The sequence below is a fragment of the Pseudoalteromonas sp. DSM 26666 genome (genome assembly GCF_900116475.1).
GTDB classification, from domain to species: domain Bacteria; phylum Pseudomonadota; class Gammaproteobacteria; order Enterobacterales; family Alteromonadaceae; genus Pseudoalteromonas; species Pseudoalteromonas tetraodonis.
Genome location: NZ_FPAR01000007.1, coordinates 56302 through 113972, shown reverse-complemented (window position 1 = coordinate 113972; position 57671 = coordinate 56302). Strand labels below are relative to the sequence as shown.

Sequence of the window (57671 nt, the reverse complement as noted above, 5' to 3'; positions counted from 1 at the left end):
GTATTTGACTTAAAATATAGCTATTATCGTCATTTTTGCGCAGCCATATTTGCATGCCTGGGGTTAATATATCGCTTGCTGTTTCAGGCGCAAAGCTTTGGCGATAGCGTGTAATAAACTTACGTGCCCATTTTAGGTTATCCCAAGTAAGGGTTGTGCGCTCGCCGCTTTTAAGTATAACTTCAGCGCTTTTATCGCTCACGCTTAACACCGCAGCCGTTTTTAAAGGGCCAAATTCATTAACGGCTTTTAAAGTGTTTAATAATTTCGACTGCGTTAATGGCGGCTCTGTTTGCGGATCCCACAATATGGCTTCAGGGCCTCTAAAACCATGGCGCATATCGTAGGCATGTAGGTTATTAACTAGAGCTGTTTGTGCTGCTTTTTGAACATCTGATTCAACAGAGGTGTACACTTTAAACCCTGAGTTATAGGCTTTATCTATACCGTAGCGTGACACCATTTCTGCTCGTACCATTTCTGAAATGTACGGCGCATATAAGTCAATTTCAGCTCCATGAAAATACGCGGTAATTGGTTGGTTAGTGGCTTCATTATACTGCGCTCTTGAAATATACTTCTCTTCAAGCATTCTTCCTAACACCACATTTCTTCTTGCTTTAGCACGTTCTGGATTACGAATAGGATTAAGTGCCGAAGGGGCTTTTGGTAAACCAGCAATCATTGCCATTTGCGCAAGAGTTAACTCTTTTAGTTCTTTACCATAATAAACTTGAGCCGCAGCACCAATACCAAAGGCACGATTTCCTAATTCTATTTTATTTAGGTAAAGCTCAAATATTTCATCTTTTGAGAGGAGGTTTTCGATATGAATGGCAATAAATATTTCTTTTACTTTACGAATGTAGGCTTTTTCTCGTGTTAAAAAGAAGTTACGAGCTAATTGCATGGTAATAGTACTGGCACCTTGCTTTTTCTCACCAGTAGAAATAAGTACTAGCGCTGAGCGCACAATACCAATTGGATCAATACCGATATGATCGTAAAAGCGGTTATCTTCAGTTGCCAAAAAAGCCTGCAATAAAGGCTGGGGAATTTGGTCTATAGTTACAGGGATCCGTCTTTTTTCACCAAATTGGTTGATTAAAAGCCCATCTTTAGTAAATACTTGCATAGGCGTTTGTAATTGCACGTTTTTTAAAACTTGCACGCTGGGAATATCGGATTTAACGTAGTAATAAAGGCTGAGCAATGTAATTAGTGCAAGTAATGCACAAATGATCAAAAATTGTAAAGTTCTTTTTAATAAAATCACTGATATTTCCCTAAACGGACTCCCAATTACAGGTTGAGACTGCTAGTATATATTGATTAAAAATTGAATAATATTTTTTAAGATATAAATTATAACTTGTTTATTATTAAAACAAAGGCAAAGTTGCAAACATGCTAAGTCAACTAATAAAAAAACCATCACCAATGATGGTAGGTATTGATATTGGATCGCACTCTATCAAGGCCGTACTTTTAAGTGAAACAGAAACTGGGCTTCGACTAGAAGCACTTGCAATTGAACCTATGCCAAAAGGCGCTATGAGTGAGCGTAATATTCAAGATATTGAAGCAATTGGTAATGTGATAATCAAGTTAAAACGAAAGCTACCAAAGTCGCTAAAATTCGCGTCTGTTGCCGTCTCTGGGCAAACCGTGATTACCAAAGTTATTTTCATGGATGTTTCCTTAAGCGACGCTGAATTAGAGTCGCAGATTGAAATTGAAGCCGACAGCTTAATTCCTTACCCACTAGATGAAGTGAGTCTTGATTTTGAAAAGCTCTCTACAAATAGTGCTGACCCGAGCAAAATAAATGTACTGCTCTCTGCCGCTAGAACCGAAAGCGTTGAAGCCAGAGTCGGTGCGTTAAGTGCTGCGAATTTAACCGCAAAAGTAGTGGACGTTGAAAGCTATGCGCTAAGTCGCGCTATGGATGTTTACTACCAACAGTTACCATCAGATGCATATGACAAAACGGTTGCAGTGGTTGATATTGGTGCTGTACTCACCTTGGTGAGTGTAGTGCAATCTGGTGAGACAATTTATACCCGTGACCAAGTATTTGGTGGCGACCAATACACAAATAGTATCGTTGCTTACTACAACAAAGGCTTTGATGAAGCTGAAATTGGCAAAACAACCGGTGATTTACCTCCAAACTATACATTTGAAGTGTTAGCTCCTTTTCAAACATCGTTACTCCAGCAGGTTCGTCGTGCTGTTCAAATGTTTTTAACCACCACAGGTAAAGAACAATTGGACTATATTGTATTGACGGGCGGCTCAGCGATGATTAAAGGCATTGATAGATTGCTGATTGAAGAATTAGGAATACACACAGTTGTTGTTGAACCATTTGATAAGATGGAAATATCCCCTAGAGTTGATCGTAATATAATACAGCGCCACCGCACTCAATTTGCAATTGCGACTGGCCTGGCGTTGAGGAGCTTTTCATCATGCCACATATAAATTTATTACCTTGGCGTGAGCTACAGCGTGAGCAGTCTAAAAAGAAATTTATAACACTTCTTATGGCTGTGGTTATCGTCTGTTTTGCTGGTATGTATATGCTGAGTGTGTTTTATGGTGCTCTAAAAGAAGGGCAAACGTTAAAAAATAATTATCTTAGTTCAGAAATTACAACGCTCGACAATAAAATTCGCGACATACGTGATCTAGACAAGAAAAAAGAAAACTTACAACAACGTATGCGTTTAATTGAAGAGTTACAAAGTAGTCGTAATTTAGGCACCCAAATAATGGATGAAGTGGCAAAAATAGTGCCTGCAGGGGTTTATTTAACCAAGCTGGAGCGCAAAGGTAATCAAATTCATGTGTTAGGCAAAAGTGAGTCTAATAATCGTTTATCTACTATGCTCAGACAGGTACAAAGCTCTTACTTATTAGAGCGCCCGACTATGCAAGGTATTGTTGCCGGCGATCAATCTTCACGTTTACTCAGCGATTTTAATATGGAGTTTTACGTAAAACCATTTGGCAAAATAGGTGAGGTACGTAATGAACCTTGATTTTAAATCGTTTACAGAAATCGATTGGAATGAAATCGAGCTCGATAACATCGGTGAGTGGCCCGTTATTGTAAAAGCAATATGCGGAACTTTTGTAGCTTGTTTGGTGTTGTTTTTTAGCTACAGCTTATTAGTGTCGGATGAAATAGACAGCTACCACAATGCCGTTGCTAAGGAAATTGAGTTACGCACAACCTACCGAACTAAATATGCAGTTGCCAGTAAGCTTGATATTTATCGTGAGCAAATGGTTGAGATGGAAGATAAATTCTCTCAATTATTAAAACGCCTACCTACTTCAAATGAGACGCCAGGATTATTGGACGACCTTTCTTATGTGGGTACAACCAGCGGGTTAACATTTTTAAAAATTGGTTGGTTGCCAGAAGTTGAAAAAGAGTTTTATACCGAGTTGCCAATTAAAATTGAAGTGGTAGGTACTTATCATGAGTTTGGCGAATTTGTAGGGAAAGTGGCTCAACTACCAAGAATTGTCAGTTTACATGACTTTTCTATTTTATCATCTGGCGAAAAGCAGCTAACATTCAGTGTAGTAGCAAAAACTTACCGTTATGAAGAGGGGGTGAGATGATGAAGCAGCTTCTCTTTTTAACCACTGCGATGTTTTTGCTCAGTGGCTGTAACGAGGATACATCGGAGCAAAAAGAATTTATTGATCAGGTTAAGGCAAATACCACGGCACGTATTGAAAAAATACCTGAGCTAGTTAAGTTTGAGCACTTTGAGTATAACGCCAAAGACTTACGTAGCCCTTTTGTAGCGCCAGAACCAGAAATTATTCAAAACAAGCTAACACAAGTTAAAAACTGTCTTCACCCAGATCCAGAGCGTGTTCGTCAGCCACTGGAGAAGTACCCATTAGATAATTTAGCAATGAGGGGCACAATAGGATCGAACGGCAAAACATGGGCGCTCATTACAGCTGCTGATGACACCTTGCACCGAGTAACAATAGGAAGCTATTTAGGCACCTATGACGGAAAAGTAAGCAGTGTTAATAGTGACTATATTGAATTAGTAGAATTAATCCCTGATGGGTCAGGTTGTTGGAAAGAACGTTTGACCAAATTAGAAATGTTAGAGGCGGCAACCAATGGCGCAAATTAATAAGAAAAAAGGTATACCCTATATGCACAAAGGTGAGTGTTCGCATCATCGTATTTTATCTGCTTTATTGTTTGTTTTTTTACTACTAATGACAAAAGCCGTAAGTGCAGCCCCTTTACTCTATGACGTTCGATATAATCCATTGCTTAAAGGTGAAACCGAATTACAGCTAGTTTTTGATGAAGAATTGCAGCAGCAACCAGCAGTACAAGTTTTTAATAGCCCTGCAAGAATAGAGCTACTATTTGATGGGGTAGAATTAGATGAAGGGTTGACGAATATCGCTATCAACCAAGCTGGTATCAGTAACATCACGAGTATGATGACCAGTGCGGGTTTAAAAGTGACCATTAACTTGGACCGATTAAAAATTTATGAGACTGAAGTAAACAATAATTTAGTTTCTATTAGAATTTCTGATAACCCACTCACAGAGCAAATTTTAACAACCAGCGAAGATAAGCCTGCTTACACGTCTAATTATATTAACGGTATTCAAGCAATTGACTTTCGACGTGGAGAAAAAGGTGAAGCGAAAGTACTTGTTTATCTACAAGATACTCAGGCAGCTGTAGAGGTTCATGAAAGCGGTGGAAAAATCATTGCCGAGTTTCATCATACCGATATTTTAGATGATTTATTGTATGAATTAGATGTACTTGATTTTGGCACTGTGGTGAGCAGTATTGAAACGTTTAAAGAAGATAACCTTACACGTTTAGTGATTGAACCAAACACTGCATTTGCCTATACCTATCAGCAAATTGAGAATATTTTTACCTTAACGGTTGAGAAAGATGAAACGCAAAATGCCTACTTAGATGGTGGTAAAGAGTACTTGGGTCGTCCTATGACGCTTAATTTTCAAGATATCTCTGTTCGTGCTGTGTTACAGATTATTGCCGGTTACAATGATTTTAACTTGGTAACAAGCGACTCAGTGACAGGCAATATTACTCTTCGCCTTGATGGGGTTCCGTGGGATCAGGCGTTAGATGTCGTGCTTAGAATAAAAGGCTTAGACAAACGCATGGACGGTTCTATTTTAATGGTTGCACCATCTGAAGAGCTGGCTGCCCGTGAAGCAAAAGAGTTAAAAGCTAAACAGCAAGTTGAGGATTTAGAGCCACTTTACAGTGAATACATCCGCTTAAATTATGCAAAAGCAGAAGATTTTGCCGACTTATTAAAAACAGATACTAACAGTATTATTACAGCCAGAGGGAGCGTGTCTGTTGATCAACGTACTAATACGTTATTAATGAAAGACACTGCAAAAAGTATTGAAAGTGTTCGTCGTATGGTCGAAACTTTAGATATACCGGTTAAACAAGTGGTTATTGAAGCGCGTATGGTAACCGTACGTGACAACGTAACTGAAGACTTGGGGGTTCGTTGGGGGTTTAGTGATCAGCAAGGCTCAGACGGTGTTTCTGGCACATTAGAAGGAGCTGAAACGATTTCTAATGGTAATATTCCTAGTCTTTCTGATCGACTTAACGTTAATTTACCAGTGGCGAATCCATCGGCGAGTATAGGTATGCACATTGCTAAATTGGCTAACGGAACATTAATTGATTTAGAATTAACCGCCCTTGAAGAAGAAAACAAAGGTGAAATCATTGCAAGCCCACGCATTACTGCTGCTAATCAGCAAAAAGCGCGTATTGAACAAGGTACTGAGATCCCGTATGTGGAGTCAGCTTCAAGTGGTGCAACAACCGTAAGTTTTAAAAAGGCAGTACTAAGCCTAGAAGTGACACCTCATATCACACCCGATAACAAAGTTATTTTAAATTTAATCATTACTCAAGATACCCGAGGGGATACGGTTCAAACAGGTACAGGCCCAGCGGTTGCCATCGATACGCAACAAATTGAGACTCAAGTACTCGTTGAGAATGGACAAACGGTAGTGTTGGGTGGTATTTTCCAACAGCAAATTATTAATTCGACCAAAAAAGTACCTTTATTGGGCGACCTTCCTTACGTAGGAAGACTATTTAAAAGCACAAGCGAGTTCAATGAAAAGCGCGAACTGCTGATTTTTGTCACACCTAAAATCCAAATAGACTAAATATTTAAGCTATCTAGGTTGAATACCAGCCTAGATAGTATGGGTATGTAATTTAGTTATCGTGGTGTGAACACTCCCTATAAATGTACAATAAGACAGTATATAATTTTGATCATGTACTGTACTGCGGATGTATTTAAGGCTGCGTTTATGTTGTTTGTAATTCAGGCTCTTGTAAAGTTACCATGCAAAAGCTTTCATGAAGCAACAATGTAGTAACCTTAATTGCATAAATTTTAACCCTAGAAGATAAACTTGCCTATAATAAGGTGCTTTTTTGTTAACCAGTGGGTAATTATTTAGTTTAATTGCTCGTTATATGGCTTTTTATCCTAATTGACTTGAAATACCCGACCGATTACTGAGATAATCCCTTTCTTAATTTTGGGGCCAGGTCGTTAGGCGGGGTTTTATTTCAAATTTTAGAGTTCGTTTGTACTAAAAGATATGGCTGAGAAACGTAATATATTTCTAGTTGGCCCCATGGGGGCTGGCAAAAGCACGATTGGTCGTCACATCGCTGACCAATTACACCTTGAATTTGTTGATTCTGATCAAGAAATCGAACGTCGCACGGGCGCAGATATTGCCTGGGTATTCGATCTTGAAGGTGAAGAAGGCTTTAGACTTCGTGAAGAATCTGTTATTGGTGACTTAACCGAAATGCAAGGTATTGTACTTGCAACCGGTGGTGGCTCAGTAATGAGTAAAGAAGTTCGAAACAAGCTTTCGGCTCGCGGTATTGTTGTATACTTAGAGACACCGATTGAAAAGCAAGTTGCACGTACGCAACGCGACAAGCGTCGCCCATTACTGCAAACAGAAGAAGCACCTCGTGATGTACTTGAGCGCTTAGCAGAAGAGCGTGAACCATTATATAAAGAAGTAGCTGATTTTGTTGTACGCACTGATGAGCAGAGCGCGAAAGTTGTTGCTAACCAAATCATCGAGAAATTGGATTTTTAAAAGCCAGTATTAAAAAGGACTAACCCAGCATGCTTGAATTAACTGTTAATTTAGACGAGCGAAGTTATCCTATTTATATTGGTCAATCTGCACTTCAAGATACAGGCCGTCTAATCCATCACATTGGTGATTGTCGGCCTATCATCATTACTAATGAAACGATTGCACCGCTGTACCTTCAACAGTTGCTTGACTCATTAGCACAGCTAAACCCACTGCATTTTATTATTCCAGATGGTGAGCAATATAAATCACTCACTTGGTTTGAAAAAATTTCGGCATTCCTACTTGAGAATAATTGCGGCCGTGACACCTGCTTAATTGCATTAGGTGGTGGCGTTGTAGGTGATTTAACTGGATTTGTTGCTGCTTGTTATCAGCGTGGCGTCCCTTTTATCCAAATACCAACCACTTTATTATCTCAAGTTGATTCTTCAGTTGGCGGCAAAACAGCGGTTAATCACCCGCTAGGTAAAAATATGATTGGGGCTTTTTATCAACCCCAAGCTGTATTTATTGACACGCGTTCGTTGCATACCTTACCAACACGCGAGTTTGCTGCAGGCATGGCTGAAGTTATTAAGTATGGCCTGATTTACGATACTGAACTGTTTGCTTATCTAGAGCATAACATCGCTAAATTACAACAATTAGACGAGACGTGTTTACAGCACATCATCTTCAGATGCTGTGAAATTAAAGCGCTTATTGTTGCACAAGATGAAAAAGAGCAGGGCCTTCGTGCGTTGTTAAATTTAGGGCACACGTTTGCGCATGCTATTGAAGCACAAATGGGTTACGGTGTTTGGTTACATGGAGAAGCGGTCGCGACAGGTATGGTGCTTGCTGCAAAGCTTGCTTATACTCGCCAAGATTTAACACGAGAAGATGTAGAGCGTATTGCTACATTAATAGCGCAATATAGCTTACCAATCGAGATACCTAGCGATATGACCAGTGAGCACTTTTTACTGCATATGCGAAAAGATAAAAAGAATAAAAAAGGGACTATCCGATTCATTTTACCCACCGAATTTGGTCAATGTGCATTAGTTGATGATGTGTCTGATGATCAAGTCAGAGCATTGATCGAGCAATAAATGCAGTCACAAATTTTACCGAGCCGTGCGGCTTTGGTGGATAGAATCGCATTGCAATTTGAATATGGTCAAAACCTAATTGTTTTGTTGGGCACTTCTGGTTTAGGTAAAAGCTATTTGCTTGAAACCTTCATCACTGATAAATATAACGATTTTAATAAAGCGTTTGTGCAAGTTGGCGCTCAAATGACTGATGTGCAATTGATGACTCAATTATTAGAGCAAAGCTTTAATGCCCCTTTAATTGACCACAACCTGAGCTTATCACAAAACTATTATCAATTAGCGAAGCAACAACAATGCGGCGCGTGTTTATGGGTTATCGATGGCGGCAGGCACCTATCTGAAGAACTAATTGCAGAGCTCGAGCTGTTATCAAAAAGTGCGCCCAATGTGCTTTACATTATGATTGCATCGCAATCTAAATTGCCGTTTAAAGAGGCAGTTAATATTCATTTAGAGCCATTAAACTTGGTTGAAAGTAAGCAGCTAATGGGATGGTACTTCACGGCTTTACCTTATGATGAAGACCCTGTATTTAAAACCTTTTTAGTTGAAGCCCAAGGTAACCCAAGTCTTTTATTAGCCTGGCAGCCTAGCGAACAAGTTGCTGATATTATCGTAAAAGACAAAGTATCTTGGCGCTTACAGTTGCTCACACTATTACTCATAATTATGTTATTGATTATTGGCGTTGTATACAAAGCTGATATGACCCAATGGTGGAAAAATGCTAATCGTCAAAGCGATGAGCAAGTCCTCACAACCGCTATTACAACCGAGCAAGCTATTCAAAATAAACAACAACCGGTTAAATCACCAACCCTGTTTACTTCACCACAGCCTATAACTAAAGAGCCAACTACAGATGAGCGTGCCCACAATGACGTGCCAGCAATTGTAGGTAGTTTAACTGAGCCATCGACTTTAACTGAACAAGAAAAGCCAGCACCGCCGCCGGTTGAAGAAGAAGCCATTAGCGTGCCTGAGGTGGTAAAGCAGCAAAGCCAAATAATAAAAATACCCAGTAACTGGTACCTAGAACAACCTGAAGATAATTTTGTTATTCAGCTATTAGCCGTAACTCAGCAGCAGGTAGGCAATGAGTTTATTGCTGAACATAAGCTAGAAAGTATTACCAATACATATCAAACTAAGCGAAATGGTAAAATATGGTGGGTGGTAACAACAGGCAGTTTTGCTAACTTAAATGAGGCAAAACAAGCACTGCAAGCACTCCCCGCTGGAGTAAGAAAAAATAAACCTTTCTATAAAAAAATTAGCAAAATAAAACAAGAAATTGCACGAGTTGATCAGTAAACTCAGTGACTTTAGTGTAAAATCGCGCAACACCGAATTGAAGTAAAGAGCCAATGCAGCAAAAGAGTAGAGCCTTCCTTAAATGGGCTGGCGGAAAATACAGCCTCGTTGAAGATATTAACGCGCGACTAAATCAAGCAAGTAAACATGCAGATACCTTGGTTGAACCTTTTGTTGGTGCGGGCTCAGTGTTTTTAAATAGTAATTTTAAACACTACGTACTTAACGATATAAATGCTGATTTAATCAATTTATATAAAGAGCTTAAACGTTCGCCGGATGAGTTTATTAGCGATGCAAAAAAACTATTTGTTGATTTAAATAACCATCCAGATGCGTATTACGATTATCGTGTGCAGTTTAACCAAAGCAGCGATGTGTATGAGCGAGCTATTTTATTTTTATATATGAACCGCCATGGTTATAACGGATTATGTCGATATAACTTAAAGGGCATTTTTAATGTGCCTTTTGGTAAATATAAAAAGCCTTATTTTCCTGAAAAAGAAATGTACTTTTTTGCCAACAAAGCACAAAAAGCAACATTTACCTGCTTAGGCTACGATGATGTATTTAAACTGGTCCCTAAAAATGCGGTGATATACTGCGATCCGCCCTATGTGCCATTAAGTAAAACCGCATCGTTTACCTCTTACGCTAAAGGCGGATTTAACTTAGATGATCAGGCTAATTTAGCTAACTTGGCTGAGCAAGCGGCATTTGAGAATAACACGCCAGTCCTTATTTCAAACCACGATACCGTGTGGACACGCAAAATTTACAGTCAAGCATCACTGGATAAAATTCAGGTTAAACGTACGATTAGTCCAAAGGGCGGTTCACGAAATAAAGTGGATGAGCTAATGGCTATGTATTTAGCACCGAAGTCACGGTTGCATAAATAGCCAATACAAACAATACAAACAGTACTACGGCAATAGCTATCAGCGTAATTGGAGAGTGGTACTTAAAGTCTGTTTTGCGCTTATCTTCAGATTGAACACCAAAAAATGCAGCCAGTACGCTTTGTAACGCGCTAAAAAAGTGCTGCATTTAATTAAAATAATGGCTTGATTGAAGAGGGCTTGTGTTTGTCATCAGTACCCGTTAACAACTCTAGCAAGTCTAAGTAATGAAACTGAGCGCTACGGCTATCACCTGTTAACCAAGAGGCCCAAGACGAATCCTCTTCAATTTGAATGCAACGGGTTGCGCTATTATTAATAGCGTTGGTTTGCTCTTTATGAAGACAAATGTTGGCAGAGCTTAAATCTTGCTCAGTATTTGAGCAAAGCGATGTTGCTCCAATAATAACACTTACCGACGTGATTAATAATCCAATTTTAAAAGCACGCATAATATAACCTAATAATTTAGTTCTTCGCGCAGCATAACAAAAACTGCTTAAATAATACACTTTATTTTTGTTATTGTTTATTTGTATTGTGTTTTAAATACTGAGTGGCCCCCGCTTAAAAACTGATTCTTTTTTTAATTATAAAGCCTACATCCTCAGCAGGTTATTCTTTTTCATGAATAGCCGCAATAAGGCTTTAACATTACTTATTTGGCGCTATTTTTAAAGGTGCTACTTGGGTAACTTCGCTAATTAAGTTACATTAACGGCATAAATTATTCATTAACGGATTAGCGATGCTCAACTGTGAACAAAAATACTTAATAGCGCCCTCAATATTATCTGCAGACTTTGCACGATTAGGCGAAGATGTCGACAAAGTGTTAGCCGCAGGTGCTGATGTCGTTCATTTTGATGTAATGGATAACCATTACGTACCTAACTTAACGATTGGCCCAATGGTATGTAAAGCACTTCGCGACTACGGGATTAAAGCCCCGATTGATGTGCATTTAATGGTAAAACCGGTAGATAGCTTAATTCCACAATTTGCCGAGGCGGGTGCATCAATTATTACCTTTCACCCAGAGGCGAGCGAGCATATTGACCGTACTTTGCAATTGATAAAAGATGAAGGTTGCCAAGCAGGCTTAGTGTTCAACCCTGCAACGAGTTTAAGTTACCTCGATCACGTAATGGATAAAGTAGATGTGATCTTATTAATGTCAGTAAATCCTGGGTTTGGTGGGCAAAGTTTTATTCCACAAACACTCGAGAAACTGCGAGAGGCAAAACAACGCATTGTTGAATCTGGACGTGATATTCGTTTAGAAGTAGATGGCGGTATTAAAGTAGATAACATAGCAGCGGCGGCTGAAGCGGGTGCAGATATGTTTGTTGCAGGCTCAGCTATTTTTAATCAGGCTGATTATAAAACAGTGATTGATGAGATGCGTCAGCAATTAGAAAGTGTTAAATAATGAAATATGATGCAGCGTTTTTTGACTTAGACGGCACCCTAGTTGATAGTGTGTACGACTTGTATATGGCTTTAAATTTAACACTTAGCGATTTAGCGTTTCCAATTGTCAGTCAGCGATTAGTTGAAAGTTGGGTAGGTAATGGCATTGAGGTGTTAGTTAAACGAGCCCTTTGCGGCGATATGCAAATTAGTGAGCATCTCGATGAGGCTTTAAGCGAACGAGCTATCAATCTGTTTTATCAACATTACAGTGAGCAGATCGGTGAATACAGTGTGTTATATCAGCATGTTGAAACTGGTCTTGCTGCTCTCAGTGGTATGCCTAAAGCACTTATTACTAATAAAGCACGCCGCTTTACTGAAATGCTTTTAGATAAGCTTGCTATTCGCAGTCATTTTGAAGTGATTGTTTGCGGTGACGACATGGCAAAAAAACCGTCACCTGAGCCGCTATTATTTGCTTGCGATGCATTAAATATAACGCCTGATAAAGCGATTATGATTGGTGACTCAAAGAGTGACATACTCGCAGCGCAAGCCGCTAACATTGACGTGATAGCGCTCACTTATGGGTATCACCAGGGAGAGCAGTTAGCGGATTATAATCCGCAGTACCTATGCGATAACTTCTTAGCTATAATACCGACACTAACACAGCGTTAAGCATTTTTAATTAAGTAAAAATAAAGGAAAATCATGAGTAAACCAGTAGTATTAAGTGGCATGCAGCCAACCGGTGGTATGACAATAGGCAACTATGTTGGCGCTATTAACCAGTGGGTTAAGCTACAGGAAGAATATGATAGCTACTTTATGCTTGCAGACTTGCATGCAATTACCGTACGCCAAGACCCTGAATTATTGCGTGCTCGTGTACTCGATGGCGTTGCGTTATATACGGCATGCGGTATTAACCCAGAAAAAGCGGCGTTATTTGTACAATCTCAGGTACCTGAGCATGCGCAACTTGGCTGGGTATTAAACTGTTATGCGCAAATGGGTGAGCTTAATCGCATGACCCAGTTTAAAGATAAGTCGGCAACGCATGCTAATAATATTAATGTGGGGTTATTTGCTTATCCGGCTTTGCAAGCGGCTGATATTTTACTGTACCAAGCAGACAAAGTACCTGTAGGTGAAGATCAAAAACAGCACCTTGAACTAACGCGTGATATTGCAACTCGCTTTAATAATGTTTACGGCGATATTTTTACGCTGCCAGAACCGTATATTCCAGAATTTGGTGCGCGAGTCATGAGCCTGCAAGATCCACTGAAGAAAATGTCTAAGTCAGATGAAAATCCAAATGGCTTTATTATGATGTTAGACGAGCCGAAAAAGATTGAGAAAAAGCTTAAAAAAGCAGTTACCGATTCTGACGAGCAAGCGCGTATTTACTTTGATCGCAAAGAAAAGCCAGGTGTATCTAATTTACTTACGCTACTAAGTGTGGCAACTAAGCGCTCAATTGAAGAGTTAGTCCCTGAATACGAAGACAAAATGTATGGCCATTTGAAAAAAGACACCGCAGCAGCTGTTGTCAGCATGATTGAGCCAATTCAAACACGTTTTAAAGAAATTCGTGAAGATCAAACACTTCTTAATGACATCATGAGAACAGGGGCTGAAAAAGCCAGCGCGCGTGCAGAAACTACATTAAAAGCAGTTTATGATGCGGTTGGGTTTATTCCACGCCCATAAGCGCGCTTATTTGCAGATATAAAAATGCCGCTAATTTAGCGGCATTTTTTATATTTTAATGTTTTGTAGCAGAAATACCGGCAGACTCACAGGCTCTAACTATAAATTGATAACCGTAAGGCATGCTTTGATCAGGCGTTATTTCAATAATTTCGTAATCATTGAGCTCGATTGACTTACTCTCTGTTGATTTCTTACATCGTGAATAACTGTCTGCTTCATAACTATAGGCAAACATGGCAATTAAGCGCTTACTACGTTCAAAGTAGCCTTTAGTATCTAAAAACTGCCTAACCGTTTGAGTGTTCTCATCTTCGCCTTCTAAGTGAATACCAAATGTTTTTGTCTGAGCGCCGTCATTGTCTGAAGAGGGGAGTTTTTTCTCTATTTGCTCACTCAATTTTTCTATGGCTTGCTCTTGTTCAGCGGGGGATTTATTTGCGAGCGATTGGCTATTTTCAAAGCTATTTACTATATCGTTTAATACTTTTTCAGGCGGTTTTTCATCAATAAATGCAATCAGACTTACAAACACTACCGTCGCTAAAAAAAAGCGGGTTAATGCAGTTAGAAGTGGTGAGTAGCTTTGGCTAATAAACTTTATGCGATCAGATCCAAATGGCTTGATTAGTAATAACACTATGATGTAAAAAGGCAAAATAAGTTGTAAGCCGAGCAGTGTTGCCAGAGTTATTCCTAGTGTCCAAGGCGGTAAATATAATAAAGTGGCAAAGTTATGAGTGTAATTAAAGTGATTAGCTGATACCTGAGTAACTTCATTTACAATGCCACTAGCACTTGCTAAAACAAAGTTAGCAATACTGGCATAAAATACCAAAATAAGTGCTTTACCGGCGAGTGAATTCCATAGTTGATTAAACTTAGGCCAAAATTCTATGATCAGCGCAATAATAGTAATAGTGGCACATAGCCACGTTAACTTAAAAATGGCTAGGGTTATAAACGCAAGCAGATAAAGTTTTTGCGCGGTGTTAAGGTTAAACCATATGCTTTTTATATGGCTAAGCAGTTTAACTTGGTGTGGTTGCCAGCTTTTTTGCTGTTGCTTAAACAGCTTATTAGCACGCCATTTTGCAATTTTTAAATACCTTAACACCGACTTTCCTTATCTAAAGCGTATTACCGTTATTTATTTAATAACGGTTTTAAGTAGTGCCCAGTATGAGAGCGCTGGCATTCAGCCACTTCTTCTGGTGTACCTGCAATCAGTATTTCACCGCCGCCAGCACCACCTTCAGGGCCTAAATCAACGATCCAGTCGGCTGTTTTGATTACATCTAAATTGTGCTCAATCACTACAATGGTATTGCCATGATCGCGCAGACGATGCAGTACTACTAATAACTGCTCTATATCTGCAAAGTGCAGGCCTGTTGTTGGCTCATCTAATATGTATAGCGTTTTACCGGTATCACGCTTAGAAAGCTCACGTGCTAACTTAATTCGCTGTGCTTCACCACCAGAAAGTGTTGTAGCGGCTTGGCCTAAGCGGATATAAGAAAGTCCAACATCCATTAGGGTTTTAAGTTTGCGTGCTATGGCCGGTATTTTATCAAAGTAGTCATGGGCATCTTCAACGGTCATATCGAGCACTTGGTTGATGTTTTTGCCTTTATATTGTACTTCTAAGGTTTCGCGGTTATAACGTTTACCTTTACATACATCACACGGCACATATACGTCAGGTAAAAAGTGCATTTCTACTTTAATAACGCCATCACCTTGGCATGCCTCACAACGCCCACCTTTAACATTAAAGCTAAAGCGACCTACTTTGTAACCACGTGAACGGGCTTCTTGAGTACCCGCAAACAGTTCACGAATACCGGTGAAAATACCGGTATAAGTTGCAGGATTTGAACGCGGTGTGCGGCCAATAGGACTTTGGTCAATATCAATCACTTTATCAAAGTGCTCAAGGCCTGCAATTGACTTGTAAGGGGCCGCTTCTGCGGTTGTGGCACCATTAAGCTCAGTGTGAGCGAGTTTAAATAAGGTGTCGTTAATGAGTGTAGATTTACCTGAGCCCGATACACCGGTAATACAGGTCATTAAGCCAAAGGGTATTTTTAAATCAACATTTTTTAAGTTATTACCGGTAGCGCCAAACAGCTCTAACCATTTATCGTTAGTAGCATGGCGCTCTTTAGGTACTTCAATTTTACGCACCCCCGATAAAAACTGACCGGTAACCGAGTCTTTGCTCGCTAAAATATCATCGCGTGTACCTTGAGCAATAACATGGCCGCCATGCACACCAGCACCCGGACCAATATCAATAATATGATCTGCCGCGCGGATCGCGTCTTCATCATGCTCTACAACAATAACGGTGTTACCTAAATCACGTAAATGCACTAAGGTTTTTAATAAACGGTCGTTATCACGTTGGTGTAAACCAATTGAAGGTTCATCCAGTACATACATAACACCCACTAATCCAGCGCCAATTTGACTCGCTAAACGAATACGCTGTGCTTCACCGCCAGAGAGCGTGTCGGCGCTGCGCTCAAGTGATAAGTAATTTAGGCCAACATTTATTAAGAAAGATAAACGATCGCGAATTTCTTTTAGAATTTTTTCGGCGATTTGGCCTTTTTGCCCAGTCAAATGCAAACCTTCAAAAAAGCTCATTGCCTCACCAATACTCATATGTGTGATGGTTGGTAAATTAGTTTGACCAATAAATACGTTACGTGCTTCTTGGCGAAGGCGCGAACCTTTACAACTAGGACACGCTTGACTAGTTTGATACTTAGCTAGCTCTTCACGCACAGAGTTTGATTCAGTTTCGCGGTAGCGGCGGTTCATATTATTTAACACGCCTTCAAATACATGATTACGTGTAATTAAATCACCGCGGTCATTACGGTAATTAAATGCAATTTTAGTATCACCCGAGCCATCTAGGATAATTTTCTTATGTTCTTTTGCAAGCTCTTGATAAGGAACATCTAAATCAAAGTCGTAATGTTGTGCAACTGCTTGCAACATTTGATAGTAGTAAAAGCTGCGTTTATCCCAACCTTTAATTGCACCGCCAGCTAAACTTATCTCAGGGTTATGAACCACGCGATTAGGGTCAAAGTATTGCCTTACACCTAAACCGTCACAGCTTTGACAAGCCCCGGCTGGGTTGTTGAACGAAAATAGACGCGGTTCAAGCTCTGTCATCGCATAGCCACAGGTTGGACAGGCAAAATTTGCTGAAAACAGCATTTCTTCAGCATTGCTATCGTCCATAAACGCAATGTTGGCAACGCCGCCTGACATTTCAAGTGCTGTTTCGAATGATTCCGCGAGACGTTGTTGCTGGCCGTCTTTGACTTTAAAGCGATCAACCACGACTTCAATTGTGTGCTTTTTATGTAGATCTAGTGGTGGTGGATCAGATAGGTCGCACACTTCGCCATCAATACGTGCGCGAATGTAGCCTTGGCTTGCAAGCTGCTCTAATAGCTTTACATGTTCGCCTTTACGGTCTTTAACAACAGGGGCCAAGAGCATTAGCTTTGTGCCCTCAGGCAGCGCCAGTGCGGTATCGACCATTTGGCTGATTGTTTGCGCCGCGAGCGGTAAATCATGAGTCGGACAGCGAGGTTCGCCAACGCGTGCAAACATCAAGCGTAAATAATCGTAGATTTCAGTAATAGTTCCCACGGTTGAACGTGGGTTATGCGAGGTTGATTTTTGTTCTATGGAAATAGCAGGAGAAAGGCCTTCAATATGATCTACATCGGGCTTTTCCATTAATGACAAAAACTGCCTTGCATAAGCAGAGAGTGATTCAACATACCGGCGTTGCCCTTCTGCATACAGCGTATCAAATGCAAGTGATGACTTTCCTGAACCAGATAAGCCAGTAATAACAATTAGTTTATCACGTGGGATGGTTAGGCTGATGTCTTTTAAATTGTGCGTGCGGGCGCCTCGGACTTCAATGTTTTCCATGCTATCTCGTTTATTGCCAAAATTATTTGCTCAGTATCGCATAATACGCTGCAATATTAATCCTTGATCATCGAAAAAATCCTTAGTTATAGACGATTAATTATTGCCAAGCTTGTGATAGAATCCTTGCCTAATTTTTTAACACAGTAAGATCACGCAAATAATGACCGCATCTTCACTTAATTCACGAGAAAAACGCGCCGCCGTATCGTTAGCGAGTGTGTTTGCATTTAGAATGCTCGGCTTGTTTATGCTGATGCCTGTTTTAGCTATTTATGGTCAAGAGCTTGAAGGCTTTTCACCTATCTGGATCGGTTTTGCTATTGGTGCGTATGGTTTATCTCAGGCCGTATTACAAATCCCAATGGGGAGACTTTCCGATAAAATAGGTCGTAAAAAAGTCATAGTCGGTGGTTTGGCGTTGTTTGCTTTAGGTTCGGTAATTGCCGCTTTGGCAGAGTCTATTCAAATGGTGACGGTAGGGCGCGCATTACAAGGCATGGGAGCTATCGCCAGCGCATTATTAGCGTTTGCATCAGATTTAAGCCGTGATGAACAGCGCCCCAAAGTTATGGCGGTGATTGGCATGAGCATCGGCATGAGCTTTGCGTTTGCGATGTTATTAGGGCCGATAGTGGCAGCTTCGTGGGGCATTGCAGGCGTATTTTGGCTAACGGCTATTTTGGCTGTGTGTGGTATTTTTATAGTCACTATGCTCGTTCCCAGTGCAATAAATAAAGCCCCTAAAGGCGATACGCTTGCCAGTTTTAGTGACATCAAAAAATTGATTAAACACCCACAGCTGGCACGTTTAAATGCAGGCGTATTATTGCTGCATCTAACATTAACGACTATTTTTGTAGTATTACCAAGCCAATTAATTAAAGATGGCTTAGTGGCCGAAAACCATTGGCAGCTTTATATCCCAGTTTTATTTTTGGCGTTTTTTTTAATGGTGCCAGTAATGATAGTGGCAATTAAAAAAGAGAAAGAAAAACAAGCATTTATTGGTTCTGTTATGGTTTTAATAGTCAGCATGTTAAGTATGTCTATGTGGGCAAACAGCGTTGTTGGTATTGCGGTTTGTATGCTGTTATATTTTGTTGCGTTTAACTTTTTAGAAGCCACTATGCCGGCTCTTGTGTCGCGTATTGCTCCAGCAAGCCAAAAAGGCTCAGCCATGGGGGGGTATTCATCGAGCCAGTTTTTAGGCGCTTTTTTAGGCGGCATGCTTGGCGGGTATGTAGCACAAACCACTAGTACGCAAGCTGTGTTTGCGGCGGCGGCACTTGTTGGGGTAATATGGCTTATTATTGCGTGGAAAATGCAAGTCCCACCGAAAAGTAAAGTTATTAGTTTAATGACCCAATTAGATTCTGAAGAGCAGGCACAAACACTGGCTTCTCAGTTAGTTGCTTTACCCGGCGTAATAGAAGCAACCGTAGTTCGCGATGAAAGTCGTAGCTACTTAAAGATTAATGATAAAGAATTTGACCTAGACCAAGCCCGAAGAGTGGCTGGTTTAATCTAACGTTTATAGGAGATGGTTCCATGGCACGCGGTGTGAACAAAGTAATTTTGGTTGGTAATTTAGGGCAAGATCCTGAAGTTCGTTACATGCCTAATGGTAATGGTGTAGCAAATATTACCTTAGCAACTTCAGATAGCTATAAAGATAAAAACACTGGCCAAATGGTTGATAAAACTGAGTGGCACCGTGTGGTATTTTTTGGCAAGTTAGCTGAAATTGTGGGTGAATACTGCCGCAAGGGATCACAAATTTACGTAGAAGGTAAACTTCAAACCCGTAAATGGACTGATCAACAAGGCCAAGAAAAATACACCACTGAAATCGTTGTTGATGGCTTTACGGGTCAAATGCAAATGCTAGGTGCACGCGGTGGCGATCAACAAAGTGGTGGCTATCAAGGTAACCAAGGTGGTCAACAAAGTAGTGGCTATCAAGGTAACCAAGGCGGGCAACAAAGCGGTGGTTATGGTCAAAATAACCAAGGCCAAAATAGCCAGCAAGGCAGTTATGCTCCACAGCAGCAATCTGCACCTGCTCAGCAGCCAGCACCGCAGCAAAACAACCAATACCAGCCACAGCAGCAAGGTGGTTTTGCACCACAACAAAATAGTGCACCACAACAGCAAGGCGGGTTTGCACCTAAGCCACAAAATGCACCGCAAGGTGGCGCATCAAACCCTATGGAACCAACAATCGACTTTGATGACGATATCCCGTTCTGACCTAAGACAAAAAGCAAAATGTTTAAAAGTTTTCTAGAAAGCCGCTATTAAGCGGCTTTTTTTATTAAAAAAATGACCGCATTCCATTTCTACAGTTTTTAAATCTGAATAAACACTTCCTAAAGTAAACATATGAATGTGTAAAAAGCACTGTGGTATTGGTGTTTTTATTTTTTAAGCCAAGCCCTCCTTTGTTCAAACTAATATATAAATAATGACAGCTGTTTAGTTAACTAATTGAAGGCTAAATATAATGTTTATAAACATTAAGTACTAACTTTTAAACCTCTGCTAAACTTTTATTATTGGCTTGTACAATTGCAAATAGTAGACAACACTTTAATAACTTATTTGATGTGCCGGTGGGTTATGAAAGCCAGTAAATTTCACTTTACCAATTATTCAAATGCTTTGTTTTATGCTCTGTGTATCGCCTTGCTAGTGATTATTAATAGCGGTTTAAGTTTGGTTTTACAGCATCAAAACGAGCAAGTTGGTTTAAAGCTAGCGAAGCAATTGCAACAGCCATTGGCCAATGAAAAACAACTTATTGCAAATACGCCTTTTACGCTCTCCCCTAATAAAAACTCTATTTATATAGAAAAACAAAAACATTATTTTAGCGCTAACTCAAAAGGAATTTTGCTCTACTCATGGCCAGTTTGGTATAGCTATAGCTATTTGTTTTTAATAATAAACGCGGTTCTTTTGCTCGCTATACTTTGTATTCGACGTTTTAAAAAGCCTAAAACAATAAAAAACAGCACAATAACCTCTAAACGTCAGCAGCACTTTAATAATAAGAAAGTGCGTTATGCACCCAAAGTGAGTTCTTTACAGCTCGCTCCAATAGCGACAACTAATGTGCAGGAAGCAATTAAATATAATGTATTTGCACTTATTCAGTGTGAATGTCATTTTGATGCAAACACTGACTTACAAGCGACTCTTAAAGTCTTATTGGCAAAAGACTTTATTAATACGACTGAAATATCCGTTAAGTTATTAACTGCAGGCAATTTCGCTTTTACTCTCAAAGGGATTGATGCAATTGATAAACTCAATTGCGCTAAATATTTACATCAATGCATTGTAAGTGCCGCTCATGTATTGGCGCCAAGAACTGCACAGAGGCATGTAAAAGTAGGTTTATGTACTTATTATTCCGAGGCTGATCAGGTTATGGTGTATCAGTTGGCAAAGTCAGCACTTACTCTTTCGCAGCAAAATCGAGTTAAGCATTATCACCAATTAGCGTTAAATTATGGTCATGTCCAAAAGCTCGATAGACACTCAATATCACAACGAATTAAAAAGCAAAAATTGGCTATTTTATTTCAACCAGTATACGAGCTCGATAGCGGCGCTATTATTAAGCATTACGTATCAATTAAAAGTAATGACAGGGGAAATAAACAATTACTTAATCAAGAAAGTATCAGTCAATTTTATAACGAAGGTGAGGCGCTATTGCACGATCAAGCGGTAGTTATGCAAGTAAAAAAACTATTGCTTATAGATAAATCATCGTCAGTTATTAGTATTAAGTTACATCCTAAAAACTGGTTTAATAACGAGTTTTGGAGCTGGTTAACTGCTTATATCAATGACTTAAAAAACCAACATACACTGCAATTTTCTATAAATGAATCAGAATTCTTAAATAATCAATTACGTTTGCAAGGCGCTTTTGCAGCAATAGCGGCACTAAACTGCAATATTGTAATTGATGATGTGAGAAGCAGTAAAAATATTTTTAAGTTTACGCTTAATAAACAAATATCAGGGCTTAACTTAGCTTCTGAACTTGTCCATGGGATAGAGCGCAGTAATTCACAACAAAAATACGTTAGGGGGATTGTGCATATAAGTAGATTATTGAGCTTGTCAGTATTTGCACTTGATGTAGAGACGCCTCAGGAGCTACAACTTTTAAAAGTAATAGGCATTAGCGGCGCGCAAGGAGGATATTTTTCTAAATTACTCCCCAATTATACTCAAGTCGCATTTCACTAATGCTAAGCAATTAACAAGTTAAATACACTCTACACTAATTTGCGATATTTTAGCCCTTCTAAACCTTGCAACCCACCAGTATGTATTGCAATAATTTTGCTGTTAGGGGCAAAGTAATCATTATTGATGAGCTGCCAAAGTGCGTACATCATTTTACCGCTGTAAATAGGCTCCAAGGGTAATTGATGTTGATGCTGCATGTGTTGGCAAAACTGCCATAACTCAGCTGTAAAACGACCATATCCACCACCGTGAAATTGCGTAAGTAGTTGCCAGTTATTTTGTGATTTTGCTTTAGGGCTAAGAGCGCGTATTTCGTCCCGCAGGTAGTCGGCTTGCTTTAAAACAGCAATCCCTAGTAGGTTGATTTTATTTGAGCTGCCCTCTATCAATCCAGCCAAGGTGCCGCCACTGCCAGTTGGACAGATTAAGTAGTCGTGCTCAGGTAAACTCTGGGCAAGCTCTTTACATCCATCTATAGCAAACGAATTAGTGCCTCCTTCAGGTAGAATGTATGCGTTTGGAAAGCGTGCCTGTAATGCGGCTAAATAGGCTTCATCATGTCGTTGTTTGTACTCTATACGATTGACAGCATGTAACTGCATACCACATTGCTGTGCAAATTTTAGAGTAGGATTATTTAGATCAAGCTGTGGGCCGCGCACAATTGCGTGGGTTGTTAAGTTAAACTCTTTACCAGCAGCGGCGCACGCATGAATGTGATTTGAAAAAGCACCACCAAATGTAAGTAATTCAGATTTACCCAGTTGTTGCATACGAACTAAATTGTATTTGAGCTTTCGCCATTTATTACCGCTGATAAGTGGATGCAATAAATCATCGCGCTTAATAGTTAAAGTTATTTTCTTGTCTGTTAGTAATTCACTGGTAATTGTTTGTAAATAGCTATGTTCATTAATACTGAATGGTATTGGCATTATCACTCTTTTTCATTAGTTACATGATGAATGTGCTGTGTAATAGCGTTATTTTGACTCAGTTTTTATTACTTAAGCAAACTAAAAAATATGAATACGCGGCTAAATTGGCATCTTAATAGCGTAAAATGCAGATAAATCTCGGTGTTGTTAAATAAATTAGCTATTTAGTACAAATGAAACGGTTATTTACTGGCATGAAACGGGATAATAGTTGTAAACTGAGATAATAAATGAACAAAGCTTGTGTTTTGTGCTTCAAGTACATAGCATAAGGTTTTATTATAAAAAATAATAATAACCAAATAATTGCCGCTTTTTTGGGACTGGAATATATGCGAATTGCTCCTTTATCTCTGTTAATTTCTGCTAGCTTTTTTGCAAGCACAGTATTTGCACAAGATACAACTACTGTAAACAGAATTGAATCAGAGATTAATACGAAACAAACAGAATACACTCGTTCAACGACGATGCTCGACAAATATTTAAAAGAAGAGAATCAACTTCAAACACAACTTGAATTGTTGAGAACGCGTTCCACACAGCTTGATAAAGAAAAAAACCAAGCGTTGGATGCGATGAATGATATGTATCGACGTTTAATTGATAACCCGTCGCTAGACATTACCTCTGCACAATCGCGTTATCAAAAAGCCGTTGTTGATCAAGAACAAAATAAAAATGATATTTCTATGCAATTGGCGGCAATTGCATCCCATCTAAAAGATATTGAGCAAATTCGCGCTGATAAACATGCACTTCAAAACACGATTGAAAGCTTAAAAGTGCAATATACCACGGCGCGTGTAGAGCGATTACGCAATGAATTTACCCGAGAGGGTACGCTTGAAGTTGACCATACCATTAACTGTAAGCGCACTGAAACACTGGCGGCATGTGAGCAGAGCGGTCAGCAAATAGGGCTGAAAAAGGCAACTAAACGTTTTTTAGATCAAATATTTGAAAATCTTACAGAAAAACGTCTTGTTGAACCTAAGCGAGACATGGCTGGGGCACAAGTACAAATTTTAAGTAGTCACGTGATTAAGAGCGCATTTAGCGGGCAAGGTGATTACAACGTCAATTTAAGCGTTACTATGCGCGGAGATGTAAACAGCAGTCGTTTATGTCACTTACTTAGTGTGAATAATAGTTTTTGTTTAGAGTATGGTACCCCGCTGGCAAATACTTATCAGCCAGCTTATAGCACTACTTTCTCTGATAGTCAGTTAACATTCAGCGATAATGGGGATAATAAAGCTGCTGCCGTTGTCGCTAAAACAGTTAATAAAAAGCCTAAAGTGGTCGCTGAGAACAAGAAAGATCAATTAGTTCAGTTAACCTTACGCTCTAATGTACACGGCGATGAAGTATTTATTAATGATATTCGAGTAGGTTCTACTCGTTTGGTGACGAACTTACCACGTGGTTTGCATAAGTTAGAAATACGCAAAGAGGGTTACATCCCTTATAAAGCGCGAATTGACTTAAAGAAAACGCGAACGCTTTTTGCTCAGTTGGAAAAAAAGTCAGAGTCGATTGCTGCACCGACTAAAAAGCGAGAGCAAATAATACAAGCAGATTGCCCAAAAGGGATGGAAGTTGATACACGCCCACCTATGATGGACCCATCAGCAGTGATGATCCCCGTTGGCAAATTTAAAATGGGTGATATAAACGGCAATGGGCTTGAAAATGAACGCCCCGTGGTTGAAAAAACGATTAGTGAATCTTTTGCTATGCAGAGCAAAGAAGTAACTGTTGGCGCATTTGAAGCGTTTGTAAACGAAACGCAATATAAAACCGAAGCTGAAAAAGGCAAAGGTTGCGCATATTACCTCAACGGCGAACCTGTTTGGGAAGCAAGCTTAAATTGGCGTGCTCCAGGATTTGAACAAACCAATGAGTTTCCTGCTGTGTGTTTGACAAAAAATGACGCTATTGCGTACGCCGAGTGGTTTTCTGATAAAACAGCGCAAACGTATCGTTTACCCACTGAGGTTGAGTGGGAATATGCGGCGCGTGCAGGCACTGAGACAGAGTACCCATGGGGTAACGAAATTGGTAAAAACCTAGCTAACTGTGGTTGGTGTGGTAGCGAGTGGTCTAATAAACGCACGGCTCCGGTAGGGTCTTTTTCTGCAAATGCATTTGGCTTATACGATACTGTAGGCAATGTATGGGAATGGACTAGTAGCACAGGGAATAAAAAAGATGCCGTTGTTCGCGGAGGTGCATGGAATTTTGCCCCTAGCCTTGCTCGTGCATCAACGCGTTTAATTTTAGCGCCAGATTTTAGAGCTAATTATATTGGCTTTCGCTTAATGAGCGAACGATAATATTTAATGGGGAAGCGGTGCTTCCTCTTTTTAATGATTACAAAGACGGCTGCGCTTTACATTGCTCATTGTGTTGAGAATGTTAAAGTAAGCGCAACTACAATAAGAACGAATTTCAAAGGTCATCCAGCCTCATGTTTAAAAAACTCCGTGGTATTTTTTCAAACGATCTATCGATCGATTTAGGTACAGCCAACACACTAATTTATGTAAAAGAAGAAGGTATTGTATTAAATGAACCTTCAGTTGTTGCTATTCGTCAAGAACGTGCTGGTGGACCTAAAAGTGTTGCATCTGTAGGTACAGAAGCTAAGCAAATGTTGGGCCGTACGCCAGGTAACATAAAAGCCATACGTCCAATGAAAGACGGTGTGATTGCTGATTTTTATGTTACTGAAAAAATGTTACAGCACTTCATCAAACAAGTGCACAATAATAATTTTATGCGCCCAAGCCCACGCGTGCTTATTTGTGTTCCTTGTGGAGCCACCCAAGTTGAAAAACGTGCTATTCGTGAATCAGCGATGGGTGCAGGTGCTCGCGAAGTCTACTTAATCGAAGAGCCAATGGCAGCTGCAATTGGTGCCGGTTTACCGGTGTCTGAAGCAACGGGTTCTATGGTGGTTGATATTGGTGGCGGTACAACAGAAGTCGCTATTATTTCACTTAATGGTGTTGTGTATTCATCATCAGTACGTATTGGTGGCGATAAGTTCGATGAAGCCATTATTAATTATGTGCGTCGTAACTTTGGTAGCTTAATCGGTGAAGCCACCGCTGAGAATATTAAACACCAAATTGGATCGGCATTTAAAACAGACGAACCAGTAGAGATAGAAGTGCGTGGTCGTAACCTTGCAGAAGGCGTTCCTCGTTCGTTTACGCTTAACTCGCATGAAATCTTAGAAGCATTACAAGAGCCACTAATGGGAATTGTAAGCGCTGTCATGGTGGCGCTTGAGCAGTCTCCACCTGAGCTGGCATCTGATATTTCAGCGCATGGTATGGTGTTAACTGGCGGCGGCGCATTACTTAAGGATTTAGATCGCCTGCTAATGGAAGAAACGGGCATTCCAGTGGTTGTTGCTGATGATCCACTTACGTGTGTTGCACGTGGCGGCGGCAAGGCCCTTGAAATGATTGATGTGCACGGTGGTGACGTTTTTAGTTACGATTAATGAAATCAATGTTTGAAAAAACGGTTTCTTTGCAACTGCGACTTTTTGTCGCAGTGCTTTTGAGTATCGTATTGATCCTTGGAGACAAGTACACGCAAGGTGGCGAGAACATTCGTACTAGTTTGAATACGTTGGTCAGTCCACTTATTTATGTTGCTAACCTACCTTACGAAGTATTTAGCTTTAGCGCCAAAAGTTTGCATACCCGTGAGCAGTTACTAACCGAAAACGAAGCACTCAAAAAGAAGCAAGTATTGCAAAGTGAGCAAATCCAGCAGTATGAGTTTTTAGCAAAAGAGAATCAAAAACTTCGTGCATTACTTGGCTCTTCCTCTAAACACACCAATCGTAAAATTATTGCTCAAGTACTTTCTGTTCATTCAAATCCTTATAGTCACCAAGTGGTGATAAATCGGGGAACCACCGATGGTTTAAGCGAAAGCCAAGCGGTGATTGATGATATGGGGTTAGTCGGGCAGTTGACTAAAGTTGGTTCAACAACCTCGCGGGTGCTGTTAATTACAGATACCACCCATGCAACACCGGTGCGTATATTACGAAACGATGTGCGCACAGTGGTTGAAGGTATCGGTAAAATTAACGTGCTAAAGCTATCACATGTGCCGCATAGCTTAGATGTGCGTATTGGTGATGTGCTGGTGACCTCTGGCCTAGGAGGTACCTTTCCTGAAGGTTATCCGGTAGCGGTGATCACCGAAATAACTCGTGATGAAGGCCAACCTTTTGCGCAAGTATTTGCTGAGCCGATAGCTCAATTAGATCGAATTCGGTTATTAGTGGTGTTATGGCTAAATCAGCAGGAGTTGATGGGTGATGATTAACCGTCATATGCTTTTAATCGCATTAAGTATTTTCTTTGCATTAGTAATGGCGCTAATGCCGTTACCTTTTTCACTTGAACCATTTCGTCCTGATTGGGTGCTATTGGTGCTTATGTACTGGTCTTTAGCTTTACCGCATAGACTAAATATAGGGACTGCTTGGGTTGTTGGGTTATTAATTGACTTAGCAACAGGCTCCTCATTGGGTGTTAATTCCTTAACTTATTCAGTGTGTATTTTTGTTACTGCAAGTAACTTCCAAAAAATTCGCAATTTTTCATTGTGGCAACAAAGCCTACTTATAGGCTTGTTCTTAACGCTTTACCACTTAATGCAGTTTTGGTTAAATCACTTTTTACTTGGCGTTTATTTTAGCCCACATTACTTATGGCCTGTATTAACAGGCATGTTGAGCTGGATATGGGTATTTTTATTACTTCGAAAATACCGTAGACATTTTAGGATCAGATAATGACTTGCGCAGTATATTTAGCCTCCGCGTCTCCCCGTCGTAAAGAGCTTCTAACCCAATTGGGTATTGAATTTTCACAGTTTAGTGTTGATGCCGATGAAAGTCAGCTTGCTAATGAGTGCCCGCATGACTATGTAGAGCGTTTAGCGCGTTTAAAGGCGCAAATGGGCGTAGAGCAAGGTTATACTGACCGGCCAGTGCTAGGTAGTGATACTGTGGTGGTGATGGATAACCAATCATTATGTAAGCCACGAGATAAAGACGATTTTACTCAAACCTTAAAGCGCTTATCAGGGAACACGCACCAAGTGTTAACTGCCATCGCTTTTGCTACATCAGATAAAGTACTCAGTTGTGTGGTCAGTACAGATGTCACCTTTAAAACGCTCAGTGATGAAGAAATAAATGCTTATTGGCAAACGGGCGAGCCTCAAGATAAAGCCGGTGGTTACGGTATCCAAGGGTTAGGTGGGCGCTTTGTAACGCATATTTCGGGTAGCTATTTTGCCGTTGTCGGCTTACCTTTATATGAGACAGAACAATTATTAAATACATTCTTAAGAGGGTAGCATGAGTACAGAACTACTGATCAATGTCACGCCAAGTGAAAGTCGCGTTGCCCTAATCGAAAACGGTGTATTACAAGAAATTCAGCTAGAACGTATTGGTAACTTAGGTATCGTGGGTAATATTTACTTAGGTAAAATAAGCCGCGTGTTACCAGGTATGCAAGCCGCTTTTGTTGATATAGGCCTAGAGAAAGCCGCCTTTTTACACGCTTCAGATATCGTTAATAGTGCCTCTATTGTTGAGGGCGTTGACGACGAGCCGATTAAAAAAGTCCAAGATATTCGTGAACTGGTTCGCCAAGGTCAGTACATTATGGTGCAAGTGGTTAAAGACCCTTTGGGTAGCAAAGGGGCACGTTTAACCACTGATATCACGATACCTTCACGGTATTTAGTGTTTATGCCTGATGCGACACATGTTGGGGTGAGTCAGCGTATCGAAACGGAAGAAGAGCGTGCAAGGCTGAAAAAAATTGTAGCCGAATACGGCGATGAAAACGGTAGTTTTATTGTCAGAACAGCTGCTGAAGGCGCAAGTGAAGCGGAGCTGAGACACGATGCAGCTTTTTTAAAAAAGCTCTGGGATAAAATTGTCTCTAGACGCCGAAAAACCAGCAAAGCCAGTATCTTGCATGAAGATCTTACACTTGCCTTTAGAACGTTACGTGATTACGTAGGTGAAGATATGGAGCGCATTCGTGTTGACTCTAAGCTTACCTACCAAGAGCTTAAGCTGTTCACTGAAGAGTTTGTGCCTTTGTTATCACAAGTGCTTGAGTATTACCCAGGTGAGCGCCCCATTTTTGATTTATTTGATGTAGAAAGTGAAATTCAAAAAGCACTGCATCGTAAAGTTACTTTAAAATCGGGTGGTTATTTGATCATAGATCAAACTGAAGCGATGACCACTGTTGATGTAAATACAGGCGCTTTTGTTGGTCACCGTAACCTTGAAGAAACTATTTTTAATACCAATGTTGAAGCAACCTCAGCTATTGCCCGTCAACTAAGGCTGCGCAATTTGGGCGGTATTATTATTATCGACTTTATTGATATGGTAAGCGATGAGCATAAACGCCGTGTAATGCACTCATTAGAATCTGCACTCGATAAAGATCGTGCCAAATCTAATATCAATGGTTTGTCGGCATTAGGCTTAGTTGAAATGACCCGCAAACGTACCCGCGAAAGCCTAGAGCATGTATTGTGTGATGTATGCCCAGCATGTTCAGGGCGTGGCTCACAAAAAACAGTCGAGACAGTCTGCTATGAAATTCTTCGTGAAATAGTACGTGTTAATCGCGCTTACGATGCGGATAAGTTTGTAGTGTATGCTTCGCCTGCAGTATGTGAAGCGCTATTAAATGATGAGTATCATAACCTCGCCGAATTAGAACTATTTATTGGAAAGCAGGTCAATATTCAAACCGAAAGTTTATACAGCCAAGAGCAGTTTGATGTGGTAATGATGTAATGAAATTTAAAGCGGCCTGTTTTTATTGTGTGCGAAAATTATGGCAAATAAGTGCTGTAATTTTAGTACTACTGGCCGTGATTGTTTCTATTTTAAAATACACCTTACCCTACGCAAACGATTATAAAGGAGATATAGAAAGCTACCTTGATGATAAGTTTGATATTAGTTTATCTATAGGTGCTATATCAGCAAGTTGGCAAGGCAGTGGTCCCGCTTTAGTACTCGAAGAATTATCATTTAAAGACAACCAAACAGCCCCTATCTCTTTAACCATAGCTAAAACCAGTTTAGAGCTAAACCTTTGGGAAAGTTTAAAGTCGCTGCAGCTTAAATCAAATTACTTTGTGATCAATGGCTTTCATACCAAGGTTAATGTCGCTAATTTATTTGCTGGTAATCAAGATGAAGTTTCATTTGAGCAAAAAGAACTAATAGAAGGACTGTTTTTAGGCGAAACCGGTCACTTTGCAATAGAAAACTCCAGCATCAGCTTTGTACTAGAAGATAACAAAGAACGTAAACTGTTATTAGAAAACATTGTATGGCAAAACCAAGATAAACAGCATCTTGGTAGCGGTAGCCTAGCGTTACCGGGAATTTCTGTGGGTAATTTTGATGCCCGTATTGCGCTCAAAGGTGAAACCTTAGAGCAAATGGTGGGCGATTTATATGTGCAGGCTAATCAGGTTGATGTGTCAAATTGGTTGGCCCAGTATATAAATACTCAAAAGCAGCAACTGCATAGTGATTTAAACTTACAAGCATGGCTTAGGCTAGAGCAAGGCTTAGTAAGTGACGTAAAAGTACAGTGGTTACCGAGTGCGGTAAATTGGCAACTCAATGATCAAACACAAAAGGTCAGCCTAAGTGAAGGGGGATTTCATTTATACCCTGAGCAAAATAGCTGGCGGTTAAAAAGTACCGGCTTAGCGTTTAGTACCAACGAAATAACGTGGCCTAGCCTCGAATTTGAAGCTTTATTAGGCAAGCAAAATAAAATATGGCTGCAGCAACTCGATTTAGCCCTATTAAATGATTTAGCAGAACTAACTAATTTTACTGATTTAACTCCTTTTTTAGCTCGCCAACCCAGTGGTGAAATAAAAAACGCGTATCTAGAGTTTGCCGATGCAAAGCAATGGCAGTTGTGGTTTGAAGCCGATGAAATTAGCTGGCAAGAAAAAAACGCCGTACCCGCCGCTCAATCCTTAAGGGTTGATGGATTGGTTAATCAGCAATATGGCCGGATCACTATTTTTGGTGAAAACAGCCACTTAATTACAGGTGCTAGTTTTAGTAATAATATTGACTATAACCAGCTAAACATTGAATTAGATTTAGCTAAGCGCTCAGGCGATTGGCATATTAGTAGTGATAACCTGTGGTTTGATAACAATGAAGTGACCTTAAGCGCACAGATGAAATTAAGTTTAGGTAAGACGCCTCGCTTAGATTTATATGCCGAAGCATTTGCCCCCGATGCCAGTATTGCCGGTCATTATTTTCCTTTAACGTTAATGAGCCCTGAGTTAGTTAGTTATTTAAATGGCGCAATAAAATCAGGTGAAGTAACAAATGCCCAGGTGTTATTTTCTGGTCCATTATCAGGCTTTCCATTTGACGATGGTTCTGGGCAGTTTGATGTTTTAGCGCAAATAGATAATGCTACCTATCAATTCGATCCGGCTTGGCCAGCAGTCACAAATGCCAGTGTAAAGCTGCATTTTGCAAATGAGCGAATGGATATTTATAGCCAGCAAGGCCAACTGGTAAACCTTGACGTTGGCAGTAGTGTACATGTGAGTATTGATGACTTAATGGGCGATGCGCCATTGGTGGTTAGTATTGATAAGCAAGCTGAGCTTGAAAAAATGCACGATTTTTTTGTCGCCACGCCTTTAGTAAATCCATTAGCTGATATTTTTAATGTTGTGCAAGGACAGGGGCTTGCCAGCGCAAACATTGAATTGCTAATCGGTTCACAATTTGAGGGCGGAGCGAGTGTAACTGGTAAGGTTAATTTACTCGACTCACCTCTTTATATTTCTGCTCCCGGTATTTCGCTTGAGCATTTAAAGGGTGAACTTAGCTTTAATAATCAACAAATAAACCTCACCGATGCTACGGCTACATGGCTTGGTATGCCATTAACGATTAACTACACTAGTGACGCAAACGCAGAGGATTATCGCGCTAATATAAATATAAATGCTCAGCTTGATGCGCAAACACTCATAAACCATGGTCAAGGTATTTTAGATGGTTACTTAAGCGGGCAAAGTGACGTTGATATTGCTTTAGAGCTTAATTTTACCGAGCAAGGGTTTAACTATCGTGCCGAAGTTGAATCGCCACTTATTGGCTTAAATAGTTCCTTGCCAGGAGTATATACAAAAAGCAGTGAGCAAATTTGGCCTCTGAGTGCGGTTATTCAAGGTGATGATATCTCTAATCTGATCACTGCAAATATTAATGAGTTATTTTATTTCAATGCCATTCTAGACAATACTCAATCGCAGTTTACCAACGCTCATTTTATCATCGGTGAAAAAGATTTAGGGCTTAACTCACAAAATTTAGCGGTGAGTATTAATTTAGCGCAGAGTGAGTTATTACCTTGGATTGATTTAATTGATCAAATTATTAATGTAGCTAAAGCGCAGTCTGACAGTGCCTCGCCGGGCGTGATGCCGCCTTTACATGAAGTGGTTGCGAATATTAACTCTTTTAACGTGAGTGGCATGCAGTTTAATGATTTTGATATGCGTTTATCGCCCCTAAATAATAATTTGCAATTAAAGCTCAATGCCAAAGAGTTAAGAGCCGAAGTATTTATACCTAGCGGGCAATCAAGTCAGCCGATTCGAATTAATAGCGATTATTTAAGGCTTAATTTTTTAGATAAACAATCAGAGCAACCGAGCGAAAAATCAACCCCAGAACAACTTGCATGGCTTACAAAATTACCGGCTATTGAATTTGAATGTGCCGATTGTAAAGTGAGTCATTATCAACTTGATAAAGTAAGCGCCTCATTGTTAGGCGATGGTAAAAAGCTGCTTATTTCTGAGCTAGTGGTTGATAAGGGCGACCATATATTACGGACTAAAGGGCAATGGCAGAATGGCCTAACGGCGATGAGCGGTGAACTTAAAAGTGATGATATTGGCGCCTTATTTAATGAGTTTGATATTACCACCACTATTAAAGACTCAAACGCCAATCTAAATTATCAGCTAAATTGGCAAGCGGCACCTTATGATTTAGACATTGCCAGTTTAGATGGCGAAATTAGCTGGGATTTAGGCGAAGGCCATTTAACTGAAATCAGTGATGGAGGTGCACGCGTATTCTCATTACTGAGCCTTGATTCATTAGTGCGTAAGCTAAAGCTTGATTTTAGAGATGTATTTTCTAAAGGTTTTTTTTATAACAGCATGCAAGGCACCATGCAGATAGATAAAGGCATTGCCTATACCCAAGATACTAAAATGGATGGGGTACCTGCCGATCTCTCTATAAAAGGGTATGCAAATTTAAATACTCTCGAAATTGACTACGACTTAGCGGTGGCGCCACAAGTAACCTCGAGCATTCCGGTGATTGTGGCTTGGATGGTTAATCCAGTAACGGGGCTTGCAGCTTTAGCAATTGATAAAGTGATTCATTCTGCCCGAGTGATCTCAGAGATCAACTTTAAAGTAACAGGCAAAATGAACGATCCTCAGGTACAAGAGTTAGATCGTAAGAGTCGAGAGGTGACTTTACCGCAAGCAGCACAAAACCAGCCACAAGCATCCTCAGAGTTAAAACTTAAAGATGCCGAGGTTAGCGCCACACAATGAATAAACAACACATAAACTCATCTCCTGCGATTATCGCATTGCAAATGTGCTCTGGCTTAAACCCTGATGATAACATTGCACTTTTAAAGCAAGCATTAGCTGCTCTGCCAAACACGCGACCTTTGTTAGTATGTTTACCTGAAGCGTTTTTAGTCTTTAGTAAACACGCTGGTGATACGTTGTTAGTGTCTCAACGTATTGAACAATATAAACAGCAAATCAGTGAATTGTGCCGTAAACACAACATTTGGTTAAACGCTGGCACGTTACCAGAGCCATATAACCAGCATAAGTATTACGCCGCCTCTCATTTATTTAATAATCAAGGCAATATTGTTGCAAGCTATAACAAAATACACTTGTTTGATGTTGAGGTAGATGACCAGACCGGCAGCTACCGAGAATCCGATTTTACTCAAGCCGGCGATGAGGTTGTGGTTGTTGATTCGCCCTTTGGTAAAATTGGTTTAACAGTGTGTTATGATTTGCGTTTTGCTGGTTTATTTAATGCCTTAGTTCGCAAAGGCGCCGAAATTATATTAGTACCCAGTGCGTTTACTGTTCCAACAGGTAAAGCGCATTGGCAGCCGCTACTTGCAGCGCGAGCTATAGAAACGCAATGTTATGTTATTGCTGCAGCGCAATATGGAACGCATGAAAACGGTAGGCAAACTTATGGTCACAGCCTCATGTTATCGCCTTGGGGTGAAGCATTAAGTGAAAAATCAACAGGGCTTGGTTTTATTAGTTGCACCGTAGATTTAAACCAGTTACACAAAATTAGACGAGATATGCCGCTGCAATCTCACCAACGATTTAGAGAGCCATTATTATGAATTCGGTTGAACAGCATTTATTACACGACAGCCAGCTAAATCGAGAAGAACTCGAAAAAACATTAGCTTATATTCACCAGCACAAAGTTGATTATGCCGATCTTTATTTTCAATCGAGCCATCATGAGTCTTGGGTATTAGAAGACGGCTTAGTAAAAGAAGGCTCTTATAACGTTGAGCGTGGTGTGGGTGTGCGGGCTGTAAGCGGTGAAAAAACCGGTTTTTCATATTCAGACGCAATTAATCTTGAAGCGTTAAACAAAGCAGCCACCGCTGCTCGTAGTATTGCCGATGCCGGTGAAGATAAAGCGGTTAAAGTATTTAGTGACGTGGCTGCAAAGCAGCAGTTTGCACCGCATCAACCAATTTCTAGTATGAGCGATACCGATAAAGTTAATTTGTTACGTGAGCTTGAAAATTATATTCGCGAATTAGCCCCTGATGCTGAGCAAGTTATTAGCTCAATGTCTGCGGTATACGAAGAAGTATTAATTGCAGCCAGCGATGGCACCTTTGCTACCGATATTCGCCCACTGATCCGTTTAAACTGCTCTGTATTGCTAGAGAAGAATGGTCGTCGTGAACGTGGCGGTGCTGGTGGCGGTGCGCGCCTAGATTATGGTTACTTTAAAGAGCTGGTAGATGGTAAGCCGCGTTGGATGGGTTTTGCAGAAGAAGCCGTTCGTCAAGCTAAAGTAAACTTAGAAGCTATTGATGCCCCAGCGGGTACTATGGAAGTGGTATTAGGTAATGGCTGGCCAGGCGTGTTGTTGCACGAGGCCGTAGGTCATGGCCTAGAGGGAGACTTTAACCGTAAAGGCGCGTCTGCGTTTAGCGGTAAAGTAGGTCAAAAAGTTGCTTCAGAGCTATGTACTGTGGTTGATGATGGCACTATGGCCGATCGCCGTGGTTCACTTAATGTAGATGACGAAGGTACGCCTGCAGCCTATAACGTACTTATCGAAAACGGTATTTTAAAAGGCTATATGCAAGATAAAATGAACGCGCGTTTAATGGGGGTAAACCCAACAGGTAATGCTCGTCGTGAATCATACGCGCATTTACCAATGCCACGTATGACCAACACTTACATGTTAGGCGGCGAGCACAGCCAAGCTGATATTATTAGCACGGTTAAAAAAGGCGTGTTTGCTCCCAATTTTGGTGGCGGCCAAGTGGATATCACCTCGGGTAAGTTTGTATTTAGTGCCTCAGAAGCGTATTTAATTGAAAATGGTAAAATCACCCAGCCAATTAAAGGTGCTACCTTAATTGGTAATGGCCCTGAGGTTATGCAACAAATTTCTATGGTAGGTAATGATTTAGCGCTTGATAAAGGTGTAGGTGTTTGTGGTAAAGACGGTCAAAGTGTACCAGTAGGCGTTGGCCAACCAAGCCTGAAAATAGATAACCTAACAGTAGGTGGCACGGCTTAATTTTTATAACTGCCAAACGTTATAAATAAAACCTTGGAAGTGCAAACTCTCAAGGTTTTATTTTGTTGGCTGTTTATTGTTAAATTTGCTGCTGAAAAAAATCCATAAATGCGGCAACTTGTCGTGGCTGAAATTGCCTTGATGGGTAAAGAAACTGTAAGCCAACTTGCTGTTTATCTTTATTACTAAAACCGAGAATATAGTCATCAAGTAGCGTCACTAAATTACCCTTAGTCAGATCATCACTAATATCTACCATTGATTTTAGAGCAATACCTGCACCGTTAATTGCCCACTGTCTGATAACTGCACCATCACTGCTACTCATAGCTACAGGTACGCGAATTACCTCGTCTTTAAAATGCCAATCATGCATCGATTGACCAAGTCTCTCCATTACTAAGCAGCGATGATTTAATAAATCGCTTGGTTGTAAAGGTTGGCCATGTATTTTTAAATATTCAGCTGAAGCACATAACACACGTTTATTGGCTTTGATCATTCGGCTAATCAAATTACTATCGGGTAAGTTTCCAAAGCGAATAGCAATATCAATGCCTTCTTCAACTAGATTAACTAAGCCATCGGTTAAATGTAGGTGTGGTTTTACTTGTGGATTCAGTGCTACAAATTTAGCTATTGCAGGGGCAACAAACTGTTTACCAAAGTCAGAGGGTGCGGTTACTTTGAGACTACCCGAAAGAGTGTTTTTACTAAGCTGAATACTTTGCTCTGCGGCATCAATTTCAGCAATCACTCTTAAACAGCCTTGAAAAAAGTGCTCTCCAGCCTCGGTTAATTTAATACTTCGAGTATTACGTATTAAGAGTCGGGTTTGATAGTGATTTTCAAGCTGGTTGATACGTACCGTCATACTCGCAGGCGATAAACCAATTTTTCGCCCAGCTGCAGCAAGCCCGCCAGAGCGCACCACATGAACAAAAAGCTGCATATCATCAATCTTAGCCATCGTTCCTCACTCTTTATAATTCAGTATTAATGAATAGTGTTTTTGATATTAACTCAATTATCAAATTTAAGTAAATAGTTAAACTGGTTGTACTCATTATCAACAGAGAAAGTTTATGCGTTTAGATCATGTATTAATTTCTAGTTGTGATTACCAGGCGATGCGACAGTTCTTTATAAATTCAGTTGGGCTAGTTGAAGGGTATCGTCCGCCTTTCCCTTTCGAGGGGGCATGGTTATACGGCAGTGATAATGTTGCTTTGATTCATTTGGTTAATGCCACGGGTAATAAAGCGCAACAGGGTTACTTATCAGCATTAAACAGCAAAACCCAAGGCCGAGGAGTGGTAGATCACATTGCCATTCGTAGCATAGGTTATCAAGGATTGAAAAGTCGCTTAGCGCAAACAGGTATAAGCTACTTTGAGCGAACCGTGCCAGAGCTATTAGAGCAGCAAGTATTTATACCGGGACCAGAAGAGATAAAGGTCGAAATGCTATTTAGTAGTGATGAAATTTAATTTAAATCCAGATAAACATTATTTATAAGAGAGTTAGTTATGTCTATAGAATCCTTATTTGAAGTTAAAACCCTCGGTGGCATGGTCACTCAAAATAGAATTGTGATGGCACCTATGACCCGTTCGCGAACTGCGCAACCGGGTGATATTCCCACTGAACTGATGGCCACTTATTATGCGCAGCGTGCTACTGCAGGGCTGATTATTTCTGAAGCAACACAAATTTCTGCTCAGGGCAAAGGTTACTCATTTACGCCAGGTATTTACACGCAAGAACAAATCGAAGGTTGGAAGCAAGTAACACAAGCTGTGCATAAAGAAGGTGGTAAAATATTTTTACAACTTTGGCACGTTGGTCGAATGTCGCACTCTTCATTTCACCATGATGGAACGCCAGTTGCCCCATCTGCACTTGCTTCAGATGCACAAGTTTGGGTGGTGGGCGATGATGGAGAAGGACGGATGCTTGACTGCCCAGCCCCACGAGCACTAAGTGTTAAAGAAATTAAAGAAATAGTAAATGATTATAAGCAAGCGGCAATTAACGCGATTGAGGCTGGTTTCGATGGCGTTGAAATACATGGAGGTAACGGGTATTTAATTGATCAGTTTTTAAGACGTTCAGCGAATAAACGCACAGATGAATATGGCGGTAGCCAAGAAAACCGTATTCGTTTTGCCTGTGAAATTATTGGCGCAATTAGTAATGCCATTGGAGCTCATAAAGTGGGTATTAGATTAGCGCCTTTTATCACTCAGCGTGGTATGGGTGATAGTGAAGCAATTGACACTATTTTATTGGCAGCAAAGCAATTTGAGCAAATTGGTATTGCGTATATTCATCTTGCCGAAGCGGACTGGGACGATGCACCTACCGTAACACCAGAGTTTAGAGTCGCACTTCGTCAGTATTTTAGTGGCGCGATTATTGTTGCCGGTAATTATACCGAGCATTCAGGTGCGCAGCTTATTGAACAAGGTCTTGCCGATTACATTGCATTCGGTCGTCGTTTTATTGCCAACCCAGACTTACCGTATCGTATTCAAGAGCAACTGCCACTAAACACGATTACCGATGGGAGTACATTGTTTGGCGGTACAGCCAAAGGTTATACCGATTACCCAGCATATCAAAAGTAACTTTTTAACTGAAAATATAAGGGCTAAAAATGGTTAATTTTTCAAACTCAGTCGTTACTTTACTGATCAGCGGGCTGTTTAGTAGTGCCAGTTTTGCGGCTGAATTTAGTTTATCGAGCCCTGATTTACAGCCAGGGCAGGCAATAAAGAGTGAGCAATACTGGAATAGCTTTGGTTGTCAGGGGAGTAATGTTAGGCCACAACTTAAATGGCAAAATGCGCCTAAGAAAGCCAAAAGCTTTGCCGTGACAGTGTATGACAATGACGCACCAACTGGCAGTGGTTTTTGGCACTGGGTAGTACATGATATTCCTCTTACTAGTAACTCACTATCTTCAACGACTTTGCCCAAAGGAGCCATTGAAGGTAATACGGATATGGGGAAGCCCGGATACCTTGGGCCATGTCCACCAGAAGGACGCAAGCATAGCTACACCTATAAAGTGTATGCATTGGATGTAGAAAAATTAGCTGTTCCACAAGGGGCAACAAGTGCACTTACAGGGTTTTTCTTACACCAACATTCTTTGCAAACAGCCGAGATCACAGTAACGGCAGGGCCGCGTTAATTAGCTTAGGAGATAAAAATGAAGGTTTTACCTTTACTCATTCTTTTAATGGCACTGTGCAGCAGTAAGCTATTAAATGCAGCCCCACTACCTGAGAAATCAGGTTATTGGCCTGATGATGCACAATTAGTGATTTCTATTTCAATGCAATTTGAAGCAACAGCACAAGATAGCTCTGATGCAGGGCCGTTTCCTCAAATAGAGCAGGGTTATCACGATACTATTTCGCCTACTTGGTATCAGTATGGGATGAATGAAGGGATCCCAAGATTACTTGATCTATGGGATAAACATAATATTAAAGTTACTTCTCATATGGTGGGTAGGGCTGTGGAATTAAATCCAGCACTTGCTAAAGAAGTGGTTTCACGAGGGCATGAAGCATCGGGTCACGGCCAAACATGGACACCACAATATTCTATGAGTGTTGAACAAGAGCGCGCTTCATATATTAAAAGTGCAGATATTATCGAAAAAGTGACAGGCATGCGGCCGGGTGGCTTTAATGCATTTTGGATGAGACATTCAAAAAATACACTTACGCTTTTGCAAGAGCTGGGGTTTATTTATCATATTGATGATCTATCGCGTGATGAGCCTTCTTTTACACCAGTAAATAATAAGCCTTTTGTGGTTGTACCTTATACTTTTCGTAATAACGACATTGTGCGCTATTCAGGAAGCACTGCAATGACGGCCCAAGCCTACTTACAAGAGTTAAAAGATGAGTTTGACGTGTTATACGCTGAAGGAAAACACAGAAGACGAATGATGTCGATTAGTGCTCATGACCGTATTGCAGGAACGCCTGCACGAGTAAAAGCGCTTGATGATTTTATCCAGTATGCAAAACAGCATACTGGTGTTAAGTTCATGCGAAAAGATAACATAGCCCGTTGGATAATGAAGCAAAATAATGTGCCCACTAATCCGGCTCAGACGGCTAGATAAAGGAAACATCTATGAGGCAGCTTTTTAATACCATAAGTATGCCTCATGTGATTTTTAGAGGTGAAGGAGTTAAGTTGTTGTCGTAAATTTTAAACTTCAACGGAATTAGAATAGCTTGTTACATTTTTATTATTCACTTTAAACGAATATCTCTTAAAATAGGTACTTGAATAGTCTATAACACTTTAGGAAATAGCATGTTTAGCCGATGTATATTCATTTTATTTGTACTATCTCTATCAGGATGCTCTTCTTTGTCTCAGGATGAATGTATACAGGCCAATTGGACAAACCTAGGCTTTAGTCATGGCGAGCAAGGGTATACATTTGAACATGGCAGAGAAATTATATCCGCTTGTAGTGAGTTTGGTATCACTGCAAAATTAGATGATTATAAGGTTGGTTACAAGCAGGGGCTCGCAGCCTTTTGTGAGCCTGAAAATGGCTTTACCCTGGGCTTACGAGGGGATGCGTATAACGGGGTTTGTAATGACACACAGTTTAGAAAAGCATGGCAAGAGGGTAATGAGCGTTATCAGTTTGAAGCAAGGAAAGCTGAGATAGATGATCGACTTAATAATATTAATTGGCGGTTGCAATCTATTAGTAATGAATTAGCGAGTGATAAACCGTCAAGTAGCCAAAGTAAAGAGTTACGCCGAGAAAGAGAACAGTTAGAGAGAGAGCGTCGTGATTTAAGAAAAGAAAAAGCACTTTTACCATTACTCAACAAGTTTCCTTCATGGCATTTTGAGTATGAACTATAATTTATAACATATCCTTTTACGGTGATTAATATGAAAGTAATATCAATTTTAATAACATTTCTGATCCTTAGTGGGTGTGCGTCAAAAGAAATGCCAGACGGTTATGGAAATGAAGTATTTGCGGAGCATGAGTGCTTAGGTGGTGAAGTTGAAACAGACTATAGCTACACAATTTTTAGCTCTGACGAAGATGAAAGCAATAAGAGTACGGTGAAGTCGACTTGTCATCCAGTGAAAACTCAGTCTGAACTTGAGCGAGATATAAGAGCGGGTGGTTGATAGAACAAAATAAAAACCCACTATAGAGTGGGCTTTGTATTTTAAGAATTAAAGCTCAAAAGGAGCAACACCGACAGCTTGCATTGTGTAACCTACTTGGGCGATTTCGCCAGACCAAGTTTGCGTTTTAATAATACCCGTTACAACAATCGCATCGTATAAGCTATCGATAGGGACACCGCCTTTAATGGTCACATGAACCAGCTGATTTGGCGGCGGGGGTGGCACATGAATACAGGCACCAAAGTAAGGGACTAATAAAAACTCGGTGATAAGTTCGCTATCGCCTTCAAGAGGTACAACAAAACCAGGTAAGCTAACAGACTGCCCATCAAGTGCTTTAACAACTGGCGCGTCTAAATCAGGTTGCACCCAGTTTTGTTCACTGCCTTCGTGATTAGCTTGTGCTTGAGTATCTATTTGTACATGGCCCTCGGGTATGAGGTCTTCCCAAAAAATTTCCTTGGGTGGATTTGCAATGCTAGCAAAGCTAATTAGCACTGCGCTTAATAGCATTAAAGAGTGTGTAGTTACTTTAAACAACGTCATGTTCATCCTAAAGTTTATATTTTTATACTCATACCATCACTGAGAGAATAAAAGTAAGCGCGTGTAGCGGGGATCAAGCCAATAATAAATCCCGCAGCCATAATAACGCCAATCAAAGTGAGTTCATAGTCAGAGAGCATGCTGATATTAATACTCACTCCAGCTTGGCTTTGTAAGTAACCCGCGGTCGTACCCATAAGCGCATAAAATAAAATACAGCCTACCAAGCAGCCTAAAAAGGTGGTAAGCAGTGATTCCATACTGATCAGCGAAAATAATTGCCAAGGGCGGGCACCCACAGAACGCAGTATTGCCAGTTCTCTGCGGCGTTGATTAAGGTTAGCAAGTAATGTGGTTAACATACCGAGCAAGCTAATAATGACCACCACAAATGAAAATAACAGCAGTATTTTTTCTATTATTGCCAGCATTTCCCAAAGCTCTTTTAAAGTGACTGTGGGCATAATCGCTAATAGAGGCTCTTGTTTATATTGGTTAATGTTGCGCCTAATTTGTAGCGTATAAAGCGGTGAGTCGAAGCCCATTAAAAAGGCGGTAATTTGTTTTGGGTGCCCAATTAATGCATGGCTCGAGTGATCATGATGATCGTCATGATCATGATGGCCGCCACCATGGATCAGCTCAATTGCCGCCAGTGGCACATGCAAGGTTTTATCCACCGGGGTACCGGTAGGCTTTAAGATACCAACCACTTTAAAAGGGTTATCATCATGATGATGAAAGCTAGTATTGCCCATGCCATGAGAAATCACAATTTCATCACCAATTTTATAGGCCAGTTTACTTGCAACCTCACTACCTATAACAACTTCATTGATGCTAGAAAAAGCCTGTCCTTGTTCAAATGCTAAGGGCTGTTTTTTAGCAAATCGGTAGTGCTTAAAATAATCGAGTGTGGTGCCTAAGACAGCTTGACCTTTATGGCTATCTCCAAGGCTGATAGGAATGCTCCACTTAACCCCGCGCTGTTTTGTTATGTATTGATAGCTTTGCCAACTCACCCCATTGTTGGTATGGCCAATTCTAAACACCGAGGAGAGGAGTAATTGAATATCGCCAGTGCGTGCGCCAACAATTAAATCGGTACCCGAAATGGTATTACTAAAACTACTTTTAGAATCTACGCGAACTCGCTCAATACTGAGTAATAACATGACGCTAATCGCAATAGTGAGCAATGTCAGTAATACGCTGGCACGTCTATTGAGCAAACTTTTATAGGCAAGTTTAAATAAAATCATACATCACCTTGTAAACTTACTAAGTCGATTGTGCGGCTAAAGAGTGGCTTTAATGTTTCATCGTGACTGACAAAAACAAGCGTGCTGTTACTTTTTTTTGCTTGTTCAAATAGCAGCTTAATAAAGCTTTCACGATTTTGGGTATCAAGTGCTGAAGTGGGCTCATCGGCAATAATAAGTTCAGGGCTGCCTATAAATGCGCGTGCTGCAGCAACACGCTGTTGTTGCCCAATACTTAAAGTGGCAACATTTTGATTATGAAAGTGCGCCTCTAACCCCAGTGCATTGAGTAATCTGGCTGCTTCACTCTCTAAATTATCGGCTTGGCTGAGCATGTGTTGCTGACGCTTTTTCGAAAATTGGCACCCTAAACACACGTTTTCTAATGGGGTTAAATAAGGTAGTAAATTAAAGTTTTGGAAAATATAGCCAATATGATCCGCTCTAAATGCATCGCGCTGTGCGTTGGTGAGCGCACTTAGGTTTTGGTTTAAAACACAAAGTTGGCCGCTAGTGGTTACATTAATGCCTGCCAGTAGCGCTAGTAAGGTAGATTTACCACTGCCGCTTGGACCATGTAAAAAAACATGTTCCCCAGCATTAATCGTAAGCTGCTTAATAGCGAGAGTCGGGGTGACTGCGCTTTTTTGCCATTTGAAAGAGACATTCTCAAGGTTGATCATAACGGCTTACCAACTCCAATAGTTAAGTCTTTTGCGCATTTTAAATTGTCTAATAAAATTAAGCGGTTTTGCTTTGAGCTTTTCATCACTATGCAACAGTTCATTGGTTGCGCAAAGTACTCGTTGGCTTGATTTACCATCTGTGTATGGGTGTAACTCTTGGCAAAAAGCTTCAATATTATCTACAAGTTCTTTTGGGTAAGTTAGTGCGTAGTCTATTGCGGCTTCAACGTTATTTTTATCCGTAATATCAAGTAAGTGTTTTTCAGGTGCTTTATTGCAAAACGTTACAACTGGTTTTCGTTGTACCAAAAACATCAGTAATATGGATGAAGTGTCGCACAGCATTACATCAGCAGATTGTAATAAAGGAATAACATTGTCTGTTTCAACAAAGGTTAGATTGTCATTACTTAACGCTTTGTATTTATCAACCCACTCTTGTGCCATTTTAGGATGAAACTGAACTAAGAGTCGCCATTTACCGCTTTCACTAAAGTGTTTTATTTGTTCATAAAGTTTAGGTGCAAGAGATAAGCGTTTTGAGAATGTAGAGCAGATCAATACTGTTGGGCGAGAGTCTGTTTCATCAATGTGGCTAGGCTTTGAGTTACCGTTAAAAAATTGATCTAGGGGAGGCCAACCTGTTTCTACTACCTTAAAATAACCCAATTTTTTTTGTAACGCCGTAAATGGAGCCGTTGTATTTGGGCCTTGTGTACAATATAAATCAAAGCAGCCCCGCACTTTAAAGTGATCGTTTTGGCCTTTTTTATTTAGCTTTCCAGCATCAAAGCCGTGAAAAACAGCCACTTTCTTTCCGGGAAAAAATGTAGGGATAGAGTTCGCTGGTGCAAAGGTTGCGTCAGGCGCCCATTGATTTATTTCATGAATAGAATTTAGTGTTTTTTCATCACTTTTCAAAAAGTCAGGATTAACATTATCACCTTCTAAAAACCATTTAACTTCCCCTCCTTGAGCTAATATTTCTGCTTGCAAAGGCCTTAAAATAGCATAGGAATAATTTTGAGAAATATACATTAAATATTTCTTATTCTTAGTGGCAGTTAAATAGTTCAAGCTAGCTCCTTAGGGCAAGTAATCATGCAAGTTTACCCCAATGCGCCAGCTAGATAAATATACTGAGATGATTTGTTTTTAGCCTAAGATTGAGCTTTGTGGTTGGCTAGATTATTATAGAGCGCCTAACCCCAATTCCATACTTTGCTCTTTGAGCATGCCAAACCCCGGAGATAGCATGACTAGCTATAAAGTTTTAGACGTAAACGATGACTTACCCATTCGTACCAAAGGTAAAGTACATAGTGGCAAAGTGCGTTCAGTTTATTGGTTAACCGATGCAGATAGCAAACGCTTAATAAATGAAAAAGGCTATAACGTTCCTGCAGATACTGAATTAGCCATTATGGTTATTTCAGACAGAATTTCTGCTTTTGATTGCATATGGCAAGGTGAAAATGGCCTAAATGGCGTACCTGGTAAAGGGATTGCATTAAACTCAGTGGCTGCTCATTGGTTTAACATGTTTAATGAAGCCGGTTTGGCGGGTAATCATATTGTTGATATTCCTCATCCATACGTATGGATTGTTCGTAAAGCCAGTACAGTTAAAGTTGAAGCGATTGCTCGTCAATATATTACCGGCAGTATGTGGCGCGACTACGCCAAAGGCGAAAGACACTTTTGTGGTTTGCAGCTTCCCGAAGGCTTAAAAGCGAATCAAAAGCTTGAGCAAGTACTTATAACTCCCTCTACTAAGGGTATTATAGAAGGGGTTGCTGATATTCCTGCCGTTGATGATGTAAACATCACTCGTGAAAATATTACAAACAACTTAGATGTTTTTAATTTTAAATCGGCTGACGATGTCACCAAATACGAAAAATTATTGGTAGAAGGGTTCGAGCTAATTAGTAATGAGTTAGCTAAGCTCGGGCAAATTTTTGTTGATACTAAATTTGAATTTGGTTACGTAGAAGATTTAAATGGTGCGCAGCAACTTATTTATATTGATGAAGTAGGGACACCCGATTCATCGCGTATTTGGGATGAAGCATCTTATAAAAATGGCAAGATTGTTGAAAACTCAAAGGAAGGTTTCCGTCAGCTGCTAATTAATAACGTGCCAGAGAGTGATGTGTTATTAAATAAAGACCGCATGGCTGAGCGTGAGCAGTTAGCAAAAGATTATATTTTACCTGAGTCAGTAATGCTGGAGGTGTCTAACACTTATGTGGGCATCGCTAGCAAAATTATTGGTAAAGAGATTATTATACCTAATGATCCGCGCCAAGAAGTGATTGCTATTTTAGATGCTGATTACGGTTTAATCGTTAAATAACGTAGTAAGTAGACAGATATAGCAAAGCTCATTTTAACTAATGAAAAAGTATTTATTTTAAGTAACTGAGCTATAATTCTTGCAATTAGTGCTCGTCTCTAATTAACTTAACCTATGGTGAATTTTTGGGTGTGGTTATGTTAGAGCGAGCATGGCAAGTTATTGCAAAACGTCGTTATTTATTAGTACTGGGTGTATTGTTTAGTGTATCGGCTTTTGGTAATACCATTAATTTGGTTATTAAAGATCAGCATGGCCAAGTATTGCCTAATGCTGTCGTAGAAATAAATCATTTACCTTCTTCAAAAACTTCGGGCAATTTACCCACAGCGGTAATGGATCAAGTTGATAAACAGTTTTCTCCAGAGTTGCTTATTGTGCACCAAGGTCAGTACGTCGACTTTCCAAATAGCGATAATATTCGCCACCATGTTTATTCTTTTTCAAAAGCTAAACCTTTTCAATTAAAGCTCTATTCTGGCCAGCCAGAAGAACCTATTAAGTTTGATAATCAAGGTGTTGTTGTTCTAGGCTGCAATATTCATGACTCCATGGTGGGCTATATATATGTCGCTAACAGTAGTCATGTGTATACCAGTAACGAGCAAGGCCAGATAAAGCTGCAAGTAGACACTTTTCCTGTGCAAGCCAGTGTTTGGCATTCACTGCAAACAGCTCCCTTGGATAATAAAAAACAGTTTAATATAGAATCAACCAGCCCGTTATCAATAATTATAAATACATCTACCCCTGCACCACGTAATACCTTTGGCAGTCAATTTAGGGAAGGCAATGGCCAATAATTTACGCAGTCGTATTACAACGCTTTGCGTTGGCTTGGTATTACTCACTACCTTGGTTAGTTTACTGAGCTTTTGGTGGTCTACCAGTAAATTTCAGGCAGAAAAAGTGCAACAAAATATAACGGTTGCGCAAAGCGTTTATAAACAATATTTAAAATCAAAAGAGAGCTTATTATTAACAGCCGCAAAGGTGTTAACCGCTGATTTTGGTTTTAAGCAAGCGGTTGCAACTCGTGATGCCGCAACTATTAGCAGTGTGTTATACAACCACAGTCAACGGATCAATGCGGATCTTATGCTGTTGCTCGATTTATCAGGGCGGTTAGTATCAGCTAATGTTAATGCACAAAATTTTGCCGATAATCTACAACCCTTGATGGATGAGTTATTAAATAACTCTGAGCAATCGAGCTTTGTGGTGTTAAATAACCAGCTGTACCAAGTGATTTTATTGCCAGTTAAAACTCCCAGAACCATAGCTTACAGTTTGGTCGGATTTAAAATAACATCTGCAGTGGCTACTGAGCTAAAAAGCTTAACCGGAATGGAGGTTAGTTTTGTTGCGCAATTAGATGATTTTGCAACAAGCTCGCTAGTATCCCAACCAGATAACTTTCAACCAATAGCGTACTTTACCAATAAAACTACGGCTCGTTTTTTTGCCGAATATTTGGCCTATGAAAACGAACAAATAGCTTTACCCTCTTTACAATCGCATCCGATAACCTTACTGCTTAGCGCAGATTTAACCTCGAGTTATCGCGATATTGAGCAATTATTATTAACACTGATCACACTCGCTGTTTTAACTATGTTATTTGGTGTGATCACCAGTAGTTTGTTAGCAAATAATTTAACGACAGGACTTTCACAGTTAGCGGTTATTGCCAGACAGTTTGCGAAAGGCGACTACCGTTTTAAATTTGAAGGTAAAAAGCAAAGCAGTGAAATAGAAACCCTCGTGAGCGCTTTTAATAACATGGGTAATGATATTAATAAGCGTGAGCAGCAAATAAGTTTTCAAGCACATCATGATACCTTAACGGGGTTTTATAACCGTTCTGCTATGTTAGATTTATTAGCAAAGCGGCTCACTAACGATGCGCGGTACACGCTTGTTGCTATTGATATAAAAGGCTTAAGGCATATAAACGATAAACTTGGCCCACAAGTAGGGGATGGATGTTTAATTGCAGTGGCAAACCGTATTCGTCAATTTTCTGATGAGCTAGGTGGTTTTCATGCTCGAATTGGTGGCGATGAATTCTTAACGGTTTACCCTTGTGCAGAGGTTGAGCAGGTAAAATGTGCAGTGGCTGATTTACTCAAGCAATTACAGCTAGCTTACAAGGTTAAAAATTTAAAAATAAGCTTACGTTTTAATGCTGGTATTGTGCAATACCCAGAGCAAGGGACTAAAGCAGACGATTTAATGCGACGTGTACTCATTGCTGTAGATGCAGCTACAACGAGTCAGCAAAGCTTACATTATTATCAAGACGGTGAAGATGAGGCGCATTTAGACCGTTTAATTATGCTTGATGAACTCAAACAAGCAATTGATGATGATAATGGGCAATTATTCATGACCTATCAGCCTAAGTTGAACATTAAAAGTCAGAAAATTGATAAGGTAGAGTCTCTTATTCGTTGGCAACGAAAAGATGGGAGCTGGGTGTCGCCTGAGGTCTTTATTGATTTAGCCGAGCAGTCAGGGTTAATAGTGGAGCTGACCGCTTGGGTCGTCGATACTGTGATTGCACAAATAGCCGATTGGTCAAAAAAAGATATTCATTTACAAGCCGCTATTAATGTTTCTGCCCAAGATATTGCTCATTCAGGTTTTCACGCTTCGTTGGTAGCCACCTTAAATAAATACCAAGTTAACCCAAGCTCTGTGACTATTGAATTGACAGAGCGAGATATGATTGAAAATGAGGCCCAAGGTATTAAAGCGTTAGAAGATTTAAAAAGCATTGGCGTTAAAATTTCATTGGACGATTATGGCGTAGGACAAACATCATTGGGGCGGTTAAAAATGTTACCTATTGATGAGCTTAAGCTAGATAAATGCTTTATTTTAACTCTGCACGAATCACAAAAAGATCAATACATAGTGCGCTCCTCAATCACATTGGGTCACCAATTAGGGTTTTCTGTTGTGGCTGAGGGTGTGGAAACCGCTGAATCTTTATCAATGCTTCACGAAATGCAATGCGATCATGCGCAAGGTTACTATTTAAGTCGCCCTTTAAAAGCGCAGCAATTAGAACAATGGTTAGAGGAATATCAGCGTGTACATTAAATTTTTACTGAGCATGACACTCTTACTTTGCAGTACGTTAACTGTAGCTGCAACGGGGAAGTTATTGGCAACACCTGGGGTGTCTCAAATTGAAGGCAGTGCAGGGGGAGGATTAGTTCCTTGGGCACAATTGGCAGGATATGCCAGTGAAGACGAATGGGCTGTTAATGGTTTTTGTAGTCGTGCTGATGTTACTGACTACCGTCTTGATGCCTGCGGCATGCAGCTTAACCTATTCAATCGTGTTGAGCTCAGTTATGCGGAGCAGCAGTTTGATGTACCGGCGCTCAATACCGAAATAGAGCAGTCAATTACTGGAGCAAAAGTACGTTTATACGGTGATATTGTTTATAGTCAGTGGCCACAGTTAAGTGTGGGCGTACAGCATAAGTCATTGGATGATGGCACAGTTGCAAAGTTAGTTGGCGCTAAAAAAACCAGCGGTACAGATGTGTATATTGCAGCCAGTAAATTACATTTAGGTGCACTTGCTGGATATAACTGGTTTTGGAATGTGACTACTCGCTACAGTAAAGCCAATCAGCTAGGGCTGTTGGGATATGGTGGTGCTAATGAGGGCAGCCATATTTTGTTAGAAGCAAGTAGTGCGGTGTTTTTAAGCCGCGAATTAGCCGTTGGCATTGAGTATCGGCAAAAAGCCAATAACTTGGGACTAGGCGAGCAAGACTGGCGCGATTTATTTATAGCGTGGATACCTAATAAGCATATGAGTGTGACTGCGGCCTATTTAGATTTAGGGCGGATTGCTGGTGTTGATAATCAAACTGGCTGGTATTTATCGGTTACGGGGTATTGGTAATGAAACTGAGTGTATTTATTTTTTGTTGTTTAAACTTACTTGCAGGGTGTACAACACAACCCAACACTTCTTTGTATCAGCAGCTTGGCGAACAAGCTGGGCTTGAGAGACTAACTGATAGTTTTATTATACAAATAGGTAATGACCAACAAGTGTTTCATTACTTTGAGCACAGTAATATCAGTCATTTTCGACAAGGGTTTATTAGCCATTTATGTTCGCTGGTGGAGGGCCCTTGTGAATATAAAGGTGACTCTATGGTTGCTATTCATACAGGCATGAACATAAACGAAAAAGACTTCAATCACGTTGTCGATTTATTAATAAATGCAATGAACGAGCAAAATATCCCACATACAGTGCAAAATAAAATTTTAGCTAAAATGGCGCCATTGCGTGGCGAAATTATTAAGATTTAATTTTATAATCAAATGCATACATTTAAAAATATGCTTGGTATTACTCACTTGTAATTTTGACAAGATCCGCAGTTTTATATCGTCTTTGCATATGAATACTCGATCTATGAATTAAATTTCTGATAAATGTACTGCGGTTTGAGTGCGAACCTGCATTAGCGCTTGTTATTTCACTAATAAAGCTTCGATCTTCGGCAACAGGGTAGGGTTTTATGCCAATCATATTTAGCCCTACTTCTGTGTGAAACTGCATATCGACATCTACGGGTCTAAAAAATGGTTTTCTTTGCAGTAGTTTTTTCGCACCGCTTAGTGAAATGATGTAGCCTTGAGTGCCATTTGGTGCTTTTTTATAATTACCGACTGTTAGATTATTTTCTAATGGGGCACTGTCAATAAATGGAAAATTTCTGTTGTCAGATAATTTTATTAAATCCCAGTTTTTCAATTTAATTGCCGCATCAACAACATCTTTAAGCGAAGCCTCAATGAAAAGGTCATCCTCTAATACAACACAAAAAGGCATGTTTTCATTAACCATTTTTTGCCAAAGGCGCATATGACTTACATAGCAACCAATTTCACCTGCAGATAGATTGCGATTGTAACGTTTTTTATTTTTTTTCGGGCAATACCACTTGAGGGTTTCTTCTTCACTAAGGTTTTTGCCAATGGTCGCTTCAAAACGTTCAGCATTTAAGTGTAGACTGGTAAGTCGCTTTAGGGTTGTTTCCCAACGGTCTTCGCAGCCTTGCATATTGATAATGTAAAAAGGGATTGGCATAATTTTATTTTATTTAGAAACCTCAAAGCAGCTATTTTAGCATTATTATAATTTGTAACCAGTCTAAATTCTGTTTATAAACAGGCTGTAATAATATATAGCTATTTCATTTCCTCAAATTTGGAAAGACGATGAAAAACATGGTCAGTGCACAATGGTTACATGCTCGCTTAGAGCAAGCTAACCTGGTTATTTTTGATGCGGGTATGTTACGTCCCTCAGCTGCGGGGGAGTACTCACCCGTTGCCATGCTTCCTAAAGCACAACGGTTTGATATCAAAAAAGAACTCGCAGATACCTCAAACCCATTGCCTAATACCTTGTGTAGTGCAGAACAATTTACTCAAGTGATGCAAAAAGCGGGAGTGAATCACGATTCACTTGTGGTGATTTATGAAGATGCAGGGTTATTCAGTGCAGCTAGAGCTTGGTGGATGTTTAAAGCCATGGGGTTTGATAACGTAAAAGTCCTCAGTGGCGGTTTAGCCAAGTGGCTTGAACTCGGGCTTCCGGTTGAATCAAACTATACACAAGCATCATTAAAAGGCGATTTTATTGCTCAATACCGGCCTGATTACTTTATTGATAAAAAACAGGTGCTAAGTGCTACTGAGGATGCCAATACAGTTATTTTAGATGCACGCGCTTATGAGCGCTTTACCGGCAAAAGTAGTGAGCCAAGAGCCGGAATACGCAGCGGCCATATTATTAATAGCTATTCGCTACCTTTAACTAGTCTATTAGAAAATGGTGAAGCAAAATCACTCGACTTTATACAGGCAAAGTTTAGTGAATTAGTCGGTAATGCAACCCACTTACAATTTAGCTGTGGCTCTGGTGTTACTGCCTGTGCGCTTGCGCTGTTTGCCGATGAATGCGGCTATAGTAATTTAAGTGTGTACGATGGCTCGTGGAGTGAATGGGGCGCTGATAACTCACTGCCTATTGCTGTGGGTGGCTAATTTAACTATAAGGGCAATTTTTACAACCATTTTTGCAGCAAGTACCACGCTTTAAAAAATACCACTTACTAAACACCATGTAATTGTTCTGCATGGTGTAATCTAACCCTTCAATTAAATTATCATTACTTCTAAATTGTTTAGCGAAAGCTATTTGGGTTTTAATTGGCTGGGTATATATAGTTTCTAAATAGTAATTAATTTTAGCAAGAGTACATGATCGGCATAAGCAGCTAGTTGCTGTATCATCGAGTGGTAAAATAGCGGGTAACTGATAACACCAACATGCGGTTATATCATTAACATTACAGTTAAGCGTTGTATTACATTGGCTGCAGTTTATCTGGGTCATTTTAGGTCTTATTAACAGTAGAGCAGCAAGAATAACAAACATTATGAATATACAAAAAGCATTGGCTGAATTTATTACTTTTGGTGAGCAAAGAGACGAAGCAATTTCAGTAATAGTGTCAAGCTCTGCGCACAATGCTAAGCCACTTTATAAGTTAACGACACCCGTATTGATTGATGTGCTTAAGCGCTGTGTAAGTAATGAAATAGATCTCGATGATCTCGCGCTTTGGGCCAACGTCATTGAATCAAGAGCAGATATAGATAGCGCTGAGCATGAAGGGGTTATTTATGCGCTGAGCAATAGCGAACAAATGGGCGAGTTTAGCCATACAAAGCTTGAACAATTATTAGCATTATTAAAGGACTAGATTTAGGCTAACTCAACTCTTTTAGATGCGAGCTTACTGCGGTTTTATGTAACGGATAAATAATACTAAGCCGCATTTAAGTTAAATCCGGCTTAGTATTTTCTGACAACTGACAACTGACAACTGACAACTGACAACTGACAACTGACAACTGACAACTTGTTTACTTATGATAGCTCAAGCAAGTTTCTACTTCGTCTTTAGAGCCTAAAATAACCGCAACACGCTGATGGATGGCATCAGGCTGAATATCCATAATACGCTCAGTGCCTGTTGAAGCAATACCACCTGCTTGCTCTACTAGCATTGCCATTGGGTTTGCTTCATAAAGTAAACGCAGTTTATTAGGCTTATTAGGATCTTTAGTATCAGTTGGGTAAGTAAATAAGCCACCACGGCTAAGTACACGGTGCACATCGCCAACCATTGCAGCAATCCAACGCATATTGAAGTTTTGAGCACGAGGGCCTGTATCTCCCGCAAGTAAGTCGTTAATGTAGTTTTGCATCGCCGGTTCCCAGTGGCGCTGGTTTGAGGCATTAATTGCAAATTCATTGGTTTTAGCAGGAATAGCGGCAAAATCTTGGGTAAGTAAAAAGCTACCTTGGGTTTTATCTAAGGTAAACATGCGTGTACCTTTACCCGTTGTTAGCGCAAGCATGGTCGATGGCCCATACAGTACGTAACCTGCAGCTACTTGTTGATGCCCAGGTTGCATAAAAATCTTTTCATCAGCAGCATCTGAGCCCACCGGCGCTTTCATAATAGAAAATATAGTGCCTACTAGCGAGTTAATATCGGTGTTTGACGAGCCATCAAGTGGGTCAAATGCAACAATGTACTCAGCATCTGGGTTACCGGCAACGGTATAATCTTCTTCTTCAGAGGCGATCGCTTTAACTGTGCCTGACTCCAGCAATATATCTTTTAATAACTGATTAGACAGTACATCGAGTTTCTTTTGTGTTTCGCCTTGAATGTTTTCATCGAGGGTTGAGCCTAATACGCCCGATAATTCACCTTGACCGACGCGAAATGAAATTTCTTTACATGCCGCTAAAATAGTACGAATTAACGACAAAAGTTCTCTTGAACAGCCATCTTCTAGTAATACTGGTGGGAGTCTACGCATTCTTTTTTCCTGATAACGTGTTAAAACTAATCATAATGTGAGAGAGATTAGTTTAGAGCGCTGAAATTCGTCTTAAATAACTGTATTGTATAAATAACCCCCTATAATGGGGTACCTACATCGCATTTAAAACGCTAATAACAAAGATAAGATTATGCAAAAAATATCACGATTAAGTTACATACTCTTTACTGTGCTGCTCTGTATGATAACCCAAGCGCACGCAGCAATTAAGTCTATTGACGAATTTACTGAAAAAATGAACCATTTCCCGGGTTATTTTTCTTTCTTTTACGATACGCAAAACGGCAATGTGTATTTAAAGGTCGATAAACTTGAACAACAATTTTTATTACAACACAGCTTACCTTATGGAGTAGGGTCTAACGATATTGGTTTAGATAGAGGCCAATTAGGCGGTACTTATTTGGTACAGTTTGAGCGCTTCGGCAATAAGGTGATGTTGCGCGCTGTAAATACTTACTACCGTGCTAACACAAGTAATCTAGCAGAGCAGCAAAGCGTTAAAGAAGCGTTTGCATCCAGTATTTTGGCGGGTTTTAAAGTTGTCGCGCAAGATGACAATGCTGCATTAATTGATTACACCCCCTATTTACTAAGCGATGTACATGGCGTAAGCCGTACTTTAGCTGCGCGCAAGCAAGGGCAGTTTAGCCTTGATGAGTCACGCAGTGCGGTATTTATGAATCGCTCAAAAGCATTTGTAAAAAATACTGAACTTGAAGCCATTCTCACCTTTAAAGGGTCTAAACCAGGTGAATATGTGCGCCAAGTGAGTGCTGATCCATACGCGCTAACCGTGCATATGCACCATTCATTAATCAAATTGCCTGATGACAATTACACGCCACGTCAATTTAGCCCGCAATCGGGTTATTGGAGTGTGGAGCATAAAAATTATGCAGCAGGGCTCGATGAGTCTATGTATGTGCGTTACATTCCACGCCATCGGTTAATAAAAAAAGATCCGAGTCTGGCTGTAAGTGAACCGGTCGAACCCATTGTGTATTACTTAGACCCTGGCGTACCTGAACCAGTAAAAACGGCTTTATTAGAAGGCGGGCAATGGTGGAATGACGCCTTTAATGCAGCAGGATATAAAAATGCATTTGAAGTTAAAGTGCTACCAGATAATGCTGATCCTATGGATGTGCGCTACAACGTTATTCAATGGGTGCATCGCGCAACTCGTGGTTGGTCTTATGGCAGTTCAATTATAGACCCACGTACAGGCGAAATTATTAAAGGCCATGTCACACTAGGATCGCTACGAGTACGTCAAGATATCCTTATTGCTGAATCACTGGCAGCGCCTTATTTAAAAGGCAATGAAGTAGCAAGTACCTTACAGGCAATGGCACTTGATCGTATTCGTCAACTCAGTGCTCACGAAATTGGTCATACACTGGGTATTGCGCACAACTTTGCTGCGTCAGTAAATAATCGAGCTTCGGTGATGGATTATCCACATCCGTTATTGAGCTTTGCAGATAATGGTCAGTTAGACGTATCTCAAGGTTATGCTAAAGGTATGGGCGCATGGGATACGCAAGTGATCAAATATGGCTACAGTGATTTTACCGGCCAAGATGAAAGCGCAGCACTCGCTGCTATTTTACAGCAAAATAAAGCGCTAGGTTTGGCGTTTATTTCTGACAGTGATGCCCGTGCCAAAGGTGGGGCGCACCCTACAGCGCACCTTTGGGATAACGGCAGTAATCCAAGTGAAGAATTACTTAGAGTGCTTGATGTGCGAAAGCAGGCGCTCGGGCAGTTTGGTATTAATAATATAAAAACTGGGGTTGCACTGTCGCAGTTAGAAGAAAAGCTAGTGCCACTTTACTTGTTCCACCGTTATCAAGTTGAAGCGGTTGCAAAGCTTATTGCGGGCGTTGATTATGACTATGAAATTCGTAGTGACGCACCCGTCAAAGGCGCCCAAGTTGTAGCTAAAGAGGCTCAACAACAAGCGGTTAATGCCATTTTAGCGACCCTAAAAGCAAGCAACTTAACGCTTCCAGAGTCGACACTTTCCTTAATCGTACCTAAAGCGTATGGCGAGTCTAAATCACGAGAAAGTATAGTGGGTCGTACCGGCTTAACTATGGATGCACTTGCATTACCTGAAGTCGCCGCGCAGCATAGCTTATCGCTATTACTTAATGCTCAACGATTAAATCGTTTAGCACAGCAACAAGCACGTGATAACCGCTTTTATGGCTTAGATGAGCTGCTTAAACAATTAAATAAGCAGGTGTTTAATGTATCAGCGCCTGCCACCATGACAGGAAAAGTAACGCAACGAGTACAGTACTTAACGGCAAAAACTATGGCTGATCTTGTCGCTAGCCAAACACTAAGTCCAGAGGTGCAAGCGCAACTGCATTTTTACTTAAATAAACTAGCGGATGAGTTTAATCAACACTCTTTACTGAGCCATCCTGAAGTAGGTGACAGCGCATTTAAAGACTATTTAGCGGCGCAAATTAATCAGTTTTTAACAACAGGCCAGTGGCCTGATAACTTTAAAGCGTTACCCATACCACCAGGCTCACCTATTTAATAGTACAAGCCAGAGGATAAAGGCGCTGTATAAACGTTACGTTTCATGGTGCCTTGTTTTTAGGGTGTTACTTTTGCTTGCATAAAGTTGGTTTTTTGTTAATCTAGCCACCCCCTATTTTAGTCTTTTTGAGGTGTTTATGGCGTTTTTATCTCGTTCGATATTGGCGTTATCAATGGCACTTTTAAGCTGCAATGCAATCGCACAAAAGCAATGTGATGTTGAACTTCGTCATGGTTTAATTATTACCGATGATGTGATCCGTATTGTTGATAAAGGCCAAACTAGGGTGCAAATTAACAATAATAATCAACTGTTTATTCGAGGCTACTGGGTCGATTTAAGTACCGACGAAAGTAAAGTGCTAGAACAATTTAGCAATGGTATTCGTCAAACGGTTCCTGAGCTAGTCGATTTAGCGACTGACGGTGTAAACCTTGGGCTTAGTGCTATTGAGCATGTTGTTGAGGGCATGTCAGATAAAGAACCCGAAGTGCTAAAAACGCAATTACAATATGTAGAGCGTGCACTTATGGATAAGTTTAAGCGTGGCGACGACTTCTTTTTTATAGCCCCTCAATCGCTTTCTCAAATTGATGATTTTTTTACTAAAGAAATTAGCCAAAAAATACACTCTGCAGTACATGGCTCTTTGGGTGCTATTTTAATGTCGCTCGGGGATGCGTTTAAATCTCGAGAAGGCAATATAGAAGACCGCATGAACGACATGGGGCAACGCATGGATATCATCACCAAAGAAATCGATAAGTCGTTGCAGAAAAAAGCCCACCAATTAGAACTTAAAGCCTCTGAATATTGTGAATGCTTAAATTCTCTAGATATTACAGAGTCTCGCCTACAAGCCATTGTACCCGGAATGACAGACTTTGATTTAGTACAAATTAAATCGTAAGAGCAGGTTTTAGACGCCAGGTTTCAGAAAGGGCTGCGGTCAGTTTGAAGCTGTTTTCCTAATACCCAAACAACCTTACAGCTTTATCTCTGCGGCGGTTAGTGGGCGGTATTCACCTGCAGCCAGATCTTCACCTAGCTTTATACCCGCAATTTGTTCACGATGTAATTCAACTACCTTGTTATCTACCGCTGCTAGCATACGTTTTACTTGGTGATACTTACCCTCAGAAATAGACAAGCGTAAACCATAATTCCCTAAGCGCTCAGCAATAGCAGGGCGAGTTAAATCTTTTTCATTGTGAAGCTGCACACCGTCGCG

At 40.3% G+C, this 57671-nt stretch carries 54 protein-coding genes (2 of these 54 only partly in view); 39 read left to right on the top strand and 15 right to left on the bottom strand.

What is annotated here, in order from left to right; all coding sequences use genetic code 11:
• Positions 1-1276, bottom strand: the 5' portion of a protein-coding gene (locus BM380_RS13945; protein ID WP_008115027.1) for a penicillin-binding protein 1A. The gene continues 1199 nt to the left of window position 1, outside the view; the window shows 1276 of its 2475 coding nt (coding positions 1-1276); the start codon lies at positions 1274-1276; the stop codon falls past the left edge of the window.
• Between the two features lie 131 nt (positions 1277-1407).
• Between BM380_RS13945 and BM380_RS13940 the strand changes: the two genes are divergently transcribed.
• From BM380_RS13940 to BM380_RS13900, 9 genes are all read left to right on the top strand, one after another.
• Positions 1408-2487: a pilus assembly protein PilM gene (locus BM380_RS13940; protein WP_013463905.1), complete on the top strand. Its 1080-nt coding sequence runs from the start codon at positions 1408-1410 to the stop codon at positions 2485-2487.
• A complete protein-coding gene (locus BM380_RS13935) occupies positions 2475-3047 on the top strand; it encodes a PilN domain-containing protein (protein ID WP_008115031.1) in 573 nt (190 codons plus the stop codon). Before BM380_RS13940 ends, BM380_RS13935 begins: the two co-directional genes overlap by 13 nt.
• Positions 3037-3639 carry a type IV pilus inner membrane component PilO gene (locus tag BM380_RS13930; protein WP_008115035.1) on the top strand — a complete coding sequence of 201 codons (603 nt, stop codon included), beginning with the start codon at positions 3037-3039 and terminating at the stop codon, positions 3637-3639. The genes BM380_RS13935 and BM380_RS13930 overlap by 11 nt, the downstream gene beginning before the upstream one ends.
• On the top strand, positions 3639-4175 hold the full coding sequence (locus BM380_RS13925) for a pilus assembly protein PilP (RefSeq protein ID WP_008115036.1): 537 nt from the start codon (positions 3639-3641) through the stop codon (positions 4173-4175). The genes BM380_RS13930 and BM380_RS13925 overlap by 1 nt, the downstream gene beginning before the upstream one ends.
• A complete protein-coding gene (locus tag BM380_RS13920; RefSeq protein ID WP_013463907.1) occupies positions 4162-6252 on the top strand; it encodes a type IV pilus secretin PilQ in 2091 nt (696 codons plus the stop codon). Before BM380_RS13925 ends, BM380_RS13920 begins: the two co-directional genes overlap by 14 nt.
• A 447-nt stretch (positions 6253-6699) precedes the next feature.
• On the top strand, positions 6700-7218 hold the full coding sequence (gene aroK, locus BM380_RS13915; protein ID WP_008466255.1) for a shikimate kinase AroK: 519 nt from the start codon (positions 6700-6702) through the stop codon (positions 7216-7218).
• 29 nt (positions 7219-7247) lie between these two features.
• Complete coding sequence (gene aroB, locus BM380_RS13910) at positions 7248-8318, top strand: 3-dehydroquinate synthase (protein ID WP_033104301.1); 1071 nt, start codon at positions 7248-7250, stop codon at positions 8316-8318.
• Positions 8319-9638, top strand: a complete 1320-nt coding sequence (locus tag BM380_RS13905) for an SPOR domain-containing protein (RefSeq protein WP_090494859.1) — start codon at positions 8319-8321, stop codon at positions 9636-9638.
• Between the two features lie 53 nt (positions 9639-9691).
• Positions 9692-10543 (top strand): Dam family site-specific DNA-(adenine-N6)-methyltransferase, encoded by an 852-nt coding sequence (locus BM380_RS13900; RefSeq protein ID WP_008115051.1) that lies wholly within the window; start codon positions 9692-9694, stop codon positions 10541-10543.
• Here BM380_RS13900 and BM380_RS13895 read toward each other — a convergent pair.
• Both BM380_RS13895 and BM380_RS13890 read right to left on the bottom strand, forming a co-directional pair.
• Entirely contained in the window at positions 10506-10691 is a 186-nt protein-coding gene (locus BM380_RS13895; RefSeq protein ID WP_008115053.1) for a DUF2970 domain-containing protein, read from the bottom strand. The genes BM380_RS13900 and BM380_RS13895 overlap by 38 nt on opposite strands.
• A gap of 4 nt (positions 10692-10695) precedes the next feature.
• On the bottom strand, positions 10696-10995 hold the full coding sequence (locus BM380_RS13890; RefSeq protein WP_028834491.1) for a hypothetical protein: 300 nt from the start codon (positions 10993-10995) through the stop codon (positions 10696-10698).
• Between the two features lie 296 nt (positions 10996-11291).
• On the opposite strand from BM380_RS13890, the gene rpe reads away from it, so the two are divergent.
• The 3 genes from rpe to trpS are packed head-to-tail and all read left to right on the top strand — an operon-like array spanning position 11292 to position 13678.
• On the top strand, positions 11292-11975 hold the full coding sequence (rpe, locus tag BM380_RS13885) for a ribulose-phosphate 3-epimerase (protein WP_016900317.1): 684 nt from the start codon (positions 11292-11294) through the stop codon (positions 11973-11975).
• On the top strand, positions 11975-12640 hold the full coding sequence (locus BM380_RS13880) for a phosphoglycolate phosphatase (protein WP_028834493.1): 666 nt from the start codon (positions 11975-11977) through the stop codon (positions 12638-12640). The genes rpe and BM380_RS13880 overlap by 1 nt, the downstream gene beginning before the upstream one ends.
• 33 nt (positions 12641-12673) lie before the next feature.
• Positions 12674-13678 carry a tryptophan--tRNA ligase gene (gene trpS, locus BM380_RS13875; RefSeq protein WP_008115060.1) on the top strand — a complete coding sequence of 335 codons (1005 nt, stop codon included), beginning with the start codon at positions 12674-12676 and terminating at the stop codon, positions 13676-13678.
• Between the two features lie 55 nt (positions 13679-13733).
• On the opposite strand, the gene BM380_RS13870 is transcribed toward trpS, so the two are convergent.
• Together BM380_RS13870 and uvrA are read right to left on the bottom strand one after the other, a co-directional pair.
• Entirely contained in the window at positions 13734-14795 is a 1062-nt protein-coding gene (locus BM380_RS13870) for a hypothetical protein (RefSeq protein ID WP_090494857.1), read from the bottom strand.
• 29 nt (positions 14796-14824) lie between these two features.
• On the bottom strand, positions 14825-17650 hold the full coding sequence (gene uvrA / locus BM380_RS13865; protein WP_024602149.1) for an excinuclease ABC subunit UvrA: 2826 nt from the start codon (positions 17648-17650) through the stop codon (positions 14825-14827).
• 163 nt (positions 17651-17813) lie between these two features.
• Between uvrA and BM380_RS13860 the strand changes: the two genes are divergently transcribed.
• The 3 genes from BM380_RS13860 to BM380_RS13850 all read left to right on the top strand — a co-directional run bounded on the left by BM380_RS13860 (position 17814) and on the right by BM380_RS13850 (position 21919).
• On the top strand, positions 17814-19181 hold the full coding sequence (locus BM380_RS13860; RefSeq protein WP_090494856.1) for an MFS transporter: 1368 nt from the start codon (positions 17814-17816) through the stop codon (positions 19179-19181).
• 20 nt (positions 19182-19201) lie between these two features.
• Positions 19202-19903 (top strand): single-stranded DNA-binding protein, encoded by a 702-nt coding sequence (ssb, locus tag BM380_RS13855; protein ID WP_024602151.1) that lies wholly within the window; start codon positions 19202-19204, stop codon positions 19901-19903.
• 369 nt (positions 19904-20272) lie between these two features.
• Positions 20273-21919 (top strand): EAL domain-containing protein, encoded by a 1647-nt coding sequence (locus tag BM380_RS13850; RefSeq protein ID WP_090494854.1) that lies wholly within the window; start codon positions 20273-20275, stop codon positions 21917-21919.
• A 29-nt stretch (positions 21920-21948) separates the two neighbouring features.
• On the opposite strand, the gene BM380_RS13845 is transcribed toward BM380_RS13850, so the two are convergent.
• Positions 21949-22857, bottom strand: coding sequence for a 1-aminocyclopropane-1-carboxylate deaminase/D-cysteine desulfhydrase (locus tag BM380_RS13845; protein ID WP_090494853.1), 909 nt, complete (start codon positions 22855-22857; stop codon positions 21949-21951).
• Between the two features lie 335 nt (positions 22858-23192).
• On the opposite strand from BM380_RS13845, the gene BM380_RS13840 reads away from it, so the two are divergent.
• The 9 genes from BM380_RS13840 (at position 23193) to tldD (ending at position 35854) form a co-directional block, all read left to right on the top strand.
• Positions 23193-25199 (top strand): formylglycine-generating enzyme family protein, encoded by a 2007-nt coding sequence (locus BM380_RS13840; RefSeq protein WP_090494851.1) that lies wholly within the window; start codon positions 23193-23195, stop codon positions 25197-25199.
• Positions 25200-25333: 134 nt separating this feature from the next.
• Positions 25334-26377, top strand: a complete 1044-nt coding sequence (locus BM380_RS13835; protein WP_013463921.1) for a rod shape-determining protein — start codon at positions 25334-25336, stop codon at positions 26375-26377.
• The gene (gene mreC / locus BM380_RS13830; protein WP_016900309.1) at positions 26377-27219 is read left to right on the top strand and encodes a rod shape-determining protein MreC; all 843 of its coding nucleotides are present in this window, start codon (positions 26377-26379) and stop codon (positions 27217-27219) included. Before BM380_RS13835 ends, mreC begins: the two co-directional genes overlap by 1 nt.
• Complete coding sequence (gene mreD, locus BM380_RS13825; protein WP_016900308.1) at positions 27212-27691, top strand: rod shape-determining protein MreD; 480 nt, start codon at positions 27212-27214, stop codon at positions 27689-27691. Before mreC ends, mreD begins: the two co-directional genes overlap by 8 nt.
• The gene (locus tag BM380_RS13820; protein ID WP_090494850.1) at positions 27691-28260 is read left to right on the top strand and encodes a Maf family protein; all 570 of its coding nucleotides are present in this window, start codon (positions 27691-27693) and stop codon (positions 28258-28260) included. Before mreD ends, BM380_RS13820 begins: the two co-directional genes overlap by 1 nt.
• A gap of 1 nt (position 28261) precedes the next feature.
• Positions 28262-29734, top strand: a complete 1473-nt coding sequence (gene rng, locus BM380_RS13815) for a ribonuclease G (RefSeq protein WP_013463925.1) — start codon at positions 28262-28264, stop codon at positions 29732-29734.
• Positions 29734-33582 (top strand): YhdP family protein, encoded by a 3849-nt coding sequence (locus tag BM380_RS13810; protein ID WP_090494848.1) that lies wholly within the window; start codon positions 29734-29736, stop codon positions 33580-33582. The genes rng and BM380_RS13810 overlap by 1 nt, the downstream gene beginning before the upstream one ends.
• A complete protein-coding gene (locus BM380_RS13805; protein WP_090494847.1) occupies positions 33579-34418 on the top strand; it encodes a carbon-nitrogen hydrolase family protein in 840 nt (279 codons plus the stop codon). Before BM380_RS13810 ends, BM380_RS13805 begins: the two co-directional genes overlap by 4 nt.
• A complete protein-coding gene (tldD, locus tag BM380_RS13800; protein ID WP_013463928.1) occupies positions 34415-35854 on the top strand; it encodes a metalloprotease TldD in 1440 nt (479 codons plus the stop codon). The genes BM380_RS13805 and tldD overlap by 4 nt, the downstream gene beginning before the upstream one ends.
• Positions 35855-35933: 79 nt before the next feature.
• Here tldD and BM380_RS13795 read toward each other — a convergent pair whose 3' ends face one another.
• Entirely contained in the window at positions 35934-36824 is an 891-nt protein-coding gene (locus BM380_RS13795; RefSeq protein ID WP_090494845.1) for a LysR family transcriptional regulator, read from the bottom strand.
• A gap of 115 nt (positions 36825-36939) precedes the next feature.
• Between BM380_RS13795 and BM380_RS13790 the strand changes: the two genes are divergently transcribed.
• The 6 genes from BM380_RS13790 (at position 36940) to BM380_RS13765 (ending at position 41050) form a co-directional block, all read left to right on the top strand.
• Positions 36940-37344, top strand: coding sequence for a VOC family protein (locus BM380_RS13790; RefSeq protein ID WP_010390477.1), 405 nt, complete (start codon positions 36940-36942; stop codon positions 37342-37344).
• 39 nt (positions 37345-37383) lie between these two features.
• Entirely contained in the window at positions 37384-38484 is a 1101-nt protein-coding gene (locus BM380_RS13785) for an alkene reductase (protein ID WP_090494844.1), read from the top strand.
• A 29-nt stretch (positions 38485-38513) separates the two neighbouring features.
• Complete coding sequence (locus tag BM380_RS13780; RefSeq protein WP_010390480.1) at positions 38514-39053, top strand: YbhB/YbcL family Raf kinase inhibitor-like protein; 540 nt, start codon at positions 38514-38516, stop codon at positions 39051-39053.
• 48 nt (positions 39054-39101) lie between these two features.
• Positions 39102-40004, top strand: a complete 903-nt coding sequence (locus BM380_RS13775; RefSeq protein ID WP_368086656.1) for a polysaccharide deacetylase family protein — start codon at positions 39102-39104, stop codon at positions 40002-40004.
• A 254-nt stretch (positions 40005-40258) separates the two neighbouring features.
• The gene (locus BM380_RS13770; RefSeq protein ID WP_054202523.1) at positions 40259-40771 is read left to right on the top strand and encodes a DUF2799 domain-containing protein; all 513 of its coding nucleotides are present in this window, start codon (positions 40259-40261) and stop codon (positions 40769-40771) included.
• A 30-nt stretch (positions 40772-40801) separates the two neighbouring features.
• The gene (locus tag BM380_RS13765) at positions 40802-41050 is read left to right on the top strand and encodes a hypothetical protein (RefSeq protein WP_254772073.1); all 249 of its coding nucleotides are present in this window, start codon (positions 40802-40804) and stop codon (positions 41048-41050) included.
• A gap of 48 nt (positions 41051-41098) precedes the next feature.
• On the opposite strand, the gene BM380_RS13760 is transcribed toward BM380_RS13765, so the two are convergent.
• Genes BM380_RS13760 through BM380_RS13745 form a run of 4 tightly spaced genes read right to left on the bottom strand, consistent with a single transcriptional unit; the run spans position 41099 to position 44585 of the window.
• On the bottom strand, positions 41099-41599 hold the full coding sequence (locus tag BM380_RS13760) for a DUF3299 domain-containing protein (RefSeq protein WP_028834506.1): 501 nt from the start codon (positions 41597-41599) through the stop codon (positions 41099-41101).
• Positions 41600-41613: 14 nt separating this feature from the next.
• Positions 41614-42861: an ABC transporter permease gene (locus tag BM380_RS13755; RefSeq protein ID WP_090494841.1), complete on the bottom strand. Its 1248-nt coding sequence runs from the start codon at positions 42859-42861 to the stop codon at positions 41614-41616.
• Positions 42858-43544, bottom strand: coding sequence for an ABC transporter ATP-binding protein (locus tag BM380_RS13750; protein ID WP_028834508.1), 687 nt, complete (start codon positions 43542-43544; stop codon positions 42858-42860). Before BM380_RS13750 ends, BM380_RS13755 begins: the two co-directional genes overlap by 4 nt.
• A 6-nt stretch (positions 43545-43550) precedes the next feature.
• Entirely contained in the window at positions 43551-44585 is a 1035-nt protein-coding gene (locus BM380_RS13745; RefSeq protein ID WP_013463934.1) for a CDP-glycerol--glycerophosphate glycerophosphotransferase, read from the bottom strand.
• A gap of 217 nt (positions 44586-44802) precedes the next feature.
• On the opposite strand from BM380_RS13745, the gene BM380_RS13740 reads away from it, so the two are divergent.
• The 5 genes from BM380_RS13740 (at position 44803) to BM380_RS13720 (ending at position 50253) form a co-directional block, all read left to right on the top strand.
• Positions 44803-45906 carry a phosphoribosylaminoimidazolesuccinocarboxamide synthase gene (locus tag BM380_RS13740; protein ID WP_090494902.1) on the top strand — a complete coding sequence of 368 codons (1104 nt, stop codon included), beginning with the start codon at positions 44803-44805 and terminating at the stop codon, positions 45904-45906.
• A gap of 137 nt (positions 45907-46043) precedes the next feature.
• Positions 46044-46709 (top strand): methylamine utilization protein, encoded by a 666-nt coding sequence (locus BM380_RS13735; RefSeq protein ID WP_090494839.1) that lies wholly within the window; start codon positions 46044-46046, stop codon positions 46707-46709.
• The gene (locus tag BM380_RS13730) at positions 46699-49014 is read left to right on the top strand and encodes a bifunctional diguanylate cyclase/phosphodiesterase (protein WP_090494837.1); all 2316 of its coding nucleotides are present in this window, start codon (positions 46699-46701) and stop codon (positions 49012-49014) included. Before BM380_RS13735 ends, BM380_RS13730 begins: the two co-directional genes overlap by 11 nt.
• Positions 49004-49834 carry a DUF3034 family protein gene (locus BM380_RS13725; RefSeq protein WP_028834513.1) on the top strand — a complete coding sequence of 277 codons (831 nt, stop codon included), beginning with the start codon at positions 49004-49006 and terminating at the stop codon, positions 49832-49834. The genes BM380_RS13730 and BM380_RS13725 overlap by 11 nt, the downstream gene beginning before the upstream one ends.
• A complete protein-coding gene (locus BM380_RS13720; protein ID WP_090494836.1) occupies positions 49834-50253 on the top strand; it encodes a group I truncated hemoglobin in 420 nt (139 codons plus the stop codon). The genes BM380_RS13725 and BM380_RS13720 overlap by 1 nt, the downstream gene beginning before the upstream one ends.
• A 40-nt stretch (positions 50254-50293) precedes the next feature.
• Here BM380_RS13720 and BM380_RS13715 read toward each other — a convergent pair whose 3' ends face one another.
• Complete coding sequence (locus tag BM380_RS13715; protein WP_090494834.1) at positions 50294-51037, bottom strand: glycosyltransferase family 25 protein; 744 nt, start codon at positions 51035-51037, stop codon at positions 50294-50296.
• Positions 51038-51168: 131 nt separating this feature from the next.
• On the opposite strand from BM380_RS13715, the gene BM380_RS13710 reads away from it, so the two are divergent.
• Positions 51169-51999 (top strand): sulfurtransferase, encoded by an 831-nt coding sequence (locus BM380_RS13710; RefSeq protein ID WP_090494833.1) that lies wholly within the window; start codon positions 51169-51171, stop codon positions 51997-51999.
• Position 52000: 1 nt separating this feature from the next.
• Here the strand turns inward: BM380_RS13710 and BM380_RS13705 are convergent, their stop codons facing one another.
• Positions 52001-52351: a DUF5522 domain-containing protein gene (locus tag BM380_RS13705; protein WP_090494899.1), complete on the bottom strand. Its 351-nt coding sequence runs from the start codon at positions 52349-52351 to the stop codon at positions 52001-52003.
• A gap of 43 nt (positions 52352-52394) precedes the next feature.
• On the opposite strand from BM380_RS13705, the gene BM380_RS13700 reads away from it, so the two are divergent.
• Positions 52395-52721: a hypothetical protein gene (locus BM380_RS13700; RefSeq protein WP_036955823.1), complete on the top strand. Its 327-nt coding sequence runs from the start codon at positions 52395-52397 to the stop codon at positions 52719-52721.
• A 163-nt stretch (positions 52722-52884) separates the two neighbouring features.
• On the opposite strand, the gene BM380_RS13695 is transcribed toward BM380_RS13700, so the two are convergent.
• Positions 52885-53853, bottom strand: a complete 969-nt coding sequence (locus BM380_RS13695) for a class 1 fructose-bisphosphatase (RefSeq protein ID WP_008115459.1) — start codon at positions 53851-53853, stop codon at positions 52885-52887.
• Positions 53854-54007: 154 nt separating this feature from the next.
• Between BM380_RS13695 and BM380_RS13690 the strand changes: the two genes are divergently transcribed.
• The gene (locus BM380_RS13690) at positions 54008-56437 is read left to right on the top strand and encodes a zinc-dependent metalloprotease (RefSeq protein WP_090494831.1); all 2430 of its coding nucleotides are present in this window, start codon (positions 54008-54010) and stop codon (positions 56435-56437) included.
• A gap of 139 nt (positions 56438-56576) precedes the next feature.
• Positions 56577-57350, top strand: a complete 774-nt coding sequence (locus tag BM380_RS13685) for a YggN family protein (RefSeq protein WP_008115461.1) — start codon at positions 56577-56579, stop codon at positions 57348-57350.
• A 75-nt stretch (positions 57351-57425) separates the two neighbouring features.
• Here BM380_RS13685 and rsuA read toward each other — a convergent pair whose 3' ends face one another.
• Positions 57426-57671: the end of a 16S rRNA pseudouridine(516) synthase RsuA gene (rsuA, locus tag BM380_RS13680; RefSeq protein ID WP_008115462.1), read on the bottom strand. Its footprint extends 453 nt past the window's final position; only the last 246 of its 699 coding nucleotides appear in the window; its start codon lies beyond the right edge, outside the window; the stop codon is at positions 57426-57428.

Bases quoted from the DNA above. Each gene is read 5' to 3' on its own strand.
- BM380_RS13940 (WP_013463905.1), top strand. From the start codon at position 1,408: ATGCTAAGTCAACTAATAAAAAAACCATCACCAATGATGGTAGGTATT.
- BM380_RS13935 (WP_008115031.1), top strand. From the start codon at position 2,475: ATGCCACATATAAATTTATTACCTTGGCGTGAGCTACAGCGTGAGCAG.
- BM380_RS13930 (WP_008115035.1), top strand. From the start codon at position 3,037: ATGAACCTTGATTTTAAATCGTTTACAGAAATCGATTGGAATGAAATC.
- BM380_RS13925 (WP_008115036.1), top strand. From the start codon at position 3,639: ATGAAGCAGCTTCTCTTTTTAACCACTGCGATGTTTTTGCTCAGTGGC.
- BM380_RS13920 (WP_013463907.1), top strand. From the start codon at position 4,162: ATGGCGCAAATTAATAAGAAAAAAGGTATACCCTATATGCACAAAGGT.
- aroK (WP_008466255.1), top strand. From the start codon at position 6,700: ATGGCTGAGAAACGTAATATATTTCTAGTTGGCCCCATGGGGGCTGGC.
- aroB (WP_033104301.1), top strand. From the start codon at position 7,248: ATGCTTGAATTAACTGTTAATTTAGACGAGCGAAGTTATCCTATTTAT.
- BM380_RS13905 (WP_090494859.1), top strand. From the start codon at position 8,319: ATGCAGTCACAAATTTTACCGAGCCGTGCGGCTTTGGTGGATAGAATC.
- BM380_RS13900 (WP_008115051.1), top strand. From the start codon at position 9,692: ATGCAGCAAAAGAGTAGAGCCTTCCTTAAATGGGCTGGCGGAAAATAC.
- BM380_RS13895 (WP_008115053.1), bottom strand. From the start codon at position 10,691: ATGCAGCACTTTTTTAGCGCGTTACAAAGCGTACTGGCTGCATTTTTT.
- BM380_RS13890 (WP_028834491.1), bottom strand. From the start codon at position 10,995: ATGCGTGCTTTTAAAATTGGATTATTAATCACGTCGGTAAGTGTTATT.
- rpe (WP_016900317.1), top strand. From the start codon at position 11,292: ATGCTCAACTGTGAACAAAAATACTTAATAGCGCCCTCAATATTATCT.
- BM380_RS13880 (WP_028834493.1), top strand. From the start codon at position 11,975: ATGAAATATGATGCAGCGTTTTTTGACTTAGACGGCACCCTAGTTGAT.
- trpS (WP_008115060.1), top strand. From the start codon at position 12,674: ATGAGTAAACCAGTAGTATTAAGTGGCATGCAGCCAACCGGTGGTATG.
- uvrA (WP_024602149.1), bottom strand. From the start codon at position 17,650: ATGGAAAACATTGAAGTCCGAGGCGCCCGCACGCACAATTTAAAAGAC.
- BM380_RS13860 (WP_090494856.1), top strand. From the start codon at position 17,814: ATGACCGCATCTTCACTTAATTCACGAGAAAAACGCGCCGCCGTATCG.
- ssb (WP_024602151.1), top strand. From the start codon at position 19,202: ATGGCACGCGGTGTGAACAAAGTAATTTTGGTTGGTAATTTAGGGCAA.
- BM380_RS13850 (WP_090494854.1), top strand. From the start codon at position 20,273: ATGAAAGCCAGTAAATTTCACTTTACCAATTATTCAAATGCTTTGTTT.
- BM380_RS13845 (WP_090494853.1), bottom strand. From the start codon at position 22,857: ATGCCAATACCATTCAGTATTAATGAACATAGCTATTTACAAACAATT.
- BM380_RS13840 (WP_090494851.1), top strand. From the start codon at position 23,193: ATGCGAATTGCTCCTTTATCTCTGTTAATTTCTGCTAGCTTTTTTGCA.
- BM380_RS13835 (WP_013463921.1), top strand. From the start codon at position 25,334: ATGTTTAAAAAACTCCGTGGTATTTTTTCAAACGATCTATCGATCGAT.
- mreC (WP_016900309.1), top strand. From the start codon at position 26,377: ATGAAATCAATGTTTGAAAAAACGGTTTCTTTGCAACTGCGACTTTTT.
- mreD (WP_016900308.1), top strand. From the start codon at position 27,212: ATGATTAACCGTCATATGCTTTTAATCGCATTAAGTATTTTCTTTGCA.
- BM380_RS13820 (WP_090494850.1), top strand. From the start codon at position 27,691: ATGACTTGCGCAGTATATTTAGCCTCCGCGTCTCCCCGTCGTAAAGAG.
- rng (WP_013463925.1), top strand. From the start codon at position 28,262: ATGAGTACAGAACTACTGATCAATGTCACGCCAAGTGAAAGTCGCGTT.
- BM380_RS13810 (WP_090494848.1), top strand. From the start codon at position 29,734: ATGAAATTTAAAGCGGCCTGTTTTTATTGTGTGCGAAAATTATGGCAA.
- BM380_RS13805 (WP_090494847.1), top strand. From the start codon at position 33,579: ATGAATAAACAACACATAAACTCATCTCCTGCGATTATCGCATTGCAA.
- tldD (WP_013463928.1), top strand. From the start codon at position 34,415: ATGAATTCGGTTGAACAGCATTTATTACACGACAGCCAGCTAAATCGA.
- BM380_RS13795 (WP_090494845.1), bottom strand. From the start codon at position 36,824: ATGGCTAAGATTGATGATATGCAGCTTTTTGTTCATGTGGTGCGCTCT.
- BM380_RS13790 (WP_010390477.1), top strand. From the start codon at position 36,940: ATGCGTTTAGATCATGTATTAATTTCTAGTTGTGATTACCAGGCGATG.
- BM380_RS13785 (WP_090494844.1), top strand. From the start codon at position 37,384: ATGTCTATAGAATCCTTATTTGAAGTTAAAACCCTCGGTGGCATGGTC.
- BM380_RS13780 (WP_010390480.1), top strand. From the start codon at position 38,514: ATGGTTAATTTTTCAAACTCAGTCGTTACTTTACTGATCAGCGGGCTG.
- BM380_RS13775 (WP_368086656.1), top strand. From the start codon at position 39,102: ATGGCACTGTGCAGCAGTAAGCTATTAAATGCAGCCCCACTACCTGAG.
- BM380_RS13765 (WP_254772073.1), top strand. From the start codon at position 40,802: ATGAAAGTAATATCAATTTTAATAACATTTCTGATCCTTAGTGGGTGT.
- BM380_RS13760 (WP_028834506.1), bottom strand. From the start codon at position 41,599: ATGACGTTGTTTAAAGTAACTACACACTCTTTAATGCTATTAAGCGCA.
- BM380_RS13755 (WP_090494841.1), bottom strand. From the start codon at position 42,861: ATGATTTTATTTAAACTTGCCTATAAAAGTTTGCTCAATAGACGTGCC.
- BM380_RS13750 (WP_028834508.1), bottom strand. From the start codon at position 43,544: ATGATCAACCTTGAGAATGTCTCTTTCAAATGGCAAAAAAGCGCAGTC.
- BM380_RS13745 (WP_013463934.1), bottom strand. From the start codon at position 44,585: ATGTATATTTCTCAAAATTATTCCTATGCTATTTTAAGGCCTTTGCAA.
- BM380_RS13740 (WP_090494902.1), top strand. From the start codon at position 44,803: ATGACTAGCTATAAAGTTTTAGACGTAAACGATGACTTACCCATTCGT.
- BM380_RS13735 (WP_090494839.1), top strand. From the start codon at position 46,044: ATGTTAGAGCGAGCATGGCAAGTTATTGCAAAACGTCGTTATTTATTA.
- BM380_RS13730 (WP_090494837.1), top strand. From the start codon at position 46,699: ATGGCCAATAATTTACGCAGTCGTATTACAACGCTTTGCGTTGGCTTG.
- BM380_RS13720 (WP_090494836.1), top strand. From the start codon at position 49,834: ATGAAACTGAGTGTATTTATTTTTTGTTGTTTAAACTTACTTGCAGGG.
- BM380_RS13715 (WP_090494834.1), bottom strand. From the start codon at position 51,037: ATGCCAATCCCTTTTTACATTATCAATATGCAAGGCTGCGAAGACCGT.
- BM380_RS13710 (WP_090494833.1), top strand. From the start codon at position 51,169: ATGAAAAACATGGTCAGTGCACAATGGTTACATGCTCGCTTAGAGCAA.
- BM380_RS13705 (WP_090494899.1), bottom strand. From the start codon at position 52,351: ATGACCCAGATAAACTGCAGCCAATGTAATACAACGCTTAACTGTAAT.
- BM380_RS13700 (WP_036955823.1), top strand. From the start codon at position 52,395: ATGAATATACAAAAAGCATTGGCTGAATTTATTACTTTTGGTGAGCAA.
- BM380_RS13695 (WP_008115459.1), bottom strand. From the start codon at position 53,853: ATGCGTAGACTCCCACCAGTATTACTAGAAGATGGCTGTTCAAGAGAA.
- BM380_RS13690 (WP_090494831.1), top strand. From the start codon at position 54,008: ATGCAAAAAATATCACGATTAAGTTACATACTCTTTACTGTGCTGCTC.
- BM380_RS13685 (WP_008115461.1), top strand. From the start codon at position 56,577: ATGGCGTTTTTATCTCGTTCGATATTGGCGTTATCAATGGCACTTTTA.